Raw genomic sequence first — 52,889 nt, 5'->3', positions numbered from 1 at the left:
GCAGGTCGCCGATCAGGGCGCCGCTGTTGGCCAGTGTGCCCAGGCTGCCGCTGGCCGCGATGTAGACGACCGTGGCGGCGGTGAGGGTGCCGGTGCTGGCCAGCGTACCCAGGGTACCGCCGACATAGTCGTTGCCGACCACCGCCAGCAGGCTGGTGCCCACCACGCCCTGGCTCACCACCAAGCCGGTGAGGGAGCCTTGGACCATTACGCCGGTGTAGCTGGACCCGGCGCCGCCGGCCACCAGCGTGTCCACGCCGGCCAGATAGTTGCCGGTGGCGCCGTATTGGGCGACGACCGTGCCACCGCTAAGGCTTGCGGCGCCGCTGACGGCCAGGCCGCCATGGGCGGGATCCGTCAGAGTCAGGGTGCCGGCCGTCTGGCTGTAGGCACCGGTGACGCTGACCAGGCTGTCCAGGATTACCGAGGCGCCACTGTTGACCAGGGTGTGGCCGGTCACGTTCACGGCGTCGTTCAGCACCAGGTTGCCGGAGGCGAGAACCACGTTGCCGAAGGTGTTGGTGATGGTCCCCTGGCTGCCGGCGATGTAGCCGGTCAGGGTGCCCACCACCGTCCCGCTGCCGCCGGTGATGCTGAGGGTGTTGGCCGACAGGTTCAGGATGTTGCCGGTGACGATGCCGCTGTTGGCCAGCACGCCCAGGCTGGCGCCGGTGTCGATGTACAGGGCCGCCGGCGCCGTGATCAGGCCGCTATTGGCCAAGGTCCCAATGGTGCCGGCATTGTAGACGCCGTAGGTGGCGCCCAGGATGGTGCCGCCGTTCAGCACCGTGGCGATGTTGCCCGTGTTGTACAGGCCGGCGGCCGTGGGGGCGCCAGCGTCGATCAGGGCGCCATTGTTGACCACCACCTCGATGGTGCCGGCGTTGTTCAGCGCCATCTGGCCGGCGACGGTGCCGCTGTTGCTGAGCGTGCCGATGCTGGCGCCCGCCTGGTTGCCGAGGCCGGTGACGCTGCCGGTGACGGTACCGGTATTGCCCAGAGTGCCGATGGTGCCGCTGTTGACCACACCGGCGATGGAGCCGCTGACCGAGCCGTCGTTGCTGAAGCTGCCCACGGAACCGGCGTTGGCGACACCGGCGATGGAACCGGTGACGGTGCCGCTGTTGGTCAACGTGCCGACGGTGCCGTTGTTGACCACGCCCACCACGCTGCCCGACAGCGCGCCGCTGTTGCTGACACTGCCGATGCTGCCGCCGCTACCGACATAGAGGGCGGTGACGGCAACGATGGTACCGGCGTTGCCCAGCGTGGACAGGACGCCGCCGATATAGTTGTTGGAAACGGTGGCCACCAGGTCGGTGTCGGCGCCTATGGTTACGGCGCTGGCGGCCGCCCCCAGGCCCGTCACGTTCACCTGGGTGAAGACACCAGTGTAGCTGGAACCGGCACCGCCGACCACCAGGGTGCCCAGAATGTCACCCTGCAGGTAGTTGACGTTGGTCGCCGCCGCGATGCTCGTACTGACCGTGCCGCCGCTGAGGCTGGCGACACCGCTGACCACCAAATGGCTGCCGGCCAGGGCCAGGGTGCCGCCGGTCTGGCTGTAAGCGCCGGTGATCGTCAGGGTGCTGGACAGCAGGACGTTGGCGCCGCTGTTGACCAGGGTATGGCCAGTGACGTTCACGGCGTCGTTGACGGCCAAGCTGCCGCCCGCCAGCACCACGTTGCTGGTCAGGTTGGTGAGGGTGCCGCCGGTGAAGGTGCCCGCCACGGTGCCACCACCGGTGAGGATCAAGTCCTGGGCGCCGGTGTTGGTGATGTCGCCGATGATGGTACCGCTGTTGGCCAGCAGGCCCAGCACGCCGGTGCTGGTGATGCTGAGCACGCCGTGGGTGGCGGTGATCAGACCGCTGTTGGCCAAAGTACCCAGCGTGCCGCCGACCACGAACGCGGTGGAGGCACCGCCCGTCAACGTGCCGCTGTTGCTGATCAGCCCGGCGTGGCCAGCGATGCCGACCAAGTGTGCGCCGGTCATGACACCGGCGTTGCTGAAGCCGTCCAGGGTGCCGCCCAACGCCACCAGGACAGCGACGGTGCCGGCGGCCAGCGTGCCGCCAGCCAAGTTGCTGACCGAACCCACGGTGCCGCCGCTCACGACCTCCACCGCTGCCGCGCCACCGGTCATCTGGCCGCTGTTGGTAAGGCTGCCCAGGTTGCCCTGGACCAGCGCACCCGCCCCTAGGTCGGAAGCGATGGTGCCGTTGTTGCTGAGCGTGCCGAGGCGGCCGCCCGTGCCCACCTGCACGCCGGCGGTGGAGGAGCCGCGGATCAGGCGGGCGTTGGTGACCTGGTCGATACGGCCACCGGCCACGGCCAGGCCGCTGAGGGTGCCCGCCAGGGTGCCGTTGTTGACCAGGGTGCCGACGCTGCCCGCCGCCGCCACGTAGAAGGCGGTGGGCCCGCCCAGGGCGGCGGTGTTGGTAAGGCTGCCCAACGTGCCGCCGATGTAGTCGTTGGCGATGCTGGCCGTCAGGTCGGTGCCCGACAGCCGCGTCACCATGGCCAGGCCCGTCACGGTGTTGGACACGGACGCCGAGAGGCTGAGGCCGCCCAGTGCCGACACCAGGGTGGCAATGGAACCGCCGAAGTAGTTGGCACCCGCGTCATAGGCGGCCGCCACGACGCCACCCGACAGGGTGGCGGCACCACTGACCGCCAGGCTGCTGCTGCCGGCGGTCAAGCCCAGGACGCCGCCCGTCTGGCTGTAGTTGCCGGTGACGGCGACGACGCTGTTGAGCAACAGGGTGGCGCCGCTGTTGACCAGGGTATGGCCGGCGACGTTGACGGCGTCGGCCAGCACCAGCGTTCCGGCGTTGAACGCCACGTCGGCGGTGCTGCTGGTGAGGGTGCCGCCGGCCAGCGTGCCCGCCAAGCCGTTGGTGCCGCCGCTGATGGTCAAGGTACTGGCGGCCAGGTTGACGATATCGCCCTGGATAAGGCCGCTGTTGACGATGGCGCCGAAGGTACCGCTCGCCGCGTTGCGCAGGGCGGTGACGCCGGCCAGCGTACCCCGGTTGTCCAGCAGGCCGACGGTCGCGGCGTTCAGCAGGCCGATCTGAGCACCTCGGATCAGGCCGCTATTGGCGATGGTGGCGATGCTGCCGGCGCCACCGTTGACCATGGCCGTGGCGCCGGTGATGAAACCGGCGTTGGCCACGCGACCCACCCTGCCCTGGTTGAAGATGCCATCCGCCTGCCCCATCACGGTGCCGGTGGTATCATTGACCAGCGTACCCAGCAGGGCGGTGTTGATCACGCCGGAGAAGGTGGCGGAAACGAGGCCGGCATTATGGAGCGCGCCCAGGGTGCCGCTGTTGAACACGCCGTAGGCGCCGCCCAACAGGGTGCCGCTGTTGCTGAAGCTGCCCAATGAACCGGTGTTGGCGATGAGCAAAGCCGTGGCGGCGCTGACCGTGCCGGTGTTGGACAGGCTGCCCAGGGAACCGCCGATATAGTCGCTGTGGGCCACGGCCAGCAGGGCGTTGCCCACCACCGTACTGCCGATGTCGAAACCGGTCAGATCGTTGGTGATGGACAGGGTGTAGCGGGATCCCACGCCACCGGACACCAGGGTGGCCAGGGCAGAGCCCACGGTGTAGTTGGCCAGGCTGCTAGCGCCGGTGATGGTGACCACGCCGCCGGTCAGGGCGGCACTGCCGCTGACCGCCAACTGGCTGCCGCCCAGCGACAGAATCAGGCCGCCGCCGGTCTGGCTGTAGTTGCCGGTGATGGCGACGGTGCCGCCGATGGTCAGGGTGGCGCCGCTGTTCAGCACCGTGTTGCCGCCGACATCGATAGCGTCGGCCAGCAGCAGGTTGCCGGCGATGAAGGACACGCCCGATAGGCTGTTGACGATGGTGCCGCCGGTCAGGGTGCCCACCAGACCACCCGTGCCGCCGGCGACCACCAGGTCATGGGCCGTCAGGTTACGGATGTTGCCGGTCAGGGTGCCGCTGTTGACCAGCGTGCCCAGATTGCCGCTGGCAGCGATGTAGAGCGCGGTGGCGGAGGTGATGGCGCCGCTGTTGGTCAGCGTGGCCAGGGTGCCGCCGATGTAGTCGTTATCGACCATCAGCAGCAGGTCGCCGCCGGCGGTGATGCCGCTGGACGCCAGGCCGGTGACGGCGGTGACGATGGTGGCGCCGGTGTAGGTGGAACCCGCCGCGCCGGCCACCAGGGTGCCCAGCGTGCCGGCCAGGTAGTTGGCGCCGGCGCTGGCGCTCGCCAGGACTGTGCCGCCGGTGATGTTGGCGGCATCGGCCACCACCAGCTGGCCCGCGCCCCGGCTGAGGTCCAGCGTGCCGCTGGTCTGGCTGTAGGCGCCGCTGATGCTGACAATGCTGGTCAGGATCAGGTCGGAACCGGCGTTGACCACGCTGCCCGCCACCTGATCGTTCAGCCAAAGGCCGCCGCGGGCAAACACCACATTTCCACCGGTGACGGTGATGGTGCCCATGGTGTTGGCGGCATAGCCGGTGAAGGTACCGACATGCGTGCCGCTGCCGCCGGTGATGCTGAGGTCGCCGATGGTGGCGACGATGTCGCCTGCGACGATGCCGCTGTTGCCGAAGCCGGTGATCTGGTTGCTGAACCGGGCCGCCACCGGGCCCTGGATCAGCCCGGCGTTGTCGATGACCCCGAAGGCGCCGGACAAGGCGACGGTGCGACCCACCACGGTGCCGGTGTTCACCAGACTGCCGATGCCGCTGTTGCTGAGGACGGCCGTGCCGCCGTTGAGAAGGCCGCTGTTGTTCAGCAGGTCCAGGCCGTTGACATTCACGGCCCCAAAGCGGCTGAGGATGCTGCCGCTGTTGAGGATCGTGCCGGTCGTGCCGGAAGCCGCGACACCGGCATAGCCGCCGCTGATGGTACCGCTGTTGCGCAGCAGGCCGACGGCGTTGTTGTAAATAACGCCCTGGCCGGCGGTCATGCCGACGGTGAGCGTGCCGCCCTGGATGATTCCGTCGTTCACCAGCGTATCCAGGGTATTGGCGCGGACGCCGATGGTGCGGCCCTGGATGGTGCCGCTGTTGGCCAAAGTGTTCATCATCCCGGCGTAGACACCCTGGGCGCCAATGACCTGGCCGCCGCTGGCGATGGACAGCAGGCCGATGCTGCCGCCATAGATGCCGGTGCCCAGGGGCGCCTCGGCGCGGATCACGCCGCTGTTCAACAGGGTGCCGATGGTGCCGGCGTTGTTGATGGCGAAACCGGTGCTGCCCGTGGCCCAGATGGTGCCGCGGTTGTTCAGGAGGTCGATGGTGCTGGTGGTGCGCCGGTTGTTGATGCCCGCGCCGGCCCCTTGGATCAGGCCGTCGTTGGTCAGGGTGCCGATCCGCTCCTCACTCTGGATGCCCAGCTGGGTGCCGGCCAGCACGCCGCCGGCGCTGATCGACAGGCTGGCGATGGTGCCGCCTTGCGCCAGATAGATGCCGTTGGCGTTGCCGCCGATGGACCCGCTGTTCAGCAGGGATAGCACCCGGCCGCTGACGTCCACCTCGGTGATGGAGCCGGCATTGTCCAGGATACCGATGGTGCCGCTGTCGCCCAGGCTGCTGATCCGGCCGGTGTTGGTCAGGGTGCCGATGGTGCTGCTGCCGTCAACGGCGACGGCGACAGTGGCGCTGATGGTGCCAGTGTTGGACAGGCTGCCAATGCTGGCCTGGGTCAGGTTGATCCCGGTGGGGCCGCCGCTGATGGTGCCGCCGTTGCTGATGAGGGCGACCAGACCGCTGGCGCCCAGGCTGCCCATCCAGCCGGTGTTGAGCAGGCTGTCCAGGCGGCCGCCCAGGGCGACCAGCACGCTGGCGAGGCGGCCACTATTGTCCACGGTGCCCAGCGTGCCCGCGCCGCCCACGGACACGCCGCCCATGGTGCCGCTGTTGGACAGCAGGCCCAGGGTGCCGGCGATGCCCACCTGGTTGCCGGCGGTGCCGATCACGCCGCTGTTGGACAGGGTGCCGACGCGGCCGATGGTGTCGACATGGAAGGCCAGGCCGTTGCCGCTAAGGCTGCCGGTGTTGACGAAGGTGCCGATGACACCGGCCACATCCACCTGGAAGACGCCGCCCGTCAGCCTGCCGCTGTTGGTGAAGCTGCCCAGGGTGCCGGTGCTGGCTACCGTCAGGAAGCTGGAGGCCAGGCTGTTGACGATGGTGTCGCTGTTGCCGGCCGACGCCAGGCTGCCGCCGATGTAGTCGCTGGTGGCCACGGCCACCAGGTTGCCGCCGGTGGAAACGGCGGCAACACCCTGGTAGCCGGCGGTGAGCGAGGTGCCGCTGTAGTCGGAACCCGCGCCCCCGGCCACGACCGTGCCCAAGGTGCCGGCCAGATAGTTGCCGGTGGCCGTCTGGCCGGTCAGGGAGAAGACGGCGCCGCTGATGCTGGCCACGCCGCTGACAGCCAGCTGGTTGCCCGGGGCCATGGTGACGGTACCGCCGGCCTCGGCATAGTTGCCAGTGATGCTGACGGGGCCGGCCAGGGTCAGGGCGATGCCGCTGTTGACCACCGTGTGGCTGCCTACGTCGATGGCGTCGTTCAGCGTCAGCGCGCCGGAGGCGAACACGACGTTGCCGCCGGTGTTGCGAATGGTGCCCTGGGTGCCGGCGCCGTAGCCGGTGAAGGTGCCGATGGATCCGGCGTTGTTGATGGTCAGGTCCCGGGCGGCCAGGTTGATGATGTCACCCGCCACCAGGCCATCGTTCCGGAAATAGCCCAGGGTGCCCAAGGCGCCGATGGTCAGGGCCGCGGCACTGCCGGCCAGGGTGCCGCCGTTCAGCAGGGCGCCCAGGACGCCGTCGTTGGCCACGCCGTAGGCGCCCTGGATGGTGCCGCTGTTGGCCAGGGTGCCGAGGGTGCCCAGCGCGCTGGCCGAGCCTTCGTTGAAGATCGCGGCGCCGTTGGCGCTGGTGATCAGGCCAGTATTGTCCACACGGGCGATGGTGGGGCTGAGCGCGCCGCTGACCATGTTGTCGAGGCCGCGCGACGTGCCGCTGATGGTTCCGGCGTTGGTCAGCGTGCCCATGCTGCCCCCGCCGGCGTTGCCGTTGCTGCCGCCGACCTGCACGCCGACAGGACCGGAGATCTGGCCGTCGTTGATCACAGCCGCCAGCGTGCCGGCATTGGCCAGGCCCGTGAACCAGCCGTGCACGGTGCCGGTGGTGCCGATGCTGACCAGGCCCATGGTGCCGCCGTTGTACAGGCCTTGCAGCACGCCGGTATTGGACACGGTGCCGATCACGGCCCCCCAGTTGTTGGCCAGGGCCGAATAGGGGTAGGAGGACGCGATGGTGCCGCTGTTTTGGATCAGGCCGATGGTGCCGGCGAAGTTGTCGATGGCGGCATAGCCGGTTCCGGCCAGCGTGCCGCTGTTGACTAGGGTGCCAAGGATACCGCCCTGGCCGACGAAGACGGCGGTCTGGCCGGTGATGCCGCCCTGGTTGACCAGGGTGTCCACCCGGCCGGCGGTGCCGTAGGGGCTGATGGCCACGGCCCGGCTACTGGTGCTGATGGCGCCGGTATTGGTGAAGGTGCCCAGGCTGCCGGTGCCGGCGACGTACAGGCCAGTCGCGACACCGCTGATGGTGCCGGTGTTGTTCAGGGTACCCAGCGTGCCGCCGATGTAGTCGCTGAAGGCCACGGCGACCAGGGCGTTGCCGGCGATGCTGCTGCCAATGTCGAAGCCGGTCAGGTCGGTGGTGATGGACAGACCGGCGTAGTTGGCGCCCGCACCGCCGGAAACCAGGGTGGAAAGGGCGGATCCCACGGTGTAGTTGGCCAGGTTGCTGGCGCCGGTGATGGTCAGGGCGCCGCCGGTCATGGCCACGCTGCCGGACACGGTCAGCTGGCTGCCGTACAGGTCCATCAGCAGGCTGCCGCCGGTCTGGCTGAAGTTGCCGGTCACGGCGATGCTGCCGCCGATGGTGAGGTTGGCGCCGCTGTTCACCACCGTGTGGCCGGTGACGTCGATGGCGTCCTCCAGCCGCAGCGCCCCTTCCGTGAAGGTCAGGTCGGACTGCGTGTTGCGGATGGTGCCACCGGTCAGCAGGCCGGTGCCGCCGGCCGTGTTGCCGGCGATGGCCAGCGCGTGGGCCGAGGCGTTGGTGATGCCGCCGCTGAGCGTGCCGCTGTTGACCAGGGTGCCCAGGCTGCCGGTGGCGGCAATGTAGACGGCGGTGGCGGCGCTGAGGCTGCCGCTGTTGGTCAGCGTGGCCAGGGTGCCGCCGATGTAGTCGTTGTTGGCGACCAGCAGCAGGTCGTTGCCCACCGTCTGGCCGACGACGTTCAGGCCGGTCAGGTCGGCTGCCAGGGTGACGCCGGCGTAGCTGGAGGCGGCACCGGCCGCGACCAAGGTGCCCAGCGTGCTGGCCAGATAGTTGCCGGTGGCGGTGACGCCCTGCGCCACCAGCACGCCGCCCGTCAGGCTGACCGCGTCGCTGACCGTCAGGCTGGTGATGGACAGGGTGCCGGCCGTCTGGGCGAAGGCGCCGGTGATGGTGCCGTTGCCCAGCGTCAGGGTGGCGCCGCTGTTGGTCACCGTCTGTCCGGCGGCGTCGATATCGTCGTTCACCAGCAAATTGCCGGCGGCGAAGGTCAGGCCGCTCAGCACATTGGTGATGGTACCCCGGCCGCCGGCATAGCCGGTGACGGTACCCACCGTGCCGGCGCTGCCGCCGGCAATGACCAGCGCGCGGCTGGTGGCGTTGAGGATGTCGCCCGCGATGGTGCCGGCGTTGGCCAGGGTGGAAAGATTGCCGCTGATGGACAGCGCGTTATCCTGGCCGGCGATCAGGCCAGTGTTGGCCAGGGTGCCGATGGTGCCGTTCAGCTGCACCGCCGTGTTGGACCGGGCGGACAGCGTGCCCTGGTTGGTGACGGTGCCGATGGTGGCGGATGTCGCCACATAGGCCGCGACGGAGGTGCCGTCGATGTCCGCCGTGGTGAGCACGCTGGTGGTCGAGGCGCCCAGATAATCGGTATGGGCGGTGGCCAGCAGCGCACCGCCGCTGACGGCGCTGGTGATGGACAGATTCCACGCCTGGACGGTGGCGCCGCCGACACCCAGCGTGCCGCCCGCCTGGGCGATGGTGCTGATGTCGCCCGCCAGGATGTTGGCGTTGCCGGCGTAGACCAACACCTGGCCACCTGCCAAGTCGACATTGCCGCTGGCCTGCAGGGCGCCGCTGTTGGCGATGACGTCCAGCTCACCCACCGTCTGGCGGTAGTTGCCCAGCACGGTCAGCGGCGCGTTGGACAGGATGGTGGCACCGGTGTTGCGCAGCGTCAGGGTGCCGACATCAACGACGTCGCCCATGGAGAGGCGGCCGGCGGCCAGCACCACGTCGGCGCCGCGGCTGCGGATGGTGCCGTTCAGGAAGGCGCTGGCCTGGCTGGTGTTGCCGACGATGGTCAGCCCATGGTTGCCGTCGTTGATGACGTTGCCGTCCACCGTCTGCTCGTTGTCCAGCACGTCCAGCACGCCGCCGGCGGCGATGGACACGGCGGCCAGGGTGCCGAACAGACGGGCGGTGTTGACCAGGGTGCCCAGGCTGCCCGTGCCCGCCACGTAGACGCGGGTGTTGGCGCTGATGCTGCCGGTGTTGGACAGGGTCAGCAGCGTGCCGCCGACATAGTCGTTCTGGAAGGCGGCGATCAGGCGGCCGGCGCCGTCCACGGTACCGGCGACGTTCATGCCGGCCAGGCCGCCCACGGCGGCGGCGCTGTAGTCGGAGCCCGCCGCCGCGCTGACCAGGGTGGTGGTCTGGTTGACGGTGAAGTTGGCCGTGGCCTGGCCCACCCGCACGCCGCCGGCGATGGTGGCCTGGTCGGCCACCTGCAGCGGGGTGGCGGTATTGAGCTGCAGGCTGCCGCTCGCCTGGGTGTAGGCGCCAGCGATGCTCACCGCCGACGCGATGGTCAGGTTGGCACCGGCATTGACGACGCTGGCCTGCACCTGGTCGTTCAGGGCCAGGTTGCCCCCCGCCAGCACCAGGTTGCCACCGGTGACGGTGATCGTGCCCTGCGTGTTGGCGGCATAGCCGGTAAAGGTACCGACATGCGTGCCGCTGCCGCCGGTGATGCTGAGGTCGCCGGTGGTGGCGACGATGTCGCCGGCCACAATGCCGCTGTTGGTGAAGCCGGCGATCTGGTTGCTGAACCGGGCCGCGACCGGGCCCTGGATCAGGCCGGCGTTGTTGATGACCCCGAAGGCGCCGGATAGGGCTATGGTGTCGCCCATCACGGTGCCGGTGTTGACCAGGCTGCCAAAGCCCCCGTTGCTGGAGATGCCGGTGCCGCCGCTGATGAGGCCGCTGTTGTTCAGCAGATCCAGGCCGCCGACGCCCACGGCCCGGAAAAGGCCGATGATGGTGCCGCTGTTGAGGATGGTGCCGGTCGTACCGCCGGCGCTGATGCCGGCATAGCCGCCGCTGATGGTGCCGCTGTTGCGCAGCAGGCCGACGGCGTTGTTGTAGACGACGCCCTGGCCGGCGGTGGTGCCGGCGGTGAGCGTGCCCGCCTGAATGGTGCCCGCGTTCACCAGCGTGTCCAGGCTGCCGTCGACATAGACACCGATGGTGCCACCCTGAATAAGGCCGCTGTTCGCCAGGGTGTTCATGATTGTGGCGATGACGCCGCCGGCGCCGATGACTTGGCCGCTGCCCGTGATGGACAGCACGGCGATGCTGCCGCCACTGATGCCCATGCCGGAGGGGCCGTCGGCGCGGATGACGCCGCTGTTCACCAGCGTGCCGATAACGCCCGCGACATTGTTGATCGCGGTCGCGTAAGACCCTCCAGCCCCCCGGATGGTGCCGCTGTTCACCAGGGTCGAGATCGTGCCACCGATATTGCCGACGCCGGCCGTCGCGCCATTGATCAGCCCGGTGTTCACCAGCGTATCGATGGCGCCGTTGTTGTTGCCGATGCCCCGGCCGGACAGGGCCTGGATGCTGCCGTCGTTGACCAGGGTGCCGATGGACTGGTTGCTGTAGATGCCGTAGTGGTTGCCCGTGATCAGGCCATCGGCGGTGACCGACACGCGGCCGATGGTGCCACCGGTGGCCACGGCCAGGCCGATATCGCCGCCGCCCACCGTGCCGCTGTTCAGCACGCTGCCGATGCCGCCAAGGTTGTAGAGGCCAGTGTGCTGGCCCCAGATCGTGCCGGTGTTGGACAGGTTGCCGACGCTGCCGCCGGCCACCTGGATCGCCCGGCTGAGCGCGTCGAGGAGGCCGCTGTTGCTGATCGTGCCGATGGTGCCGCCGACGTGCACCAGGTCCGTTCCGCCGCCATGCAGGCTGCCGGTGTTGGTGTAGCCGCCCAGGCTGCCCGAGGCCCCGACATACAGCTGTGCCGCCCCCGCCGTCGCCTGGATGTCAGCCCCGTTCACCAGCGTGGCGTAGGTGGTGCCGATATAATCGTTCAGCACCACCCCGGTCAGGGTGCCGTTGGCGGCCACGCCGCCCACCACCACGCCGTCGACGGTGTCCAGGTAGCGGGCGCCGCTGTAGTCGGACGCGGCGTTGCCGGTGGCCAGCACACCCAGGGTGGTGTGGACGTAATTGACCGTGGCCGCCAGGTCGTTCACCTGGACATAGCCGCCACTGATGCTGATCGCGCCACTGGCGCCCAGGGTATTGGTGGTGTTCAGCGACAGCGTGCCGCCACTTTGGCCGTAATCGCCAGTGATGGCGGTGGCGGCGGCCAAGGTGATGGTAGCGCCGGTGTTCAGCACCGCGTGGCCGGTGGCGTCGATGTCGTCATCCAGCAGCAGGCTCCCGGCCGAGAACACGACGTTGCTGGCGGTATTGCTGATCAGGCCGTGGCCGGTGGCGCCGGTGAAGGTGCCGACCGTGCCGCTGCCGCCCTGGATGGTCAGGTCGCGGGCCGCATCGTTCCAGATGGCACCGGCGATGGTGCCGCTGTTGATCAACAGACCCAGGGTGGCACCGCTCTCAATGGTGATGGCATTGCCACTGCCGCTGATCAGGCCGCCGTTGGCAAGGATGGCGATGCTGCCCCGGTTGGAAAGCTGCACCACGCCGGCGAGACTGCTGGACAGCGTGCCGCTGTTCAGTAAGGTGCCGATGGTGCCACCGGTCACGCCAAAGGCGCCGACGTTGCCGGAAATCGTGCCGCTGTTGTCCAGCAGGCCAATGCTGCCCCCATTCTGCACCATGCCGACGAGGCGGCCGTAGATCCAGCCGGTGTTGGTCAGGGTATCGATGACGCCGATATTGCCGCCGACGTTGTGATTGCGCAGGCCGAAGTGGGTGGCGGTGATGGTGCCGCTGTTGGACAGGGTGGCGATGCTGCCCTGGCTGTTCAGGCCGGTGTTGGCGGCGCTGATCAGGCCGCTGTTGCTGAGGCGGCCGATGACGCCCGTGTTCCGGATGCCGACAGAGGCGCCGATGGCGCTGCTGAAGGTGCCGCCGCCCTGGCTGATGGTGCTGGTGTTCACCAGGGTGCCAATGCTGCCGGCGTTGCTGAGGCCGGCGTACTGACCCGTCAACGTGCCATTGTTGGCCAGGCTGCCGATGCTGCCGACGGTGGCCACGTACAGCGCGGTGCGGCTGATTATGGTGTCGGTGTTGACCAGGCTGCCCAGCGTGCCGCCGATGTAGTCGTTGCCGATGAGGGCCAGCAGGTTGCCGCCGCTGACGCTGCTGGCGATGTTCAGGTTGCCCACGCCGTCGGCGACGACGGTGGCGCCGGTGGCGAGAGTGCCGCCGGCATGAACCAGGGTGCCCAGCGTGCCGGCGAAATAGTTGCCGGTGACGCTGAAGCCCGCCATGGCCACGGTGCCGCCCGTCAGGCGGGCGTTGCCGCTGACGTTCAGGCTGTCGGTGCCGGGCCGCAGCAGCAGGGTGCCGGCGGACTGGCCATAGTCGCCCGTGACGCTGACGGCGCCGGCCACCGTGACGTTGGCGCCGCCGTTGACTAACGTATGGCCGGTCACGTTGACGGCGTCGGCCAGCGACAGGTCACCGGACACGAGGGCTAGGTCGCTGGCGGTATTGGTGATGGTACCACCGGTGAAGGTGCCAACGGCGCCACCGGTGCCGCCGCTGATCGACAGGATGCGGGCGCTGCGATTGACGATGTTGCCGGCGATGGTGCCGCTGTTGGTCAGCGTATCCAGCGTGCCGCTGCCGGCGATGTACAGGATGGTGGCGGCGCTGATGCTGCCGCTGTTGGCCAGGCTGCCCAGGCTGCCGCCGACGTAGTAGTTGGTATGGATGCCCAGCAGGCTGGCGCCGCTGATGCTGGCGGTGACGCCCATGCCGGTGACGGCGGCGACATGCGCCGCGCCATAGTCGCTGCCCGAACCGCCGGCCACCAGGGTGGAGATCTGGCCCAGGGTGGCGTTCTCGGTCGCCAGGCCGGCCACGACGGTGCCGGCCACGGTGGCGGCGTCGGTGACGGACAGCCGGCCGGCCGTGCCCACCACCAGCGTGCCGCCGGCCGCCTGGCTGTAGGCGCCGGTGACGGTGATGGCGTTGGTCAGGGTGAGGTCGGCGCCCAGGTTGCCGACCGTATGGCCGGTGGCGTCGATGTCGTCGTTCAGCCAGAGGTTTCCGCCGGTGAACAGCAGGTCGCTCAGGCGGTTGAGGATGCTGCCCTTGGCCGTCAGGTTCTGGCCGGTGAAGGTGCCGACCAGGCCGCCGCCGCCACCCTGGATGGACAGGTTGGCCGCCACCGTGTCGACGCCCAGGCCGACCAGGTTGTTGTCGCCATTGACGATGGTGCCGGCGATGACGCCGCTGTTGACCAGGGTGCCGAGCGTGGCGCCGCTGCCCAGGCCCAGGGCGTAGGCGGCGTTGATGGTGCCGGTGTTGACCAGGGTGGCGATGGTGCCACCATTGCCGACCACGCCCGCCGTCACGCCCCCCAGCACGCCGCTGTTGCTGAGCGTGCCGATGCTGCCGGTGCCGGCCACGTACACGCCATAGCCGCCGCTGGTGAGGGTACCGCTGTTGTTCAGGGTGGCCAGGCCGCCGCCGACATAGTCATTCAGGTAATGGACGACCAGGTTGCCGCCGTCCTGCGCGACGCTGCCGCTGAGGCCGAACAGGCTGGCCAGGGTGGCGGCGCCATAGTCGGCAGTGACGGCCTGGACCAGGGTGGGCGTGTCGCCCGCCCTGTAGTTGCCCAGGGCGTCGACCAGCACCCGGCCGGTGACGGTGGCGCTGTCGGCCGTCAGCAGGCCGGTGGTGGTGCCGATCAACAGGCCCCCGGCCATGCGCAGGGTGCCGGTCACGGCGACGGTGCCGCCCAACGTCACGAAGGCCGGGCTGTCGATGGACAGCGCGCCGGTGCCGGCGTTGACGGAATCGTTCAGCCATATGGTGCCCTGGGTGACGTGGATGTCGCCCAGGGTGTGGGTGATGGTGCCACCGGTGAAGGTGCCGATGCCGGCGCCGCCGGCCAGCAGCAGGCTGGCGCCCGCGCGGTCGTCGATGATGTTGCCGGCGATCACGCCGCTGTTGACCAGGGTGCCCACGGCCGTGGCGCCGCTGGCGATGTAGACGGCGGTGGCGGCGCTGACAGTGCCGGTGTTGGTGATGTCGGCGCCCAGGCTGCCGCCGATGTAGTAGTTTTGCGCCGTGATCACCACGGCGTTGTTCACGATGGTGTTGTTCAGCGCCAGCTGCGCCAGGTTGCTGGCGATGGTCGCGGCGCTGTAGTCCGACCCCACGCCGCCGGTTACCAGGGTGGCCTGCTGGCCCGGCAGGAAATTGTCGCTCGCCAGGCCTGCGCGCACCTGGCCGGCGATGGTGGCTTGGCCGTCGATGGCCAGCTGGCCACCCTTGCCCGCCACCAGCGTGCCGGCGCTTCCTTGGACGTAGGTGCCGGTGACATCGATGGTGTTGGCCAGGGTCAGGCTGGCGCCGCTGTTGAGCGCGGTGTGGCCGGTGACGTCAACGTCATCGTTCAGCAGCAGGCTGCCGCCGCTGAACACCAGGTTGCTCAGCTTGTTCTGGATCAGGCCGGTGCCGGACTGGCCGGTGAAAGTGCCGACCGTCCCGCCGGTGCCGCCCTGGATGGTCAGGTCGCCGGCGACGGTGTCGCTGGGCAGGAAGCCCAGGACGCCGCTGTTGCCGTTCACGACATTGCCGGCGATGACGCCGCTGTTGATCAGCGTGCCGATGCTGCTGCCGCTGCTCTGGCTACCCGCCATCAGCAGAGCGTACTGGGCGCTGATGGTGCCGCTGTTGACCAGCGTGCCGATGCTGGAGGCCACTATCAAACCAGCGTAGGAAACTCCGAAAAAGGAATTGTAGGCGCCGGTGATGGTGCCGCTGTTGGCGAAGCGCGTGGTGCTGTCGCCAAACAGGCCGATAGCTCCACGGACGACGCCGGTGTTGAGCACGCTGCCCACGGTGCCGGCCAGCGCGATGGCCGAGGGGGCGCTGATGCTGCCGTCGTTGATCAGGGTGCCGACGCTGCCGGTGCGGGCGACGAGGATGCCGGCGAGGCCGGTGGTGATGGTGCCGCTGTTGGTCAGGGTCACCAGGCTGCCGCCGACGTAGTCGCTGCTGAACTGCGCCAGCAGCGCGCCGCCGCTCTGCACCAGGGTGCCCTGGACGATGGCGGAGCCTGTGCCGAGGCCGCTCAGGGTGGCGCCGCTGTAGGTGCCGGTGGCGGCGCCGATCACGGTCTGCGCTTGGCCGACAATATAGTTGCCCAGGGTATCCAGGCCGATCTCGCCACCGGTCACCGTGGCGCTGTCGGCCTGCAGGGTGTTGCCGTTGCCCACCACCAGCCTGCCGGCGCTCTGCGCATAGGTGCCGGTGACGGTGATGGCGCTGCCCAGGGTGATGGCGGCGCCGCTGTTGACGACGCTGTGGCCGGTGGCCAGGATGTCGTCGTTCAGCAGCAGGTTACCGCCGGCGATGGAAAGGTTGCTTAGCCTGTTGTCGATCCGGCCCTTGCCCGTCAGGCCGGTGAAGGTGCCAACCGTGGTGCCGGTGCCGCCCAGCAGGGTCAGGTCGCTGGTGAAGGTGTCCACCTGGCCCGACCACTGCCCTGTGGCGTCCCCGTTCATGATGTCGCCCCGGATCAGGCCACTGTTGGCCATGGTACCCAGGGTGGAATTGGCGTAGGAGCGGACGGCGACGCTGGCGGCGATGGTGCCGGTGTTGATCACGGTGCCCAAGGCGGCGCCGTAGGCCTCCTGGATCGCCACGTTGTCGGCCAGGATGGTGCCGGAATTGATGATGGTGCCCAGACGCGACCGGTCGCCATAACCGGAGATGGCCGTGCCGGAGCCGCTGATGCGGATAATGCCCTGATTGACCACCGTGCCGATGGTGCTGAAGTAGTTGTTGATGGCGTTGCCGCCATGGTCCGCCGCCATCAGGCCGCTGTTGGCGATGGTGGCGATGGTGCTGAAGTTAGCCCCCACCAGGCCAGCGCTGAGGGTGCCCAGGCCGGTCAGGGTACCGCTGTTGGTCACCAGGGTGGCGCGCGCGAACCGTAGGCTGATATCCGTGTTACCACTGATCAGCCCCCGGTTGTCGATGGTGCCGATATAGTCTGCGATGACGCCGGGGTTGGTGCTGAAGATACCGGCGCGGCCGGTGATGGTGCCGGTGTTGGTGATCCGGCCGATGGTGCCGCCGGCGTTGTAGATGGCGTAGATGCCGTAGACGCTGTTGTCACCGGGGTCATTGGCCACGGCGATCACACCGGCGTTGGTGATCGTGCCGATGGAGCCATCCCGGCTATTGAAGATGGCCGCCGTGTCCTGGTGCAGGGTGCCGGCGGCGGTGACGGTGATGGTGCCACCGGCCTGGTTTTCCAGCAGGCCCAGGGTGTTGTAGTTCAGGATGGGGCGGTAGGCGCCCGTGACCAGGCCGCTGTTGCTGAAGGTGGCCAGGCTGCCGGTGCCCCCGACCTGCAGGGCCACGGCCCCCGCCAGCGTGCCGCTGTTGGACAGGCTGCCGTAGCTGGCGCCGATGTAGTTGCCGGTGGCGAACAGCGCCAGGTTGTTGCCGGCCACGGTGCTGCCCATGCCGGGGATGTTGCTGCCGATCACAGTGGCGCCGGTGTAGTCGGACCCCGCACCGCCGGCCACCAAGGTGCCGTAGATGCTGCCGGCCAGATAGTTGCCGGTGTCAGAGAGGGCGGCAGCCGCGACGGTGCCGCCGCCGATGCTGGCGGCCCCGCTGACTACCAGTTCCGCCCCCGTGGCCAGGGCCAGCGTGCCAGCCAACTGGCTGTAGTTGCCGGTGACGGTGACGATGGTGGACAGGCCGATGGCGGCCCCGGCATTGGCCAGCGTGCCCGTGCCGACGTTCACGGCGTCGTTCAGCAACAGGCTGCCGCCGGCCAGCACGACGTTGGCGAGCGTGCTGGTGATGGTGCCCTGGTTGGTCAGGCTGCCGCCCGTCAAGGTACCCACCGTGCCGCTGGTGCCGCCCGTGATGCTGAGGGTGTTGGCGCCGGCATTGATGATGTCGCCGGCGATGGTGCCGGTATTGGCCAGGGCGCCCAGGCTGCCCGTGCCGGCGATGTACAGGGCGGTGGGACCGGTCAGCAGGCCGCCGATGCTGAGGGTGCCGTAGCTGCCGCCGATATAGTCGGTGGTGGCGAGCGCCAGCAGCTGGCTGCCGCTGGTACCCACGGTCAGTTGCGCATGGCCGCCCAATGCACCGTCGTTGACGAAGGTGCCGGCATAAGCCAGGCCGCCCGAGGCCTGCACCAGGGTGCCCACCGTGTCGCCCACCAGGTAATTGGCGGTGCCGTCGCCGGCGACCGAGGCCGCCACCTGGCCGGCGATGCTGGCCGCGCCGATGACGTTCAGTTGCGCCGCCCCATCCAGCACCAGGGTGCCGGCGGACTGGCTGTAGGCACCCGTCAGGTTGATGGTGTTGACCAGGGTGAGGGCCGCACCGGTGTTGGACACGGTATGGGCGTTGGCCCGGACGTCGTCGTTCAGCAGCAGGGCGCCGCTGGCGAACACCAGGTTGCTCAGGCTGTTGAAGATCAGGCCCGTGGAGACACCATCCTGGCCGGTGAAGGTGCCCACCGTGCCGCCGACACCGCCCTGGATGGTCAGATCGCCGGCGACGGTGTCGTTATAGTCGGTGCTGCCGTTGTAGATGCCGCCCCGGATCAGGCCGCTGTTCACCAGGGTGCCCAGGCTGGCGTTCGCAAAACCCAAGTAGGCCCTGACGCCCATGATGGTGCCGCTGTTGACCAGGGTCCCGATGCCGACGCCGTAGCTGTTCTGGATGGCGGTAGTGCCGCTGATGGTGCCGCTGTTCTCCAGTGCGGTGAGGCCGGCGTAGGCCATCCTGATGCCGATGCCCGCGGCGATGGTGCCCTGGTTGACCAGCGTATTGATGGTGGCGAAGTTGAGGTTGACGCCATAGCCATACGCGTCGGTGCTGACCAGGCCGCTGTTCACCAGGGTGTTGATGGTGCTGTTGGACAGGTTCAGCGCGGCCGGCACGCCGGCGCCGGCCAGGGCCTCCAGCGTGCCGCTGTTGGCCAGCAGCGTGACCTGGGCGTATTCCAGGCTGACGGCGTAGGTACCGCTGATCAGGCCGGCGTTGGCCAGGGTGCTGAGGGTGCTCAAGTTGCCACTGTAGAGTCCCATCGTGCCGGTGATGGTGCCAATGCTGGTGTTTTCCAGCAGGCCGATGCTGCCCCGGTTTTCGACGGCCACACCGCCGCCAATGCTGATCAGGCCGTCGTTGGTGAAGGTGCCAAGCTGGCCGCTCTGGGCAATGCTAAGGCCGACATGGCCCGCCAGCGTGCCGTTGTTGGCCAGGCTGCCCAGGCTGCCGCCGATATAGTCGCCGGTGGCGCCCAGCAGCAGGCCGTTGTTGGACACGGTGCCGGCCAAGCCCAGGGCGTGGCTGCCGGTGGTGACGCCGACGTTGGTGTAGCTGGACCCGGCCCCGCCGGCCACCAGGGTGGCGTAGATGCCGCCGACCAGGTAATTGCCCAGGGTGGATTGGCGGGCGATGGAAACGGTGCCGCCGCTGATGCTGGCAACCCCGCTGACCACCAGCTCCGCCCCCGTGGCCAGGGCCAGGGTGCCGGTCGCCTGGCTGTAGTTGCCGGTGACGCTGACGATGGTGGAGAGGGATACGGTGGCCCCGGCGTTGGCCAGCGTGCCCGTGCCGACGTTCACGGCGTCGTTCAGCAACAGGCTGCCGCCAGCCAGCACGACGTTGGCGAGAGTGCTGGTGATGGTGCCCTGGCTGGTCAGGCTGGCGCCCGTCAGGGTGCCGACCGCGCCGCCCGTGCCGCCAGTGATGGTCAGGTCGGCGGTGCCGAGATTGACGATGTCGCCGGCGATGGTGCCGCTGTTGGCCAGGGCGCCCAGGCTGCCCGTGCCGGCGATGTACAGGGCGGTGGGCGCGGCCAGCAGGCCGGTGACGCTGATCGTGCCGTAGCTGCCGCCGATATAGTCGCTGGCCGCCAGGGCCAGCAGCTGGTTGCTGGTGGTGCCGTTGACCAGGACCACGTGGCCGTCCAGCGCGGTACCCGTCAGGCTGCCGCTGTAGGATACGCCGCCGTCGGCCTGCACCACGGTCCCGACGGCGTCACCCACCACATAGTTGGCGCCGGCATTGCCGCTCAGCGTGACCTGGTACAGGCCCGCCAGCCCCGCGCCGCCGGTGACCGACAGCCCGCCGGCGGTGCCCATGGACAGGGTGCCGCCCAACTGGCTGTAGGCGCCGGTGATGGTGACCAGCGTGTCCAGGGCCAGGGCGGCGGCGATGTTGGTGACGGAATAGCCGGGGACGTAGATGTCGTCGTGCAGCAGCAGGGCGCCCGAGGTGAAGGTGACGTTGCCCAGCGTGTTGTAGATCATGCCCTTGGCAGACATGTCCCAGGCGGTGAAGGTACCCACCGTGCCGGTGTCACCACCCTGGATGGTGAAATCGGTGCCGATGGTGTCGGAGCTGTAGAGGGCACCCGTCACCGCGCCCGCGATGACACCGGCGTTGATCAGCGTACCTATGACGGCGCCGTTGTGGTTGGCCAGCGCGTAGCCGCTGCCGTTGGCGGCGCGCAGGGTGCCGGTGTTGATCAGCGTGCCGATGGTGGCGGTGTCGCCGTTCAGGATGGCGCCCGTGCCGCCGCTGATCAGGCCGCTGTTGACCAGGGTGCCGATGCTGGCGCTGCTGCTGAAGTTCCCGATCCCGAGGCCGCCGGCGATGATGGTGCCGCTGTTGAGCACGGTGCCGATGGTGCTGGCCGAATAGTTGACGATACCGTTGCCGCCGTAGCCGGTCTCGCTGATCACTCCGGCGTTGTCGACGGTTTCGGCACTGGCGCCTTGCAGCAGGATGATGCCGTCGCCGAACGTAGCGGTGCCGGCGATGGTGCCGGTGTTGGTGATCAGCCCGGCCTGGGCGTTGTACAGCTCGATGGCGGAGGCGACGGCGGCGATGGTGCCACTGTTGGCGATCGTGCCCACGGTCGCGCCGGTGTTGAGCTGGATGCCCCTCTTGGCGATGATGGTGCCGCTGTTGTCGAGCTGGCCGAGAGAGCCGCCGCGGTCGAAGATGCCGACGCGGGTTATGCCCGTGACGGAGATCAGGCCGCTGTTGCTGAAGGTGTCCAGGGTGCCGAAGTTGCCCACGACCAAGCCAAAGGCACCCGACAAGGTACCGGTGTTGGCCAAGCTGCCATAGGTGCCGCCGATATAGTTGCCGGTGGCGCCCAGCAGCAGGTCGTGCCCGGAAACGATGCCCCCGACGCCCACCACAGGACTGTTGTTGGTAACCGTTACCCCGTCATAGCTGGACCCCGCGCCACCCGTCACCAGAGTGTCCAGGATGGTGCCGGCCAGGTAGTTGCTGGTGTCGGACAGCGGACGCCCCGACACCAGGCTGCCGCCGGTGATGCTGGCGGCCCCGCTGACCGCCAGCGTGCCGCTGCCGCCCAGTTCCAGGCCGCCGGTGGTCTGGTGGTAATTGCCGCTGACATTGACCAGGGTGGACAGCGTCAGATTGGCGCCATTGTTGACCAGGGTGCCGGTGCCGACATTGACGGTGTCGTGCAATGCCAGGTTGCCACTGCCCAGCACCACGTTGGCCAGCGTGCTGGTGATGGTGCCCTGGTTGGTCAGGCTGCTGCCCGTCAGGGTGCCGATGGTTAGACCGGCGCCGCCCAGGATCGTCAGGTCGCGGGCGCTGTCGTTGATGATGTCGCCGGTGATGGTGCCGCTGTTGGCCAGTGCGCCCAGGGTGCCCGTGCCGGCAATGTAGAGCGCGGTGGGGGCCGACAGCAGCGTGCCGCCACCAATGCTGAGGGTGCCGTAGGTGCCGCCGATATAATCGCTGGCGGCCAGGGCCATCAAATCGGTGCCGGTGGTGCCATCGCCGATGGCCAGGTGGCCGCCCAGCGCGCTGGGGCCCAGGCTGCCGCTCCACACCAAACCGCCATCCGCATGCACCAGCGTGGCAACGGTATCGCCCACAAGGAAGTTGGCGGTGGCCATGCCGGCGAGGTCGGCCTGCACCAGGCCGCCCACCATGGCCGCACCCGTGACCGACAGGCCGCCGGCGGCGCCCAGCACCAGGGTGCCCGCCGCCTGGTCATAGACGCCGGTGATGGTGACCAGGGTAGCGACCTGCAGGCTGGCGCCGGCATTGGCGACCGTATGGCCGGTGGCATTGATATCGTCGTTCAGCAGCAACGCGCCGGCGCTGAAGGTCAGGTTGCCCATCTGGTTGACGATCAGCCCCTTGGCCACCCCGTCCTGACCGGTGAAGGTGCCAAGCGTGCCATTGTCCCCGCCCTGGATGGTCAGGTTAGCGCCGCTTTCGCTGGTGATGCCGCCTTCGATCAGGCCGCTGTTCACCAAGGTGCCGAAGTCACCGGAGGTGTAGAAGGCAGTGCGGGCACTGATGGTACCGCTGTTCACCAGGGTGCCGAGGACGCCGGAGGACCAGTTCCTGATGGCGGCGTTGGCGGTGGTGATGGTGCCGCTGTTGGCGAAGAGTCCAACCCTGCCAAACTGCCCGCTGTCCCCGCCGTTGGATAGCGCGCTGCCACTGCCGCCGTTGATCACGCCGCTGTTGCTGATGGTGCCGATGCTGCCATTGGTGTTGACGACGAAGGTGCCGTTCCGGATCGACACCAGGCCGCTGTTGGCGATACTGCCGATCGTGCTGTTGACGGCATTGACGATGTAGCTGGCGGAACTGCTGTCGGCCGCGACGACCGTGCCGCTGTTGCTGATCTGCCCTATGGTGGCGTAGCTCAGTTGGATGGCGATGCCTGTCGGGTATGTGGCCCCCACCACCATGGTGCCGCTGTTGGCAATGCCGCCGATGGCGGCCGGCGCGCCGCTGTTGCCGATGGCGGCGACGAGATGGCGGCCGGTCAGGGTGCCGCTGTTGCTAAAGGCGTCCAGCGTGCCCCCGGCGCCCACATACAGGCCATAGTTGCCGGCGATCAGGCCGGCGTTGGTCAGCGTGCCCATGATGGCGACGTTGCGGATAGCCGTCGAGGTGCCGCCGCCCGATGCGGTGATGGTCCCGCCAGCCAGGTTTTCCAGGGTGCCGATGATGACCTGGTTGAAGACGCCCTGGTTGCCGCCGGCGATGATGCCGCTGTTCACCAGGGTATGGACGACGACGGTGTTGGCGACGCCGACCTGGGACCCGACGATGGTACCGCCGGCCTGGTTTTCCAGCAGGCCGATGGTGCCGCCGATGAACTGGGCGGCAGCGATATCGATGGCGTGATAGTTGCTCTGGATCAGGCCGGTGTTGGTCAGGGTGCTGATGCCGCCATAGACCACGATGCCGGCGGAGTTGCCGCCCGTAATGGTGCCGCCGGCCTGGTTTTCCAGCAGGCCGATGGTCCCGTCAACATAGACCGCCCCGACGGCACCACCGATGAAGCCACTGTTGCTGAGCGTACTTATGGTGGCGGCGGTGCCGTGATTGGAGCTGGGGCCGATGACAAAAACGCCCAAAAGGCCGCTGTTGATGCTGCCGCCCGCCTGATTCACCAGTTGGCCTATGGTCCCACGGACCAATAAGCCGACACCGGAGATGTCGGCGTTATCAATGACGCCGCTGTTGATCAGCGTGCCGATGCTGCCGTTGGCGACGAAGCCGCTGCTGCCGCTGATGAAGATGTGGCCGGCATTGTCCAGGGTGCCGACGGTGCCCAGGATGGTAACGCCGGCGTCGGCGCTGATGGTGCCGGTGGTCTCATTCCGGAAGCCGCCCAGGCTGCCCGTTGTGGCCACGTACAGGGCGCTGATGCTGCCGGTATTGGTGACGCTGCCCAGCGTGCCGCCGATGTAATCACTGTTGGCCACGGCCAGCAGGTTGGACCCGTCCGACCCCTGCCCCGTGAACAGGAGGGGGAGACCGTTGCCCAGGTTGGCGGTGATGCCGCTGTAGCTGCCGCTGCCGGCCGCGATCAGCGTGGCCAGGGTGTCGCCCGCCACGTAGTTGCCCGACGTCGACAGGTTGCCCAGGAAGGCGGAGACGGTGCCGCCGGCAACGGTGGCGGCGCCACTGACCACCAGTTCACCACCACCGCCCAGGGCCAGCTCGCCGGCCGACTGGCGATAATTGCCGGTGACGCTGACGATGCTGGACAGGATGACGGTCGCCCCGCTGTTCACCAGGGTATTACTACCCACGGTCACGGCGTCGTTCAGCAGCAGGCTGCCACTGGCCAGCGTCAGGTCGGCGCCGCTGGTGATCATACCCTGGGTGGTGCCGTCCACGCCGGTGAAGGTGCCGGTGACACCGCCCGTGCCGCCGAAGATGGTGACGGCGCTGTCGCCGCCCAGCAGCAGGTTGCCCTGGATCATGCCGCTGTTGACCAGCGAGACCAGGGTGTTGCCCAGGCCGATTTCGATGGCGTTGCCGGCGGAGACGATGCTGCCGGTGTTCACCAGCGTGGTCAGGGTGACGTAGCCGGCGGCCTGGGTGCCGGCCAGATACGCCCCACGGATGCTGCCCTGGATGAGGCCCTGGTTGATCAGGAAGCTGGTGCCGTCGGTGTACTTGAGGGCGGTGGCGCCGCTGAGGGTGCCGCTGTTGGTGAGGGTCAGGTTGCCCGATGACTGGGTCGCCACGAACGACGTGCTGCCGCCGGTGATGGTGGTATCCGCCGCCGTTGCCCGGGGGGCCGTCATGGCCGTGCCCATGGCCAGGAGGGAGGTGCCCGCCAGCAGCAGCCTGCGCGACGGCCGTGCGCGCGATGGCCGCGTCCGCGTGTCCTGGCCCTGCGTATCCAGGCCCTTGCGCACGTCCGGCAGCATCTTGCCCATAAGCCCACTCCCCCAAATCAGAAACCGGCGTTACGCCGGTTGCCACCCCCACGCGCCGGGACGCGCGCAGGGGACAGCGGTCCCAGCACATCTGAATATCCGAGTAACCCCTTCGTTGGAGATTTGCATCAAGATAGTAGATGCATAATCATCAGGCATATTTTCGGGCTTTGTTTACGGAACATAAACGCCAAATGTGGGAAAATATAGCGTCGTTACTGTCATCAGATTGATGACGTAAAACATGAACGCTCTGGTGATATTTTCATGATATGCACAGTTTTCCGGTATATGTGCAGCAGTTTACGGCAGCATTCTCCAATAAGTTCTTTGACAATATGAGGAATAATTTATTCAAGATGCCATCGCACACGCTTAGCGCAATGCGGTTCAGCAAGGGGCGGCCTTGCATGGACATAAGGGAGGATGTGGGGCGAGAGGGGGCGTCCTCTTGCCATGCGTGGCCTGCAGGCCTGTTCTCAAAGTGGCGCCACGCCTTGGTTTCCAGCGCCACGCAAGCACCCAGGCGATGGGCTTCCGCTCCCGCACACGTTCTGAAAAGACCGCTGCGCGGGTCGCGGGACGGCGGAAGTGCCCATTCCCTTTTACATAAGCGAAACCCATTGGTGATCGGTCGCTACCCGGGCCCACCCTACCCAAAAGGGTAAGACGGGGCGGGCCGCATGCCCACGCCGTGGCCCTGTCTGGCCGCAGCTTCTCCCTGGTGCGCCGCTGCTTCAGCGACGCCCGCTTCCGTAACGAAGACGGCGTGAACCGCGCGACCCTGTACCACCCACTGGCGCGGGAGAACGCCCCCGCTGTGACGGGCTACTCCTTGCGGTAGCGCAGCAGCCAGATGACGGTGGCGATCTGGGACAGGACGGCGATGGTTGTGAACCACTCCACCATGATGAAGCCGGCTTGCCCGCGCACCAAGTCCTCTGTCGGCAGGTTCCATACCAAGATGAAGGCCGCCAGACCCGCCAAGACCTCGAGGCATAACACCAGCGTCAAGAGCGTACGCACCAGGTTCTGCATTTGTGCAGGCATCTTCCCCCAGAAGATCAGGCGGAAGGCGTACAGCAGGAACCAGACGAACAGTAACGCGGGCAGACCTACGGGATTGAGAATGTCGAAAGGATCGGCATGCGCCCGGATCTGTAGGGACGCGGCAATACTGGTGGCCGCGAAGACGATGCCAGGCAGCGCCAAGCCCAATGTGAGATAGTAGCCGGTGGATGGCCGGCGCCATGTGGGACGTGGCGCGGCGCTGGATATCGTCGATACGCCCATCCCGCCCTCCTCACTCCTTGCGGTAGCGCAGTAGCCAGATGATGGTGGAAATCTGGCAGAGGGCGGCGGCCAGGGTGAAGACGGTCACCAGGACGCTGCCCCCAACACCGCCGGGCTGGGTGAATAGCAAGCCCAAGGCGACGACTGTAGCTACGACCTCGACCGCGAAGATGGTGCTGAGCAACAGGCGAACCAGGCCCTGGGTCTGGCTGGGCACGCGGCCCCAGAAGATCAGGCGAAAGCCGAAGACCAGCGCCCAGCTGAACAGGAAACCCACCAGCCCCGCCCCATCCAGCGCTTCCACCGGATCAAGCTGCGCCCGCAGCTTGATCGAACCGTCCAGGCCGATGGCCAGGAAAGTGATGCCAACCACCGCGAGCGCCAGGTGGAAGAGATATCCAGGAGAGGGGCGCCGCCAGGCCGGGGCGGAGTGGGTGTCTGTCATCATTTGTGCACCGCGACGCTGTGAACCTGAAGACGGCGGGCTATTTCATGCAGGGCCGATTCATCGCCCAGAATCTCTTCCCGGATCATAAGGAAGCCGGAGCCGACACCAGCAGCGCGGGGGGCGACCTCCAGCGTCATGCCGGCATGGATCTGCTTGGCGCGAAGTTGGGACCGCAAATGAGCACGCTCCGCAATCTGCGCATACCGCTCCGCGCGGGAGGCATTGGCGGTGCGCGCGGCCAGCGTCTCCGCCGAACGGGCGGTCGTCAAGTCCGCCTGCAGCAGTTCCCGCGCCTCCGCCAGTTCCTTGATGGCCTTGGGGCCACCGACGACGATGTCAGGCAGGGTCATGACCGTCGCGATGATGCGGTATTTCTCGGTGTGCTGCTTGAAGGCCTCGGCCCCCTCGTCGTTGCCGGCCAGTTCCATGCCATAGGCGGTGCCGTCGGCCACCAGCAGGAAGACGCCGCCCACCAGGCCGGCCACACCCAACACGCCCAGCCCGGTGGGGATGAGCGCGATGGAGGCCGCGACGCACAACACGTCCAGCGCCACGCCCAAGGCGTCATCGCCGTGCGAGGTGAACATGCGGTTGAAGACGCGTCCCACGGCCTGACTCATGGCCAGGTCGGCCTCGCTCTGTGCGATGGCGGCCTGGCCCTGGGCCTCCATGCACCTCTCTATGAAGGCCTTCACCCGATGCCAGAAATCGGGCGGCGGCTGATGCTTGGGTGGCGGAGCGGGAATGTGGCTCCACTGGAAAACGAAGATGTCACCAAAACCGCCGGCATCGCGCGTAGGGCCGCGCAGTGGGTAGACATAGCCGTTGGTGGCCCAGGAAATGCCGACCCCGGGACCGCACACCTTGTCGACATAGGCGCACAGGCAGGCCGTGGCCTCGGTCTCATTGCGGAACGGCCCCCAGTCACTGTTCAGAACGACTGCCATAGCGTTTCTCCCACTCTTCTATTTCTGCCGAAAGCAGCCTCTACTGCCGCTTACTGTCTTCCGGGTGTAGGTATTCGCCGAGACTAGGCTCCGGCGAGCATTCTGTTCCCTGCAATACATATAAGTAATCGTTGGAACGATCGGCCACCTTGAAGCACTTCTTATATCCGTGAGCCGAAGCCCATAGATCTCCGGCAAATATCCCAAGAACCATGATCGTTATAAAAGCGCCGATGGAAATCTGGATGATCCGAATTTCCATAGTCATCGGCTTCTTATATTTTCTAAAGATCGCGACATACATCGCAATTCGGATGCCATACAAAAACGGCCCAGCAAAGAAACAAAACACATATCTGCTAAAGAGGACGTGGTCGGCACCACCGTCAAACACCAAAAGATCCGGATAGGACGCCCAGATCAACCAGATGCAGACTACAAACAAGATATCGAGAAAGTAAAAACGCCAGGTGCTTAGCGTCGCTTGCCCTCGATCCCGCCCCCGACGATGAACACCCAGGGCAGACATCATCTCATTCTCCGTCCACGACTCTGGGCGAGAGCCGGAATTGCGGCTTCATCATCCGTGTTACGGCGCGAGCGATCCCAGGCAACTATCAGAGGCTTGAAGCCACGCGGGCGGCTGCCCGCCCGCGTGGCCGCTCAAGCGATCGATCAAGCCGACTTGGTGGTGGCCAGGTCGTAGGAGGCGATGATCGGGGACTGCGGGTTGTGCTGGCTGTCGTACGGGGTGTACTTCATCTCCACCTTGGTGAAGTTCAGCACGATCTGCTCTTCCGGACGGTCGCTGGAGGCAGAGATGTTGTAGGACGAGATCAGGGTGTTGGTCAGGGTGAACTCGATGTAGGTGTCGCCGGGGTTGCCGCTGGTGACGATGTGGATCTTGGCGGTCACACCCGAACGGCCGCTGCAGGCCTGGGAGAACAGCTTCACGGAGGAGCTGTCGCTGGTCTTGGTCAGCACGACTTCACGCACCGACGGCTCGGAACCTTCGCGGTTGGCGGTGGCGCCGGCCAGGGTGTTCATGGACCGGGTCACGCCCCACTGCAGGGTCTTGATGTCGGTCCACTGCTGGTGGTTCTGCTGGGTGGCGTCGCCGGAGATGCCGTCGATCTGCAGGTAAATGGGCATTCGTAGTTCTCCTCACTTCATGGACTTTGGTTGAACGCGGGTTTGCGTCGATGCACCGGACTGGCGGGCGGCCAGCGGCCGGTGCGGTAGGTACGGTGCGCCGGGTGACCCCAAGCGGCTTGGGTCCGGGCGGTGCCTTGGCGGCTTATTCCGCCGCGGACTCCACCATCGGCCTTTCGGCCAGTGGCACCGTTTGGATGTCGATCCGGAAATCCCCGGCCTCGTCATCCCAATCCACGGTCGCGGCGGCGACGGTGCGCCGGGCGGCCAGGGTTTCCAGAAGGCGCTTGGACAGCGCCGGCATCAGGCTGCGCGACAGCACATGGTCGATGGCGCGGGCCCCGACGTCGCTTTCGCCGCACCGGGCCACCAGCCGTTCGATCACCGCCGGCGACACGGACAGGGCGGCGCCATAGGTCTGCTCCACCCGCTGGCGCAGGCGGCCCAGCTGCAGGCCGACGATGTCGCGCAGGCGCTCCGCCGTCAGCGGCAGGTAGGGCACCACCGTGACCCGGCCCAGGAAGGCCGCCTTGTAGTGCTTCAGCAGTTCCGGATGCAGGGCAGCCGTCAGGCCGGCCAGATCCGGCAGGGTCTCGCGGTCGGCGGCCAGGGCCGTCAGCAGATCGGACCCGGCGTTGGACGCCATCAGGATGGTGGTGTTGCGGAAGTCGATGTCGCGGCCTTCGCCGTCGCGCAGCACGCCCTTGTCGAACACCTGGTAGAAGATGTCCTGCACGCCGGGGTGCGCCTTTTCCATCTCATCCAGCAACAGCACGCCGTAGGGCCGACGGCGCACCGCCTCGGTCAGGATACCGCCCTCGCCATAGCCGACGTAGCCGGGGGGCGACCCCATGAGGAGGGAGACCTTATGCTCCTCCTTGAACTCCGACATGTTGATGACGGTCAGGCTCTGTTCCCCGCCGTACATCATGTCGGCCAGCGCCAGGGCGGTCTCGGTCTTGCCCACGCCGCTGGGGCCCGCCAGCAGGAAGATAGCGGGCGGCTTGCGTGGGTCGGCGATACCGGCCCGGGCGGTATGCAGTACGTCGGCGATCAGGTGCAGGGCGTCGTCCTGACCCACCACCCGCTGGCCCAGGCGCCCTTCCAGGCCCAACACCGTCTCAATCTCGCTGGACAGCATGCGGCCCACCGGGATGCCGGTCCAGCGCGCCACCACCTCGGCCACAGCCTGCGCGGTGACGTCGTGGTGCATCAGGGGCTGCTCGCCCTGATAGTCCGTCAGGTCCTGGTGCAGACGGGCGTGGCGTCCGCGCAGGGCGGCCACGTCGGTATCGCCCTGCGCCGTTTCCAGCGAGCCCCGGACGCCGACGATTTCGTCGATCAGGCGGCGTTCCTCCGTCCAGCGCCGGTGCAGGTCGGCCTGGCGCACCTGGGCGTCGGCCAGCCGTTCGTCCAGGGCGGCGATGGCGTCGCCATGGTCGGCACCCAGCGCCACCTCCCGCAGCAGGGACGCCTTTTCCGCCTCCAGCCCTTCCGTCTCCCGGGCCACGGCGTCCAGCACCTCGGGCCGGCCGGCCTGGCTCATGGCCACCATGGCGGCGGCCGTGTCCAGCACGCTGACGCACTTGTCGGGAAGCTGGCGCCCGGTGATGTAGCGGTGGGACAGGTGCACGGCCGCCCGCACCGCCGCATCCAGGATGCGCACGCCGTGGTGCTTCTCCAGCGTCGGGACCAGGCCGCGCATCATGGCGATGGCGGTCGCCTCGTCCGGCTCGCCCACTTTCACCGGCTGGAAGCGCCGGACCAGGGCGGCGTCGCGCTCGATATAGCGCTTGTATTCCGCCCAGGTGGTGGCGGCCACCATGCGCAGCGCGCCACGGGCCAGATCGGGCTTCAGCAGGTTGGCGGCGTCACCCTGCCCCGCCTGGCCGCCGGCACCGATCAGGGTGTGCGCCTCGTCCACGAACAGGATGATGGGCTTGATCGAGCCCTTGACCTCGTCGATCACGCCCTTCAGGCGGTTCTCGAACTCGCCCTTCACGCCGGCGCCGGCCTGCAGCAGGCCCAGATCCAGGGTGCGGATGCTGACCTCGCGCAGGGCCGCCGGCACCTCGCCCGCGGCGATGCGCAGGGCCAGGCTTTCCACCACGGCGGTCTTGCCCACGCCGGCCTCGCCCACCAGGATGGGGTTGTTCTGGCGGCGGCGGGTCAGGATATCGATCACCTGCCGCACCTCGGCATCGCGGCCGGTGATGGGGTCGATGCGGCCCTGGGCCGCCTCCGCCGTCAGGTCGATGGTGTAAGCATCCAGGTTGGGCGTGCGCCCGCCGGGCTTGCGCGGGGCCTGGCCATCGGCGGCGGCACCCTCGGGAACCTCGGTCTCGATCAGGGCGTCCAGCGCCTGCGGGTCGATGGCTTCCAGCGCAGCGGCCAGATCGCCAAAGGCCAAGGCGCCCTTATCGTCGGCCACCAGGGCCGCCAGCAGGTGCAGGGGCGACACCGCCCCGGCCTTGAAGCGCAAGGTGGCCAGGAACCAGGCCTCACGCATCAGCGAGACGACGCGCGGCGAGAAGGCCGGGGCGCGGCTGCTGCCGGTGCGGCAGCGGGCCAACCCACGGTCAAGCGCGCGCTCCAGCGCCTCAGGGCCCAGGCCCACCTTGGGCAGCGCCTGGCGCAGGCCGGTGTCCGGCCGGTCGAGCAAGGCGTGCAGCCAGTGCTCGATCTCAATCTCATAGTGGGTTTTGGCCATGGCACCGCCCGCGGCGGCTTCAAGCGCCCGCCGGGCCGCGGCATCCAGCCCATCGACCAGCGTCCTTAGATCCATCGAATCCATTTCAAGACCCGCGCTTTTGGTTGACGTATTCCCCTACCCCCATCGTCCGACCCAGGTCCGCCGATGGCATGACTGCAAAAATAAAACTCGAACGGCAATTGGAACTTACCCAATAGTTATAGTATCAAATTTTCCATCTGTTATTATGCCATTCATGTAACATTACATTAATAGAACGGCATTACTTCCGATATATGCTCCAGGTGATACTAATCGGTATCATTGATACTAATGATGGCGTCGTCCGGGTCGTGCAGCATGGGCAGCGACGCCAGCCAGCTGTCGTAGCCTAGGCGCGGGCCCGTGCCGTCCCGCCCGTCCAGCTGGCAGGGGGGCACTTCCTCCCGGTGCAGCACCAGTTGCACGTCGAAGCCGAGTTCGGGCCCGGCATAAAGACGCGCCAGCTCCACCAAGCGCCTCAGCCCCGGCCGACCCGGCAGATGGTCCATGAACTGGCGCCGCGTCAGGGGGCCCAGGATGATGCGGAATTGGCCCTGCACGTCCCACATGCGGGCACCGGCCACGGCATCCACCCCCAGGCGGTTGTATGCGGGCGCCTTTCCCCCCAGGCGCAGGCACGTCTGCTCCTCCGCCGGAATGGCGATCCAGCGGCCGGCGAACTGCTGCACCTTGACGGGCAGGCCGCAGGCGTCGGCCAGCATGCGCTCCAGCGAGATGGCGGCGCGCGGCTGCTGGCTGAACAGGCCGGCATAGTAGACCGCCACCTCATCCCGCACCGACAGGCGGCCGCGCAGGTGACCAGTGCCAAAGCCGGCGATGCCGAACAGGGCGGCCGTGGCGGCGTCCCCGCCTTCCAGCCCGCGATGCTCATACAAGGCGGGCAGGCGATAGCGCCGCCAGGCGCGGAACAGCAGAGTGGCGATGCGGTCGTTGAACAAATCGAGGAAGGCGGCGAAGCCAGGCGTGCGATCGCGCAGGCTGCGGATGGCCGTCTCGGTATAAGCCTGCGGCAGGGCCGAGACGGGCCCCGTCAGGGTCATGACGTTCAGATCCAGCCGGGCGGGCGCCGCCGCCTCGCCCTCTTCCCCGCCTTCCGTCAGGTGAGGCAGGTGCAGGCGCTGGATCTCATGCGCCGGGAAGCACAACGATTGGTGCGCGGCGAACCGGATGGGCAGCTCATCCTCTTCGGCCAAGGCTCCGAACTGCCGTTCCAGCAGCTGGATGGCGCGGAACAGGTCGAAGCGGAAGGGCTCATGCCGCAGCATGTCCAGCAGGGCGGGCGAACCGCTGAGCGTCGGCAGGGGCACGATGGCGTTCATGCCGTCACCTTGGCGCCGATCCGGGCACCCCAGCGGACCAGCGCCTCTTTCCGGCCCTTGGCCCGCACCGTCAGCCGGGTGAAGGAGTTGATGGAGGTGTAGAGGGCGAAGAAGCGTTCCAGCACTGCCGAGGGCAGGTAGATGCCCATGGCGCCCGCCCGCTCCGGGTCCATCACCAAGTCGATGTCCACGCCCCGGCACAGGGCGGCGAAGTCGGCGTGCGGCGCCCGGGCCGTGGCGCGGCGATAGCCGATGCCGGTGACGCTGTCGATGATGGCCCGCGTCTCCGGCGTGTCCTTCAGGTCGTAAAGCTTCAGCAGCTCCCGCAACGCCGCCGCCCCGCCCTGGCCGTCCCTGCCCCCTTGGCCGTCGATCAGCGACAGGTGGTTGAGGTTGAGGTGGGAGATCAGGCGCCAGCGGGCGCCGTCGCCCGTTTGCGGCCGCACCACCGCCGTGGGCGGCGTCAGGCAGGTGACGCCGGCGATGGGCCCGCCCTCGGTCAGGTGCATGCGCGGATGGCCGCCACCGAAGGGCAGCTGCGCCGGCAGGTCGCGATTGAAACACAGCGTCTCCACGCTGACCGTCCAGTCGGGCGGGGCGTTGGGGTTGAGGCCCAGATCGACCAGCGACAGGTACATTTCGCTGCTGGCATCGCGTCCGCCCCGGGGGCGGCGCATGGCGTGCCAGAAATGCTGGTGGCGCGATGGATCGGCGCCGTGATGGTTGCCGTAGAGGGGCAGGAACTCCGCCTTCTCCCCCCGGGGGGAAGAGGCCCGCACCCGCTCGATGGCATAGATCTCGCGCGCCTCCGGCCGGCGGGCGTCGGCCTGCACCAGATACTCAGTGGCGTCATGGCCCAGGATGATGGGCTCGGCTGACTGCCGGAACAGGTTGACCACCGGGGCGCAGCCCAGGGCGAACACCTGGGGGCGCACCAGCCGTTCCCCCTCGGTCCACACGCGGTCGAGGTAGAGGTAGACCTCCATATGCTGGCCCACCCCGCGCAGGGAGCGCGCGCTGAGGCCGTGCAAATCGACGAACAGGAACTTTTCCGGAAAGGTGAACAGCTCGCTCAGCAGGCGGTAGCCCAGGAAGGACTGGGCGCCATAGGGCACCATGCCGTCCTCGGGCTCGAAGCCCACCGGCGTCAAATGGTCGGGGCCCAGTTCCACGGGGTTGGGGTCGTTCACATCCTCCACCACCGCCATGCCCACGACGTTGTTCAGCAGCAGCTCGTGCAGGGTGAACGCCACCTCCGGCGGGCCGGAGAGGAACAGGCGCAGGCGATCCACGCCCAGGTCGGTCAGGCCCTGCCCTTGCGCGGTGGAGCTGATCTTCAGCCGCAGCACCGACTTGGCCTGGCGGGTGGACGCCACCAGGGGGGCCGCCGCCGGCAGGGCCGCCAGGCTGGCCGCCGTAACCTCCACCGGCCAGATCTCGGCCGGCATGGTGGTCTGAAAGCGGCAGGCCTCGCCCCGCACCGCCTCCGTCTCCACCTGGGCGCCGCGCGGCACGGTGAAGCTGCCCGTCAGTTCCGGCGCCGCCTTCATCTGCACGATGGCCATGGAGGGCAGCGGCGTCACGTAGTGGGGATAGAGCACGCCCAGGAGCGCGTCGGTCAGTTCCGGGAAATCGTCATCCAGCTTCTGGCGCACCCGCGCCGTCAGATAGGCGAAGGATTCGATCAGCCGGGCGACGTGGGGATCGTCCACCGTGGTCGGGCTGATGCGCAGGTTGCCCGCCACCTTGGGATGCTCACCCGCGAAGCGGGTCGCCGCCCGCCGGATGGCCGCCAGTTCCTGGTTGTAGAAGGACAGGAAGGTGTCAGGCATGGGGGTCGCCCTTGATCAGGAAGGTCTGGCTGACGGGATCCAGCACGGATTCGAAGACGATGGGCTCCGGCGACGGGTCCAGGCGGATCACCGCTTCCACCCGGAAACGCAAGGTGCGGTCCAGGTTGCGGCCGCCGTTCAGCAGGGTGACCGCAACCGACGACAGGCGCGGCTCGAACTCGCGGATGGCCACCTCCAGCGCGCGACCGAAGGCGGCCTGGCGCTCCGGCGCCGCCATACTCATGGCCGTGAAGTCGGGGATGCCATACTGCAGGGGGGAGCGGTGCAGCTCGCCGACATCATTGCCCAGCTTGCCCGGCCGCCGCCGCGTGTTCAGCATGGCCTCCAGATCCCGGCGGATGGAGTTCTTGAGCTGCGACAACGCCGCGTTCCAGCCCAGGCTGCGCACGGCCGGCCCTTCCACCGGCTGGATCAGCCGGTCGAGGACGGAGGGCACGATGGTGGCGGGCTGTTGCGCCGGCATGGCTTACGCCGCCTCCACATCGGCCTGGGTTTCATCGAAGCGCAGGGTGGTGAGGTCGGCCGCACCCACGGCGTCGTCGCCCAGCAGGAAGCAGCGCTGGCCCCGCCCCAGGATGGCGCCGTGCCGATCCACCCAATCCGTCAGGCGGCCCAGCCGGTGCTGGTCGGCCAGGCCATCGGCCCCCGCGCTGGCGTAAATCATAGGCATGTACAGGCTGCCGGCCGTGCCGTCGCGCAGGGTCAGGCGCACGGGCCGCCAGATCAGGTCGGACAGGCGCTTGGGCGGCGCAAAATCCAGGCCCAGAACCTCGTCAGCGTCCACCCAGAAATACTTGCCATCGGCGCTCAGCATCTCCAGCAGGCCGCCGCAGGTGTCGTCCAGGTCGCGGAAGTCGGTGAAGGCGGCACCCTTGTGCTGGCCGGTGGGGGCTCGGCGCAGCGTCTCCGCCTCCGCCAGCGTGGCGGCGGCCCCCTGCGCGTCCCCGGCACGGGCCTTCACGCCCGCCTCCAGATGCAGGCGGGCGGCGGCGGTGATGTCGGTCAGGAATTCCGGCGGACGACCCTCGCGGTACCAATCCTGGCGCGCCGTCTCCGCCCGGATCAGCTGACGCAGCAGCGAGACCGGCACCATGGAGCCGGGGTCCTGGTTCAGCACGACGGACAGCTGATTGTCCGCCCGCTCCAGCTGTCCCGCCACGCACAGGATCTCCGCCAGCAGATAGCGGGTACCGGTGTCGGTGGGCGCCTTCTGCACATGCGCGGTGGCGGCGGACAAGGCGCCGAACAGGTCGCCGGCCTCCAGGGCGTCGGTGATGGCGGTTTGGCTCATGGGGTCCTCTCCCGTCAGGCCTGCGGGCCGACGAGTTCCGTGACCAGGCGGAAGCTGGTCTGGACATCGTCGAGCTGGAAATGCGGTTTCAGATGGATGACGCAGCCGAAGGCGCCCGGCCGGCCGGCGATGTCGCGAACCTGCACCTCGGCCTCGCGCAGGGGATAGCGGGCCTTGAACGAGGTGCTGGCGTCGTCGTTGGCCAGGCAATAGCCCCTGAGCCAATCGCGCAGATGTTCCTCGAAATCATGCGCCGTGGCGAAGGAGCCGATCTTGTCCCGGCCGATCATCTTGATGTAGTGCGCGAAGCGCGAGGCGCAGAGCACATACTGCAGCATGGCCGATAGCCGCGCGTTGGACGTGGCCGTCGCCCGGTCATAGACCTTGGGCTGATGCAGCGACTGGCAGCTGTAGAAGACACAGGCATCGACGTAGCTGACCCGCGACAGGGGCACGATGCCCAGGTCGCTCAACTGCTTCTCCTGCCGGTCGGACAGGTAGACGTCCAGGGGTGCGGCCGGCGCCGCGGCCCCACCCAGGGTGGGGAAGGTGTGGCCGGGGAAACGGTCCACCAGGCCGCCGCCGTTCAGGTCGTCCGGCGCGCCCCGGATGTCGGCGAACCAGCCGTACTGGTGGAAGGCGCGCATGACCACGGTGGCGAAGGCGAAGGCGGCGTTGCCCCACAGGTAGTCCCCCGCCCCCGGCCGCCCGGTGCGTTCCATGAAGCGGAAGCCGTCGATACGGTTGGGGTCGTGACGGTAAGGCGGCCGCATCATCACCCGGGGCAGGGCGATACCGATGAAACGGGCGTCGTCCGCCTCACGCAGGGCCCGCCAGCGGATGAACTCATGCCCCTCGAAGGAGCGGGCGAGGTCCACGTCGCTGGCCATGTCGCCGAAGCTGTCCAGCCCGAACAGCGCGGGGGAGCAGCTGGTGACGAAAGGGCAGAAGGCCGCGGCCGCCACGGCGGCGATGGCCTTCAGCGTCCCCACGTCGTCCGTGGGGTGGTCGGCATCGCGCTGGTGCTGCACGGCGTAGTCGCCGATCAGCAGGCCGAAGGGCTCCCCGCCGGGCGTGCCGAACTCATCGCTGTACACCTTGGTGAACAGCTGGCTCTGGTCGAACTCGATGGCGCGTTCGAAGTCGCGGCACAGTTCGCGCCAGGACACGTCCAGCACACGGATCTTGATGGCGCGGGTGGAGGCCGAGGCCTCCACGAGCTGAAGCAGCCCGCGCCACGACGCCTCCAGCTGCTGGAAGCGGGGATTGTGCAGGATGACGTTGACCTGGGCCGTGAGCAGAGCGTCGATCGCCGCGATCAGCTGGTCGATGACCAGGCGCTTGTCGGGATGGCGGCTGAGGTCCAGCCGCCAAGCCGGGGGCGCGTCGGGCCGGGGAGCCCGGCCTTCCGTCGTGTCGATGCGTCGTTCCACCCCCGGGGCTGCCGCCTCAAGGGTCTGTTGCATCAGAGCTTGCTCGGTATCCGTGCCACCATGCGCAGCGAGGTCGTCAGTTCCTCCATCTGCAACCAGGGCCGCAACCAGGCGATGGCGTTATAGGAACCGGGCTTGCCCGGGATTTCCTTCACCGTGATCTTAGCCTCGCGCAGCGGGTAGGCGGCCTTCATTTCCTGGCCGGCGCCCTCGTTGGCGTTGACGTAATTGTTGATCCAGCGGTTCAGCCAGGCCTCGCAATCCTCGACCTCAAGGAAGGAGCCGATCTTGTCGCGCGCCATCACCTTCAGGTAATGGGCGAAGCGGGACGTGGCCATCATGTACGGCAGCCGGGCGGAGATGGCGGCGTTGGCCGTGGCGTCCGGGCGGTCGTACTTCTTGGGCTTCTGCACCGTCTGGGCGCCGAAGAACACGGCATAGTCGGTGTTCTTGTAATGGCAGAGGGGCAGGAAGCCCAGCTTGCCCAGCTCGGCGTCGCGGCGGTCGGTGATGCCGATCTCCGTCGGGCACTTCTGGTCGGGGTCGCCGTCATCGCTGACGAAGACGTGGGTGGGCAGGGTTTCCACCTTGCCGCCGCCCTCGGCGCCGCGGATGGCCGTGCACCAGCCGTACTTGGCGAAGGCCTCGGTGGCGCGCGAGCCCAGGACGTAGGCCGCGTTCATCCAGCAATATTCGTTGTGCTCCAGCGCCAGCGACTTGCCCGAGGGGTCCAGGGGGGCTTCCTCGAAATTGAAGTCGTCGACGCTGAGGGTGGCGGCGCCGTAAGGCAGGCGCGCCAGTACGCGCGGCAGGGTCAGCGTGGTGAAGCGGCTGTCCTCGCTGTCGCGGAAGCTGCGCCACTGCGCGTATTCCGCCGTCTCGAAGATCTTCTCCAGGTCGCGGGGCTTGGCCAGCTCCTGGTAATCCTGGAAGCCGAACAGCTTGGGGCTAGCGGCGGAGACGAAGGGGGCGAAGGCCGCCGCCGCGATGCTGGAGATGCTGGACAGCATCTGCACATCCTCGGGGTGGTTGGTGAACTCATAGTCACCGATCAGCATGCCGTAGGGCTCACCGCCGGGCGTGCCGAACTCGTTCTCGTAGAGCTTCTTGAACAGCTCGCTCTGGTCGAACTCCACCGCCTTGGCCAGATCCTTCGCCAGTTCGCGCTTGCGCACGTTCAGCACGCGGATCTTCAGGTTGGCGCTGGTCTCGGTGTTCATGACCAGGTGGTGCAGGCCGCGCCAGCTGCCTTCCAGCTTCAGGAATTCCGGGTGGTGCATGATGGCGGCTAGCTGCTTGGACAGCTTGGCGTCGATGGCCTTCACCGCCGCGGTCAGCGTCTGGGTCAGGTTGCGGCTGTAGGTGACGGTGCCGCCCAGCGCCTCTTCCGTCAGGGTGCGCAGCAGTTCCTGCACGCGCGCCGGCTCGGTCTGCTTGGTGGCGCCGATGGCCTGGTCCAGCAGGGAGAGGCCTTCGACGGTGCCGGCCGCGGCTTCTTCGCGGGAAACGGTCAGGGTATCGGTCATCACTTCACCTCCTCGGCGGTGGCGCCCAGCTGCTGCGACAGCTTGCGCAGCTGAGTGTCGTCCTGAAGAATGGATTCCAGCAGGTCTTCCAGCTGGGTCGAGCGGTCGGCCTTGGTCAGCAGGTCGCGCAGCTGGTTGCGCGTCTCCAAGAGCTTGCGCAGCGCCGGCACCTGGCGGACGATCTGGCCGGGCTCCATGTCCTCCAGCGAGGAGAACTTCAGCTCCACGGCCATCTCGCTGCCGTCGTCCTCCAGCTCGTTCCGCACGCGCAACGACAGCGACGGCTTCATGCGCGCCAGGATTTCGTTGAAGTTGTCGCGGTCGATCTGGATGAACTTGCGGTCCTTCAGCGGCTTCAGGTCATCCGTCGGGTCGCCGGAGAAATCGCCGAGCACGCCGACCACGAAGGGCAGCTCCTTCTCGACCATCGCCCCATCGGTTTCGACCTCGTATTTGATGTGCACGCGCGGCTTGCGAACCCGCTCGAGCTTGTCATGAACGCTGGCCATCTACCTTCTCCTACCCATGGGTTGCTGCATGTCGTCTGGGGTTACCCCGAAACAAAAACGATTTCTCATCAGTGTCTTACTGTCCGTTGCCCTGCACCGGCCGGATGCCGGCGGTGGTCAGCAGGGTGTTGCGGGCACCCGCGTCCGCCAGCAGCTCGGCCAACAGTTCGGGCAGCGGCATGCGGCCGCGCCGAACCAGGTCCTCGATGGTGTAGGACAGGGGTGAATGGGGTTCGGTGCGGCGGAAGTACTGGCCGATCTCCGCCAACAGGGTCAGCGCCTCTTCCCGGCTGGTGATGCCCTTGGCCGGCCGCTGGGGCGCCGCCGCCTCGTCCACGACGGGGGCGCCGGTGGCGGAATGCAGGATGACGTCGGGCACGGCGGCCTCCTCCACCTCTTCCTTGGCCGACAGGCCGGTCAGGAACACCACCGCGTCCTCCACCTCCTCCAGGATGTGGGTGATGGTGGAGGTAGGCGGGGCGTCGGCGCCCGCCCGTTCGGTCAGCAGCCGATCCAGGTCGCGGAAGGCCTGGCGGCAGGCGCGGATGTCGGCCAGCAGCGCCCGGTTGCGGGCCGCCGGCACCTGGCTCATGCGCTGGGACAAGGCGTCCAGCGTGGGCGGCGGGGTGCGGCCCGGGCGGCTGCGCGTGTCCGGCGTCTGGCTGGCGCGCTGGGCCAGGGCGTAGTGCCAGTAGGCGATGGGCTGGTCCTCGCGCAGCAGCGGCACCTTGCGGATGGGCTGGATCAGCGTGCCCTCCGCCCCATGGCCGTTAAGGCCGCCGATCGGCGCCAGGCGGACCGCGATACCGTCCTCGTCCGGCTGGGGATGGACGCCGTCCCAATACTGCTCCACCAAGCCGGCCAGCAGGCGGAAACCATCGGCCAGACCGGCGAAACCCTCCAGCCGCACGGCGGCCTCTGTCAGCCAAACGGCGACCTCGATGTCCTTGGTGCGCTGGGCCAGGACACTGCGCGCCAGGTCCTGGATACGCTGCCACTCCGCCAGGGAGGTCTGGGCCTCATCCTCGGAATCCGCCCGCCGCTCGATGGCGCGGGCGGTGGCACGCAGATCCTTCAGCTGGAAATAGGCGGCATCGCCGCCGTTGTGCACGCGCAGGTCAGGCCCGCAGGGCTGGTCGCCGGGGATGGGGGCCAGCAGAACGGGAAGATCCAGGACGCCGGGGGACAGGCCGGAGGACAGGATAGCGCCGTTGTCCATCATGCACCTTTCCGCGACGGCCATAGCCGGCCCCAGAAGCCGCCCTTGGCCGAGGAACCGCTGTTGGCGTCCAGCGCCCGCAGCAACGTGTTCAGGTCGGTGGGCCGGCGCTTGGGATCGGGCTGCAGCATGCCCTCCACCAGACCGCGCAGACGGTCGGGCACGGCGCTGATGTCGGGGACCTGGCGGCGGGCGGCCGTCGCCTCCTCCACCGTCTGGCCCATGGCCAGCTTCTCGCCGCGCGCGGCGGCGACGATGACCAGGCCCAGGCTGTAGATGTCGGACGCAACGCCGATGGCGCCGCCGTGCATGCCCAGCTGCTCGGGCGAGGCAAAGGAGAACTTGCCGGCGAAATCCAGTCCGTCGCGCGGGGTGACGCCGTTGCGCATTTCCCGCGCCACGCCGAAATCGATCAGCTTGGCCGCCGCCGGATTGTCGCCGGGCAGCAGGATGTTGTCGGGGCTGACGTCACGGTGGACGATGCCGGCGGCGTGCACCGCCGTCAGACCCGCCGCCAGACGGCGCAGCAGGGCCTCCAGTGCCGTCAGGCCCAAAGGCCCGCGCCGCAGGAAGTAGGACAGCGATTGGCCGTCGATATACTCCAGCACCAGCATGGACCGGCCGTCGCCGTCGCGGTACAGGCCGGCGCAGCTCACCACGGCGTCATGGCGGATGCGCTGCAGCAGGCGGCCTTCCTCATGGAACAAGCCCACGATCTTGGCGTCGTCCCGATATTCCGGAATGATGACCTTGATGGCCTGGTCGGTTTTCAGGTCGCGATGGCGCACCCGGTAGATCTCGCCCATCCCGCCGCGTGCCAGCAGGGTGCGCACGATGAAGGTGTTCAGCATGGTGCTGCCCGGCGCCACCGACCAGCCGGTGGGATCGGCCTTGGCCGCCGGCGCGGTGCTGGCCGCAGGCTCTGGTCCATCCTCCCAAGGGCGCTGCGCGGCCTGGATGTGACGGTCCAGCGCGGCGCGGGCGCCGCTCAGCAGGTCCAGCGAGGCGACCTCGTCCAGGCCGGCGCGGTGCGCCTGCGCCCGGACACCGGCGATGAAGCCCGCCACCTGGCTTTCCACCACCTCGCGCGTCGGCACCACCGGGGCGGCGTTCGGCGCAGCAACGTCCGGCGCCACCATGACCTCGGTCAGCTCGGCCGGAGCGAAGCGGGTCAGTTCATCCGGCGTCTCTGGGCTCATCAGCAGCGAGGTCATCTCGTCCGGCTGCTGCGGCTCCTCATTCGCCACGATGGCGCCGGGGTTGGTCAGGACGGCGGCCTGGCTCATTCCGCACCCCCTTGGCGCACATCTTCAAGCGCCGGCGAGTGCGCCACCGGCACGGCCGTGGCCTGCATGGCGGCCTCCGCCACCGGATGATCGCTTTCCGGCACATCGACGATGACGGCGGTCAGGTTGTCGGGCGCGCCGCTGACCAGGATGTTTTCCACCAGGGCGTCCACCGTCTCGCGCGGAGGCATTCCCCGCATCAGCGTGGCGATCTCCGTCTCACTCAGCACCTTGGTGACGCCGTCGCTGCACAGCAGGAAGCGGTCGCCGGGCTGGACGACGTCCTGCACCATGTCGATCTCCAGCGTGTCGGCGGCGCCCACGGCACGGGTGACCAGCATGGTGGCCCGCTGCTGCTGGTTGATGCCGGCAGCCACGTGGTCGGTGGTCAGCTGGCGCAGCCGGCCGTCGCGCAGCAGGTAGATGCGGCTGTCGCCCACCCACAGGCAATTGAAGCGGTTGGCGTAGATCAGCAGCACCACGGCGGTGGAGGCGATCAGCGCCTGGTCGCCCAGGGTGGCGGCTTGGGCCCGCAGCTTGTCGTTGGCCTCGACCAGGGCCTCGCGCACCTCTTCCACGAAGCCGCCGTAGGACAGGGGCGGCATCACCGCATCCAGCGCCTTCACGGTCAGGGCGCTGGCCACCTCGCCCGCCGAATGGCCGCCCAGGCCGTCGGCGACGCACCACAGGCCGAGGTCGGGCCGCAGCAGCAGGGCGTCCTGGTTGATGGTGCGGCGGGTGCCGGGATGGGTACGGCCGTGGCTGGGCAGCGCCACCACGGGCCGCAGCAGCAGGATGGGCAGTTCCTCGTCCGCCAGGTGCAGCGCCGTGTCGGCCGGGCGTTCCCAGCCCCAGCGCTCCCAACGTCCGTCCAGGAAGGCGGCGTAATTCTGCGGCGCCGGCAGGCCGGGCGAGATCAGCAGCGAAGACGCCACCTTGTCCGACCCGGTGGTCCACCACAGGCTGAAGCGGTTGTTGAAGCCGATCAGCACCTGGTCCAGCAGTTCGGCATAGGCGCTGCCCAGGGCACCCCGGCCGTTGGCGCCGCCGTTGTTGGCCAGCCCGACACGGAAAGCGCTGCTCTCCGCAGGCCCGCGCGTGGTGTCGTAAGGCGGCGCGCCCAATACCCGTGCGGCCTGGTCGAAGCTGTCGAAGTTGAAGTCGTCGTCCAGCGAGGTCAGCGCCAGGTCTTCCACCTTGTCGAACCAGGCGCGACCGCTTTCGATCAGTCGGATGGGGGCGACGCAGCCGGGCAGCGGGGTCGCCAGCACCAGGGGGAAGTAGCGCCCGACCCGGTCGACGCTGGGCATCAGCACGCCGGCCATGGCCGTGTCGCCGCAGACCCCCGGCCCCAGGACGAAGCGCCAGACCGGCGTGTCCAGGTAGCTGGGCAGCCACGCCTCGCCCATCTGCCGCTGGCTGGTGGCGAGCGACGCCTGCAGCCATTCGTCCAGCGGGCGGACGATCGCTGGGTCCAGCCGCCGGGAGACGAAGTCCCCCCGCGCCGGGATCTTGCCGAAGAAACCCGGCTCGTGAGCCGAGACGGCGCCATTCAGAAAGAGACTGGACAACGGAACGCCCTCAGTTCTTTGAGGATGAAGGGGTTGAGCGAGGTGCTGGACTTCACCTCGAAGCCGGCGTTGTGGGTGCCGGAGGTGAAGTTGACGCGGAAGTTGTCACTGCCCAGCGGCGTGACCGTGCCCTGGTCCACCAGGTGGAACAGCGACCAGGGACCGCTTTTCAGCACGCTCTGCGGCAGGCCGTCGGTCACCTCGAACACCACGCGGCTGACGCCGTTGGGGTCGTTGTCCGGCCACTGGAGCGAAGCCGGCCACTGCGGCCCATGCTGGTATTCGATCTGCTGGCCGCCGCTGGCGAACAGCACGCCGGTGGACTTCGGATCCAGGGTCACCGGCGTCACCTGCAGGGCAACACGGGGCTGCTGGCCGCCATCGGGGAAGAAGGCGTCGCGGATCTGGGCGGCATACTGGAAGGAGGCCAGCACGCTGTCGGGGATGCCCAGGCCGGTGTCGCCCACCTTGGTCCACCGCCACTTGGCGCCCGAGGTGTCGACCAGCGTCTTCAGGTGGTTGTTGAAGAAGTTGTCCAACATGCCGTTGGGGGCGAACAGCCGGGTGAAGTCACCCACCGAGATTTCCTTGGTGCTGTCCTTGGCGAAGGGATAGCGGCCATTGACGGCGCGGGTGCAGAAGCCGCCCACCTCGCCGCCCCAAAGGTTGCTCAGCTGGGCGCGGGCACCGCCCACCGACTGTTCCGACGCGCTGCCGGTGATGGTGGCGATCCAGCCGTTGACCGGCCGCGGCATCTGCGCCGCCTGGTTGTTCAGCATCTGGATGGGGCCGCCGGCCCCGCCGTGGGAGGCGCGGGTGTACATGGCCATGCGGCCGTTGCCGGGCCCGCTGGCGACGTTGCTGAGCTCCTGATAAGCCTCGCCCAGCAGGCGCACCAGATCCTCCGCCCGCGCCGGCGCCCCGTTGCTGGGCGTGACGAAATCGGCGATGGGCTGGAAGTGCTGGGCCACGGCCACGGCGCCGGCCGGCGCGTCCGGCGTGGGCAGGGCCGCTGGGGCGGCGGCACCGCCCGGCGCCGGGACCGCCTTGGGCAGGCCCGGCAGGGGGACGATCTGCGTCTCCGCCGCCACGTCCTTCAGCAGCTTCAGCATCGGCATGTCGGGGCTGGACACCAGGTTCAGCACGGCGATGGTCTGCTGCATGTCGGCCAGCGGCACGATGCGCAGGTCGCCCAGCATGGTGTCCCACTGCTGGATGTAGTCGGCGTAGTACAGCTGCGTCACCCGCTCGCGCAGGTCATCGGCCTGGGCCGCCTGCTGCGCCTGGGCGTTGGCCCCGGCGGGCTTGTCGCCCAGCACCCAGCTCTGCCCCTGCACCTCGGCGATCACGGCGGAGAGCGCCGGCTGGAAGGCCTTGTAGCCTTCCGGCGTGTACAGGCCGGGAATGCCCTCGGTCAGCGGCTTGCCGGAGACACGGGTGAAGACATGGTCGGCCGTGGCGCCGGCATGGTCGACAGGGCGCCACTGCGGCAGCTGGCTGATGCCCTCATGCTGGCGGACCAGGGCGTAGACCCGCTCGGCCGGGGACAGCTTTTCCAGGCTGCGGCGCGACTGGGTGATCAGGTTGGCGTCCAAGGGGATGGGCGTCAGGCTGCCCCGGGTCAGCAGGCTGTCCAGGTGGCGGGCCAAGTCGTCCCGCAAGCCCTTGTTGGCCTCGCCCGGCCAGGTGGCAGCCCAGTCGGCCACCATCCACTGGCGCACGGCATTGGCGTCCAAGGGGCCGCGGCTGCCCAGCATCAGGTAGATCTTGAGCGCGCCGGCCACGAAGTCATCGTCATCCTCGTGCGCCCGGATCTGGTCCTGCAGCCGCACCAGCAGGCGGGGCAGCATCAGGCCGTTCAGCGCCCGGTGATAGACGGCGGCGTGCACCGTCTTCAGCTTGTCACCCTGGTAGAGGCCGAAGGTCAGCCATTGGCTGGCGACGCCCTCGTTGTTCTCCAGGCCCGTGGGCAGGTTGCGCAGAATGTTCAGCGGCTTGACCACGCGCACCAGGTCGGCGTCCGTCACGCCCTGGCTGGGGATGCCGGTGGCCGCCTTGTCATAGGCCTGCAGGCCGTCGTCGATCAGGGCCACCTGGCGCTTGTTCTCCTGGTAGCCGGTGCTCCAGGCATAGGCCAGCACGGCCAGGATGACGGCGGCGGAGGCGTACGTCGCGATGCGCAGGCGGCGGCGGCGCTGCTCCACCTTGGGATTCAGGCTGACGACGGCGGCCTCGGCGAAGATCACTTCATTGAACAGCCGGGTCAGGAAATAGCTGCGGCCCTGACGGTTGTTGGCCGGCATGCGCACCGGATCCAAGCCGAAGGTTGCGGCGATGGTGGCCATGGTGCGGTCGATGGGCATGCCCACCTGCACGCTGCTGGTGAAGTAGCTGCCGCGCAGCAGGGGCCGCGTCTCATAGGGGCTGGCGCGGAAGATTTCCGTGAGGATCTCCAGCAGCGCGTCGCTGAGGCTGGCCACCTGGTTGGGGAAGTTGAACACCAGGCCGCGGCGCTCGATGTCCGCCTCCTGCTGCACCCGCTCCAGCAGCCGCTCGTTCAGGCGGATGACCAAACCCTCCAGCTCCTGCGGGAACTGCTCGACCACGCCGGGGCTGTCGGCGGCGCCGTCGTCCAGGGGGAAGGTCATGCCCCACACCTGTTCGCGTTCCGACTTGCCGAGATTGTCGAAGTACTCGACGAAGCCGGGCACCAGATCGACCTTGGTGAACAGCATGTAGACCGGGAAGCGCAGGCCGAAGCGGTCGTACAGCTCGTTCAGGCGCAGGCGGATGGCGCGGGCGTGGTTCAGGCGTTCCGTGGGATCGGGGGCCATCAGGTCGGCCAGGCTCATCACCACGATGGCGCCGTTCACCGGCTGGCGGGGACGATAGCTTTTCAGCAGGTCCAGGAAGCCCAGCCAGGCGGCCTGGTCCTGGTGCGGGTCGCTGTCCTGCGTGGTGTAGCGGCCGGCCGTGTCCAGCAGGATGGCCTCGTCCGTGAACCACCAGTCGCAGTTGCGGGTGCCGCCGATGCCCTTCAGGGGGTCCCGGCCAATGGTGGTGGACAGCGGGAAGTTCAGGCCCGAGGTCAGCAGGGCGGACGTTTTGCCCGAGCCCGGCGGCCCGATCATGATGTACCAGGGCAGCTGGTAGAGGTAGCCCCGGCCCATGCCCTTGCGCCCGGCCTTCTTGCGCAGCTGGCTCAGCGCCTCTTGCAGGCGGTCGCGCAGCAGGCGCAGTTCCTCGGCGGATGCGGCGTCGGCACCCCGGCGCTTCTCCTCCTCGCTGGGGTCGGTCAGGTCGTGCACCATGCGCCGGTCGGTCTGCCGGGCCTTGAGATTGACCTGGAGGTTGAAGGCGGCCCAGGTGGCGAACACGGCGCAACAGGCGATCAGGCGCACCAGGTCGCCTTCCAGCGGCCGGTGGCTGCCCACCGCCACCAAGGCGCCGAAGAACCAGATGACCAGCGCGAAGCCGATGGCCCACACCAGGGACCAGACCCAGCGCGCGCGGAAGGGCTGCGCCAGGGCGGAAATCAGGGGCTGCGCGAAGTAGACGCTGCTTGGGACGTTCATTGGGCCGTTCCCTGGTTGGGGGTCGGGGCAGGCACGGCGGCCGGGGTCGCAGAGGCCGCCGACGGCGCCGGCACGGCGGCCGCGGGCGAGCTCAGGATCACGTCGATGCGGCGGTTGGCTTCCCGGCCGGCGTCCTGGTCGTTGGTGGCGATGGGTTGGGTGTCGGCCATGCCCTGGGCCTTCAGACGGGACTTGTCGGTCAGGTGGGTGGCGATGACGGCGGCGACCGCGTCGGCGCGGGCCTGTGACAAATGCCAGTTCGACGGGAACCGGATGGTGCGAATGGGAATATTATCCGTATGTCCCGTGATCAGCACCGCGCCGGGCCGGGTGTTCAGGGCCTCGCCGATGCGGTTCAGCAGGGCGGTGTAGCTTTCGTTCACCTCGCTGCTGCCCGACGCGAACATGCCGGCGTTGCGGATGCGCACCACGGTGTCCGTGCCCTGGGGCACCACGGTCACCAGGCCCTGGGCGATCTCCGGCGCCAGGAAGGCGCGGAACTGGTCCAGATCCTTCGACTTGGGCTGCACCGGCGCCGTGGGCTGGGCCAGGGCGACGCTGGGCTGGCCCACCGGCGGCAAGGTGGCCATCTTTTCCAGCGTGGCGTCGGAACTGCCGTTCAGCGCGAAGCTGAAGCCCGTGGCCATCACCGTGATGAGGATCAGGGTGGCCGCCATGACGGTCCAGAACTCGATGCTGGGCAGCAGGGGGCGGAAGGGTGCCTCCACCCCGCGCCAGTGCACCGACAGCTCGCGCTCAGCCTCGCCGCGCCGCTGGGTCAGCACGCGGTAGAGGTTGTCGCGGATGCGCGAATGCTCAAGCGAGCCCTGCGGCAGGATGCGCAGCCGGCCCTCGAACCCCAGCGACAGGCACAGGTACATCAGCTCCAGCACCTGGAAGTTGGCGGCCGGATCCTTCAGCAGGTGGTTCAGCAGATCGTAGAAGCGCTCACCCCCCGTCACGTCGATGTGGAAGGTGATGACCATGCCGGCCCGCGCCCAGGTGCTGCTCGCCCCCCACGGCGTGTTCAGCACGATGTCGTCGATGGTGGCGCACAGGGCGTAGTGGGCCGCGCGCGCCGCCTCGTTGGTGACGCCGGTGCCTTGCGCCCGCTTCTCGAAGGTCTTGATCTCGTCGGCGACGCGCTCGCGCAGTTCCTCGATATTGGACTGGGCGGCGGACGTGCGCAGGCGGCGGGCCAGCGTCAGGATGGGGCCGGCGGCGGCCACCAGCGGGTTGAGGCCGCCCAGCGTCAGATCGACCGTGTCTTCCGGCGCGTAGTCGGTGGGCGGCGCCACCAGTTGCACCGGCGCCGGACGGCGGCCGCCGGGCGTCGGCTTGACGATGGTCGGCTCATGCGCCGTCTGGCCGTAGCTGGGATAGGACATCACGCACCCCCCTTGATGGCCCACAGCTCCATTTCGATCTGCGCGAAATCACCCGCCAGGTGCAGGGCGATGCCGCCGGACTTCTGGAGCTGCTTGAAATGCTGGCTGCTGCGGTCCAGTTCGAAGAAGACTTGGCCGCTGCGGTATGGAAGCTGGCGGGGCGCCACCGGCAGGGGCCTGACATTGATGCCGGGCAGCGCCACGTTCACCAGCTGGGCGATCTGTTCCACCGGGCCGATCTTCACCTGGTTCGGGAAGACGCGGCGCAGGTGCTCCACCGGCATGTCCGCGTTAACCGCCAGCACGAAGGTGGCGTTGAACAGCAGCGACCGGTCGACGATGACGCCGACCTTGATGCCGTGGCGGCGGGCCTGCAGCGGGATGGCGACGGCGGTCTGCTCCAGCACGGCGCTCAAGGAGGCGCGCAGGTCGGAGAAGACGGGCCGGAAGGTGTTCTGCAAATCCTCGTGCCGGTATTCGGGAAACACGGCGGCGCGCTTGGCCTCGGTGGTGAAGGTGGCCAGTTCCCCCGCCACCTCGACGCACAGGCGGTAGAACCGCTCCGGATGCAGCATGGGTGCGGTGGCGGCGTAATGGCGCAGCAGCGGTTCATACCGGTTCACGGTCTGCAGCAGCAGGAAGTCCGCGATCTCCGCCGCCCCCTTGGCCGAGGGGCCGGACAGACGGCCGGCCAGGGCCTCGGCCCGGTGCTGGATCAGGGCCTGCAGCTCGGTCAGGAAGGCGGCCAGCGGCGCCTGGGCCGCGACCGAGGTGACCGGGGCGATGAACTGCTCATCCAGGATGATGGCGCGGTCGGAGCGCACCTCGACCACCCGGGCGATGGCGATCTTCTCATACCCCGCCAGCGGCTGCGTCTCCGGCGCCAGGCGCAGGCGCAGGCGGGCGACGTCCATGGCGGCCGCCTGGTCGCTGCCGAGGTTGGCGTCCTCGGCCTCATACCGCGCCGGGACGAAGCGGGTGATGGCGTCCTCGGAATTGGTCAGCCCCACCTCGGCCCCGCCCGGCTGGCGCACCGGCAGCGTCAGGTAGATGACGCAGTTCTTGGTGGTGTCGAACAGCTCCAGCGGCGGCGGATGGTCGGCCTCGTCCGGAATGGAGAAGGGCGTGCCGTCGGGCAGGATGCCCTTGGCGGAGACGATGGCGAACTTGCCGATGCCCAGCAGTTCCCGGTTGATGGTCAGCTCGCTCAGGCCCCAGGAGAAGGGTGTCAGCGGTTCGGTGCGCGCGTGCAGCAGCCGTTCCACATGGCGGTCGGCTTGCTGGAAATGCTGGACCCGCAGGAACATGCCCTCGGTCCAGACCACGCGGTTGGCGGACATCATGGCCGGGGCCTCACTTGGTGGGGGTGCGCTTGGACGCGTCGGCCGCCGCCGCGGTGCCGGCGGCGCCGGGTGGGGTGCCGGCGTCGGCCGTGTCGCGCTTCACCACCAGGCCGTTGGCACCGACGGTGACGTTCAGCGTCACCGGGCCGGTGTCCGGCAGGGCCACAACCTCGCGCCAGTTGGCCTGGTCGATGGCGCGATAGGCGGCGACGATGCCGACGTAGTGCACCTTGTCGTTCTGCGGCAGGACCATCTGCTTCTTGTCGCCGGGCTGCAGCACGAACTCGTCCCGGCCCAGCTGATCGGTACCTAGGGCCTGGGTGTCGTGCTGGATCAGCTGGATGGGCGCGGCGATGGTGAACTTGTCCTTGGACGCCAGCTGATAGACGCGCGTCACGATGGGCGACGGACGGCCCAGCGTGTCGGGATTGGCGTCGGGCCCGACGTTGATCGACACCGGCACGGTGGTGCGCACCGGCGGCGGGGGCGGCGGCTCGTGCGAGCAGGCCGCCAGCTGCAGGACGGCACCGGCGAGCACGGTGGCGAGGGCCGCACGGCCCATGGGGTGCGGGGTGGAGCGGCGGGCGATGGTCGTGGCGAGAGGCATCGTCTAGAGGACCCTGTTAGTCTGGGCAGTCTCGGGGCTGGGGTTATCCCCAGGCGGCTGGCGGACGGGTGGAAGTGAGGCGGGTGCCAGGCGGGGACGAAGGCGGACCCCAGGCGGTTCAGAGGCTTCTGAACTGCTGGGTGTAGGCGGAGGAAAACTTGCTGCCGAGGGGCGGCCCCGACGATTGTTCGCCCATCATGCGCTGGTGGACCTGCTCGTACCGTTCCCAGCAGCGGGCCTTGTGAACCTGCGGCAGCATGGAGGCGCTGACGTCATTCTTGATGGTCTCGGGCGACAGCTGTTCCAGCACGTCGCCCACCACCGTCTTCATGCCGGCGATCAGGGCCACCTCGTGGGCCTTGATGTCGCGCAGGCTTTCGCGGATGGCCTCCGGCGCGTCCATGAAGCCCATGACCCGCCGGCCGATCAGCACGGACAGCGTGCCATCCAGGTTGGCGGAGAACTTCAGAGGGTTGTTCTCCTTGGCACGCAGCAGCGTGTGTTCGATGCGGAACTCGGACTTCAGGAAGGCGCGCAATTCCAGCAGCTCACGCAGGCCGTTGACCGCCTCGCGCAGGGCGACGCCCATCTTGTGCATCAGCGCCGGGGCGTCGGATGCGTCCACTGCGTCCAGCGGCAGGCCGACGCCCGCCAGAAAGGCCTCGAACACGTCGTCCGGGATCTGGGGGCCTGGGTTTTGGGGGTTGGCGGCCTGGGCGGGCGCCGACTGGGCCTGAGCCTGGGCAATGGGCGAGGCCTGCGCCGCCGGTTGCGGCGGGGCGACCGGTGCGGGCTGCGCCAGTGGGGGGACGGCCGGCGTGGCGAGGGGCGCCGGGTTCATGGTGCCCAGCCCCACGACGGGTGCGATGGCGGGGGAAACGGGAGGGACCGGCGTCACAGGGGCGGCCACCGGCTGGGGCCGCACTGGGCCGGCGGCGGGATTGATGGGCAGGATGGTGGCGCCGGCGCCATTGATCGGGGCGCCATTGACCGGACCCGCCGGGGCGGGGCTGGAAACGGCCGGGCTGGCCATGCGGGCCGTGGCCTGGCCGTTGCGGGCTCCGGCGAAGGCCTCCGCCATCACCTGGGCGGCGGCGCTGACGGACTCCAGCTCATCCTGCATGCCGACGCCATCGACGCCCTCCGCCTGCCAGTCCATGGGGATAACGGGGTGCTTGACCTCAGGCGCCTCGAAATAGGCGCCGGTACCGGAATGGGCGGCCAGCGATGGGGCCAGCGCGCCACCAAACGGCGCCTCCACCTCCGCCTCCCCTTCCCCCAGCATGTCGGTCAGCTGCATTTCGGCGACGCGGTCGCCAGCCAGGACCTGGGTCAGCGAGGGGACATAGCCGGTGTGGCCATTGTTCAGGCCCCCCATGCCGTAATCCATGTCCGGGTCGGCCAGGGCGCCGCTGGTCATGCCGATGCCATTCATGGTCGCCATGGGGGACACCGAGGCCGCCGGCTGGCTGCTGATTTCCAGGCGCAGGGTGCAGGGGCCCAGATTGATGACGTCGCCGTCGTTCACCGGCTGGCTGTTGCCCCGACCCAGGGGGGCAGCCGCCCCGCCGACGTAGACACCGTTGGTGCTGGTGTCCGTCACGAAATAGGTCTGGCCACGCAGCTCTATCCGGCAGTGCTGCTTCGACAGGTGGCGCTGGGGGTCGTTGACCACCCAGTCGTTCTCGGCGCCACGGCCGATGGTGAAACTGGCGCCGTCGCAGACGCGGGTTTCGCCTTCGGATATGGAGCAGTCCCCGGCCGAAAGAACACGTAAGACAAGGGCCATCTGATCCTCGCTGCGCAAGGACGGCATTGGCGACGTCACTGAGAGGTCGACAACGTGTCCAATCTTTTAACGATAAATTTACCAAGCAATGCACGCTGATATAATTCGGAAGATAGTTCCGTCGACCCCCCAGAAACGGTTCTCGGTGGTATATCCAGATAGAGGTAGAGTTGTGGACAGGCTGCGCCCGCCCACAGTCATAGGGCATAGCTTCAAAGTATATTTTGAACGCAATTTTAATCGATATTTTAAGCAATCGCCTTTGTAATTGCTGAGAAAATTCCGGAAGCCTATTCCTTATCCGCCGGTTCTATAACCACCGGGATGAAGCGGATATATACCTGCAAAACCTAGGTCATATGACTCGGGTGACAGGTGCCGTGACACCCCTTGGAACCAGCTTTCCGACCCCCGGTCCAACTCAATAACGCGTTAATACGAAGGTGCCTGCCCCCGTGAACGGCGCGGAATCCCTAGGGTTTCCAGCTACCTTGCCGTGAAAGCTGGTGTTCCGGCCGACAATTGGGTCCGCCATCAGGATATGCAGCATTAAGCTCCCTATACCCGAAGGACATAACCCTTCGTGGAATGGTCAAGCCGTCGGCAGCAAAACAGAATTGAAGCACGGGCGTTCAATTCTGTAGTAACGGCCGATTTTTAAAGCCACATCATCATGTGGCCATCTCTCATTCACCTGCGGTTAAAGAATAATTTGCGTCACTTTCTTGCCGTATTCATGACGGCATAGGAAACGCGCCCAGCGCGCGCGGCCCTTGACGCCCCGCCGCCGGCCCATAGTTCTGTGTCGCGCGAAGTTACAGGAGCGGTTCGGAAGGTTTTGAAATCACACCGTGTAAACGGTGAGTTAACAGGTGATGACAGTAGCAGCCAGGCGGCCATGCCGCCGCTACTGGGCCGCCGTGACTGGACCACAGTGACTGGAGACGTTCGGCGCGCATCCGTCCGCCGGGCATACGAGGATTTGATGGACGGTTACACGCAAGCGGAACGGTTGCTGGGGATCGAGAGCCCCTTGGGGCCCGACCAGCTTTTGCTGGAGGCGCTGGAGGGGACGGAGGGTATTTCGACACCCTTCGAATTCCGCGCGACCGTGCGCGCCATGGACGACAACGTCGACCCCGCCGCCCTGGTGGCGCAGAGCGTGGACCTGAAGTTGCGCCTGGACGAGGGCAGCTATCGCGTCTTCAACGGCGTCGTCGCCTCGCTCACCGGCGGCCACGCCGCCTCCCGCGGGCAGCGCCACTATGTCCTGCGCGTCGTCCCCCGCCTGTG

General features: G+C 68.0%; 24 protein-coding genes. 2 read left to right on the top strand and 22 right to left on the bottom strand.

Annotation, left to right across the window (positions count from 1 at the left end; translation table 11 throughout):
• Positions 1–24,292: S-layer family protein (locus tag FBZ87_RS28795; protein WP_145614002.1), on the bottom strand; the 24,292-nt coding region annotated here is incomplete at its 3' end.
• A 694-nt stretch (positions 24,293–24,986) separates the two neighbouring features.
• On the opposite strand from FBZ87_RS28795, the gene FBZ87_RS29415 reads away from it, so the two are divergent.
• Positions 24,987–25,136: a hypothetical protein gene (locus FBZ87_RS29415; RefSeq protein ID WP_186455048.1), complete on the top strand. Its 150-nt coding sequence runs from the start codon at positions 24,987–24,989 to the stop codon at positions 25,134–25,136.
• On the opposite strand, the gene FBZ87_RS28790 is transcribed toward FBZ87_RS29415, so the two are convergent.
• From FBZ87_RS28790 to tagH, 21 genes are all read right to left on the bottom strand, one after another.
• The gene (locus FBZ87_RS28790) at positions 25,121–25,585 is read right to left on the bottom strand and encodes a hypothetical protein (RefSeq protein ID WP_145614001.1); all 465 of its coding nucleotides are present in this window, start codon (positions 25,583–25,585) and stop codon (positions 25,121–25,123) included. The two genes, FBZ87_RS29415 and FBZ87_RS28790, sit on opposite strands and share 16 nt — an antisense overlap.
• 10 nt (positions 25,586–25,595) lie before the next feature.
• A complete protein-coding gene (locus tag FBZ87_RS28785; RefSeq protein ID WP_145614000.1) occupies positions 25,596–26,033 on the bottom strand; it encodes a hypothetical protein in 438 nt (145 codons plus the stop codon).
• The gene (locus tag FBZ87_RS28780; protein WP_145613999.1) at positions 26,030–26,980 is read right to left on the bottom strand and encodes a hypothetical protein; all 951 of its coding nucleotides are present in this window, start codon (positions 26,978–26,980) and stop codon (positions 26,030–26,032) included. The genes FBZ87_RS28785 and FBZ87_RS28780 overlap by 4 nt, the downstream gene beginning before the upstream one ends.
• A 40-nt stretch (positions 26,981–27,020) precedes the next feature.
• Entirely contained in the window at positions 27,021–27,512 is a 492-nt protein-coding gene (locus tag FBZ87_RS28775) for a hypothetical protein (protein WP_145613998.1), read from the bottom strand.
• A gap of 143 nt (positions 27,513–27,655) precedes the next feature.
• Positions 27,656–28,132: an Hcp family type VI secretion system effector gene (locus FBZ87_RS28770; RefSeq protein ID WP_040848882.1), complete on the bottom strand. Its 477-nt coding sequence runs from the start codon at positions 28,130–28,132 to the stop codon at positions 27,656–27,658.
• A 145-nt stretch (positions 28,133–28,277) separates the two neighbouring features.
• Entirely contained in the window at positions 28,278–30,926 is a 2,649-nt protein-coding gene (gene tssH / locus FBZ87_RS28765) for a type VI secretion system ATPase TssH (RefSeq protein WP_145613997.1), read from the bottom strand.
• 209 nt (positions 30,927–31,135) lie between these two features.
• Positions 31,136–32,206: a type VI secretion system baseplate subunit TssG gene (gene tssG / locus FBZ87_RS28760; protein ID WP_145613996.1), complete on the bottom strand. Its 1,071-nt coding sequence runs from the start codon at positions 32,204–32,206 to the stop codon at positions 31,136–31,138.
• Positions 32,203–34,038, bottom strand: a complete 1,836-nt coding sequence (tssF, locus tag FBZ87_RS28755) for a type VI secretion system baseplate subunit TssF (protein ID WP_145613995.1) — start codon at positions 34,036–34,038, stop codon at positions 32,203–32,205. The genes tssG and tssF overlap by 4 nt, the downstream gene beginning before the upstream one ends.
• Positions 34,031–34,522, bottom strand: a complete 492-nt coding sequence (gene tssE, locus FBZ87_RS28750; RefSeq protein WP_004273669.1) for a type VI secretion system baseplate subunit TssE — start codon at positions 34,520–34,522, stop codon at positions 34,031–34,033. Before tssE ends, tssF begins: the two co-directional genes overlap by 8 nt.
• A gap of 3 nt (positions 34,523–34,525) precedes the next feature.
• Positions 34,526–35,350: a type VI secretion system accessory protein TagJ gene (locus FBZ87_RS28745; RefSeq protein ID WP_145613994.1), complete on the bottom strand. Its 825-nt coding sequence runs from the start codon at positions 35,348–35,350 to the stop codon at positions 34,526–34,528.
• Between the two features lie 14 nt (positions 35,351–35,364).
• Positions 35,365–36,816 carry a type VI secretion system contractile sheath large subunit gene (gene tssC, locus FBZ87_RS28740; RefSeq protein ID WP_145613993.1) on the bottom strand — a complete coding sequence of 484 codons (1,452 nt, stop codon included), beginning with the start codon at positions 36,814–36,816 and terminating at the stop codon, positions 35,365–35,367.
• Positions 36,816–38,309, bottom strand: a complete 1,494-nt coding sequence (tssC, locus tag FBZ87_RS28735) for a type VI secretion system contractile sheath large subunit (RefSeq protein WP_145613992.1) — start codon at positions 38,307–38,309, stop codon at positions 36,816–36,818. Before tssC (FBZ87_RS28735) ends, tssC (FBZ87_RS28740) begins: the two co-directional genes overlap by 1 nt.
• Positions 38,309–38,818, bottom strand: a complete 510-nt coding sequence (tssB, locus tag FBZ87_RS28730) for a type VI secretion system contractile sheath small subunit (protein ID WP_040845788.1) — start codon at positions 38,816–38,818, stop codon at positions 38,309–38,311. The genes tssC (FBZ87_RS28735) and tssB overlap by 1 nt, the downstream gene beginning before the upstream one ends.
• 76 nt (positions 38,819–38,894) lie before the next feature.
• Positions 38,895–40,040: a type VI secretion system protein TssA gene (gene tssA / locus FBZ87_RS28725; RefSeq protein WP_186455047.1), complete on the bottom strand. Its 1,146-nt coding sequence runs from the start codon at positions 40,038–40,040 to the stop codon at positions 38,895–38,897.
• Positions 40,037–41,323, bottom strand: a complete 1,287-nt coding sequence (locus tag FBZ87_RS28720; protein WP_145613990.1) for a serine/threonine-protein kinase — start codon at positions 41,321–41,323, stop codon at positions 40,037–40,039. Before FBZ87_RS28720 ends, tssA begins: the two co-directional genes overlap by 4 nt.
• Entirely contained in the window at positions 41,320–42,894 is a 1,575-nt protein-coding gene (tagF, locus tag FBZ87_RS29990; RefSeq protein WP_246134659.1) for a type VI secretion system-associated protein TagF, read from the bottom strand. The genes FBZ87_RS28720 and tagF overlap by 4 nt, the downstream gene beginning before the upstream one ends.
• Entirely contained in the window at positions 42,876–46,469 is a 3,594-nt protein-coding gene (gene tssM / locus FBZ87_RS28705; protein ID WP_145613989.1) for a type VI secretion system membrane subunit TssM, read from the bottom strand. Before tssM ends, tagF begins: the two co-directional genes overlap by 19 nt.
• Positions 46,466–47,857 (bottom strand): type IVB secretion system protein IcmH/DotU, encoded by a 1,392-nt coding sequence (gene icmH, locus FBZ87_RS28700; RefSeq protein WP_145613988.1) that lies wholly within the window; start codon positions 47,855–47,857, stop codon positions 46,466–46,468. Before icmH ends, tssM begins: the two co-directional genes overlap by 4 nt.
• Positions 47,857–49,200 (bottom strand): type VI secretion system baseplate subunit TssK, encoded by a 1,344-nt coding sequence (tssK, locus tag FBZ87_RS28695; protein WP_145613987.1) that lies wholly within the window; start codon positions 49,198–49,200, stop codon positions 47,857–47,859. The genes icmH and tssK overlap by 1 nt, the downstream gene beginning before the upstream one ends.
• A 10-nt stretch (positions 49,201–49,210) precedes the next feature.
• Positions 49,211–49,807 (bottom strand): type VI secretion system lipoprotein TssJ, encoded by a 597-nt coding sequence (gene tssJ / locus FBZ87_RS28690; RefSeq protein ID WP_145613986.1) that lies wholly within the window; start codon positions 49,805–49,807, stop codon positions 49,211–49,213.
• Between the two features lie 118 nt (positions 49,808–49,925).
• Positions 49,926–51,596: a type VI secretion system-associated FHA domain protein TagH gene (gene tagH / locus FBZ87_RS28685; protein WP_186455046.1), complete on the bottom strand. Its 1,671-nt coding sequence runs from the start codon at positions 51,594–51,596 to the stop codon at positions 49,926–49,928.
• Between the two features lie 985 nt (positions 51,597–52,581).
• On the opposite strand from tagH, the gene FBZ87_RS28680 reads away from it, so the two are divergent.
• The coding region (locus FBZ87_RS28680) for a contractile injection system protein, VgrG/Pvc8 family (protein WP_281289021.1) at positions 52,582–52,889 on the top strand (308 nt) is incomplete at its 3' end.

Origin of the sequence: Nitrospirillum amazonense, assembly GCF_007828035.1 — a bacterium.
Taxonomy (GTDB): Bacteria; Pseudomonadota; Alphaproteobacteria; order Azospirillales; family Azospirillaceae; genus Nitrospirillum; species Nitrospirillum amazonense.
Note: the sequence above shows the minus strand (reverse complement) of the source record. Positions and strands in the feature narration are given on the sequence as shown.

Bases quoted from the DNA above. Each gene is read 5' to 3' on its own strand.
- FBZ87_RS28790 (WP_145614001.1), bottom strand. From the start codon at position 25,585: ATGGGCGTATCGACGATATCCAGCGCCGCGCCACGTCCCACATGGCGC.
- FBZ87_RS28785 (WP_145614000.1), bottom strand. From the start codon at position 26,033: ATGATGACAGACACCCACTCCGCCCCGGCCTGGCGGCGCCCCTCTCCT.
- FBZ87_RS28780 (WP_145613999.1), bottom strand. From the start codon at position 26,980: ATGGCAGTCGTTCTGAACAGTGACTGGGGGCCGTTCCGCAATGAGACC.
- FBZ87_RS28775 (WP_145613998.1), bottom strand. From the start codon at position 27,512: ATGATGTCTGCCCTGGGTGTTCATCGTCGGGGGCGGGATCGAGGGCAA.
- FBZ87_RS28770 (WP_040848882.1), bottom strand. From the start codon at position 28,132: ATGCCCATTTACCTGCAGATCGACGGCATCTCCGGCGACGCCACCCAG.
- tssH (WP_145613997.1), bottom strand. From the start codon at position 30,926: ATGGATTCGATGGATCTAAGGACGCTGGTCGATGGGCTGGATGCCGCG.
- tssG (WP_145613996.1), bottom strand. From the start codon at position 32,206: ATGAACGCCATCGTGCCCCTGCCGACGCTCAGCGGTTCGCCCGCCCTG.
- tssF (WP_145613995.1), bottom strand. From the start codon at position 34,038: ATGCCTGACACCTTCCTGTCCTTCTACAACCAGGAACTGGCGGCCATC.
- tssE (WP_004273669.1), bottom strand. From the start codon at position 34,522: ATGCCGGCGCAACAGCCCGCCACCATCGTGCCCTCCGTCCTCGACCGG.
- FBZ87_RS28745 (WP_145613994.1), bottom strand. From the start codon at position 35,350: ATGAGCCAAACCGCCATCACCGACGCCCTGGAGGCCGGCGACCTGTTC.
- tssC (WP_145613993.1), bottom strand. From the start codon at position 36,816: ATGCAACAGACCCTTGAGGCGGCAGCCCCGGGGGTGGAACGACGCATC.
- tssC (WP_145613992.1), bottom strand. From the start codon at position 38,309: ATGACCGATACCCTGACCGTTTCCCGCGAAGAAGCCGCGGCCGGCACC.
- tssB (WP_040845788.1), bottom strand. From the start codon at position 38,818: ATGGCCAGCGTTCATGACAAGCTCGAGCGGGTTCGCAAGCCGCGCGTG.
- tssA (WP_186455047.1), bottom strand. From the start codon at position 40,040: ATGATGGACAACGGCGCTATCCTGTCCTCCGGCCTGTCCCCCGGCGTC.
- FBZ87_RS28720 (WP_145613990.1), bottom strand. From the start codon at position 41,323: ATGAGCCAGGCCGCCGTCCTGACCAACCCCGGCGCCATCGTGGCGAAT.
- tssM (WP_145613989.1), bottom strand. From the start codon at position 46,469: ATGAACGTCCCAAGCAGCGTCTACTTCGCGCAGCCCCTGATTTCCGCC.
- icmH (WP_145613988.1), bottom strand. From the start codon at position 47,857: ATGTCCTATCCCAGCTACGGCCAGACGGCGCATGAGCCGACCATCGTC.
- tssK (WP_145613987.1), bottom strand. From the start codon at position 49,200: ATGATGTCCGCCAACCGCGTGGTCTGGACCGAGGGCATGTTCCTGCGG.
- tssJ (WP_145613986.1), bottom strand. From the start codon at position 49,807: ATGCCTCTCGCCACGACCATCGCCCGCCGCTCCACCCCGCACCCCATG.
- tagH (WP_186455046.1), bottom strand. From the start codon at position 51,596: ATGGCCCTTGTCTTACGTGTTCTTTCGGCCGGGGACTGCTCCATATCC.